This window comes from Lysobacter niastensis, assembly GCF_015453285.1.
Lineage (GTDB): Bacteria > Pseudomonadota > Gammaproteobacteria > Xanthomonadales > Xanthomonadaceae > Lysobacter_J > Lysobacter_J niastensis.
The window spans coordinates 55,433-104,307 of the sequence record NZ_JADLZT010000013.1 but is presented as its reverse complement, the minus strand read 5'-3'; the positions used below and the strand labels follow the sequence as shown (position 1 = coordinate 104,307).

General features: G+C 68.2%; 43 protein-coding genes and 2 pseudogenes (1 of these 45 cut by a window edge). 19 read left to right on the top strand and 26 right to left on the bottom strand.

Annotated elements, in window-relative coordinates; all coding sequences use genetic code 11:
- Positions 1 to 185: 185 nt before the first annotated feature.
- Positions 186 to 1,427, bottom strand: coding sequence for a tyrosine--tRNA ligase (gene tyrS / locus IU514_RS18805; RefSeq protein ID WP_194932683.1), 1,242 nt, complete (start codon positions 1,425 to 1,427; stop codon positions 186 to 188).
- Positions 1,428 to 1,615: 188 nt separating this feature from the next.
- Between tyrS and IU514_RS18800 the strand changes: the two genes are divergently transcribed.
- Positions 1,616 to 3,076 carry a M23 family metallopeptidase gene (locus tag IU514_RS18800; protein ID WP_194932682.1) on the top strand — a complete coding sequence of 487 codons (1,461 nt, stop codon included), beginning with the start codon at positions 1,616 to 1,618 and terminating at the stop codon, positions 3,074 to 3,076.
- A gap of 13 nt (positions 3,077 to 3,089) precedes the next feature.
- A complete protein-coding gene (locus tag IU514_RS18795; protein WP_194932694.1) occupies positions 3,090 to 4,220 on the top strand; it encodes an anhydro-N-acetylmuramic acid kinase in 1,131 nt (376 codons plus the stop codon).
- On the opposite strand, the gene IU514_RS18790 is transcribed toward IU514_RS18795, so the two are convergent.
- From IU514_RS18790 to IU514_RS18780, 3 genes are read right to left on the bottom strand one after another with little or no spacing between them, the layout of a single operon-like run.
- A complete protein-coding gene (locus IU514_RS18790; protein WP_194932681.1) occupies positions 4,205 to 4,540 on the bottom strand; it encodes a hypothetical protein in 336 nt (111 codons plus the stop codon). The two genes, IU514_RS18795 and IU514_RS18790, sit on opposite strands and share 16 nt — an antisense overlap.
- A gap of 48 nt (positions 4,541 to 4,588) precedes the next feature.
- Positions 4,589 to 6,004, bottom strand: a complete 1,416-nt coding sequence (locus tag IU514_RS18785) for an AmpG family muropeptide MFS transporter (protein ID WP_194932680.1) — start codon at positions 6,002 to 6,004, stop codon at positions 4,589 to 4,591.
- Positions 5,994 to 6,782, bottom strand: a complete 789-nt coding sequence (locus tag IU514_RS18780) for an exodeoxyribonuclease III (RefSeq protein ID WP_194932679.1) — start codon at positions 6,780 to 6,782, stop codon at positions 5,994 to 5,996. Before IU514_RS18780 ends, IU514_RS18785 begins: the two co-directional genes overlap by 11 nt.
- Positions 6,783 to 6,849: 67 nt before the next feature.
- On the opposite strand from IU514_RS18780, the gene IU514_RS18775 reads away from it, so the two are divergent.
- From IU514_RS18775 to IU514_RS18765, 3 genes are all read left to right on the top strand, one after another.
- The gene (locus IU514_RS18775) at positions 6,850 to 7,365 is read left to right on the top strand and encodes a GNAT family N-acetyltransferase (protein ID WP_194932678.1); all 516 of its coding nucleotides are present in this window, start codon (positions 6,850 to 6,852) and stop codon (positions 7,363 to 7,365) included.
- Positions 7,366 to 7,375: 10 nt separating this feature from the next.
- The gene (pyrE, locus tag IU514_RS18770; protein WP_194932677.1) at positions 7,376 to 8,032 is read left to right on the top strand and encodes an orotate phosphoribosyltransferase; all 657 of its coding nucleotides are present in this window, start codon (positions 7,376 to 7,378) and stop codon (positions 8,030 to 8,032) included.
- A 140-nt stretch (positions 8,033 to 8,172) separates the two neighbouring features.
- Positions 8,173 to 8,826, top strand: a complete 654-nt coding sequence (locus IU514_RS18765; RefSeq protein WP_194932676.1) for a hypothetical protein — start codon at positions 8,173 to 8,175, stop codon at positions 8,824 to 8,826.
- 66 nt (positions 8,827 to 8,892) lie between these two features.
- On the opposite strand, the gene IU514_RS18760 is transcribed toward IU514_RS18765, so the two are convergent.
- The 3 genes and pseudogenes from IU514_RS18760 to coaBC all read right to left on the bottom strand — a co-directional run bounded on the left by IU514_RS18760 (position 8,893) and on the right by coaBC (position 12,918).
- Entirely contained in the window at positions 8,893 to 11,211 is a 2,319-nt protein-coding gene (locus IU514_RS18760) for a phosphomannomutase/phosphoglucomutase (RefSeq protein WP_194932675.1), read from the bottom strand.
- Between the two features lie 14 nt (positions 11,212 to 11,225).
- Positions 11,226 to 11,684, bottom strand: coding sequence for a dUTP diphosphatase (gene dut, locus IU514_RS18755; RefSeq protein WP_194932674.1), 459 nt, complete (start codon positions 11,682 to 11,684; stop codon positions 11,226 to 11,228).
- Positions 11,681 to 12,918: pseudogene (gene coaBC, locus IU514_RS18750) on the bottom strand (bifunctional phosphopantothenoylcysteine decarboxylase/phosphopantothenate--cysteine ligase CoaBC). Before coaBC ends, dut begins: the two are co-directional and overlap by 4 nt.
- A gap of 120 nt (positions 12,919 to 13,038) precedes the next feature.
- Between coaBC and radC the strand changes: the two are divergent.
- The 3 genes from radC (at position 13,039) to IU514_RS18735 (ending at position 16,305) form a co-directional block, all read left to right on the top strand.
- Entirely contained in the window at positions 13,039 to 13,713 is a 675-nt protein-coding gene (gene radC, locus IU514_RS18745; RefSeq protein ID WP_194932673.1) for a RadC family protein, read from the top strand.
- A gap of 84 nt (positions 13,714 to 13,797) precedes the next feature.
- Entirely contained in the window at positions 13,798 to 15,486 is a 1,689-nt protein-coding gene (argS, locus tag IU514_RS18740; protein ID WP_194932672.1) for an arginine--tRNA ligase, read from the top strand.
- Positions 15,487 to 16,305 carry an SPOR domain-containing protein gene (locus tag IU514_RS18735; protein WP_194932671.1) on the top strand — a complete coding sequence of 273 codons (819 nt, stop codon included), beginning with the start codon at positions 15,487 to 15,489 and terminating at the stop codon, positions 16,303 to 16,305.
- 76 nt (positions 16,306 to 16,381) lie between these two features.
- Here IU514_RS18735 and IU514_RS18730 read toward each other — a convergent pair whose 3' ends face one another.
- Both IU514_RS18730 and speA read right to left on the bottom strand, forming a co-directional pair.
- Positions 16,382 to 17,248: an NAD(P)-dependent oxidoreductase gene (locus IU514_RS18730; RefSeq protein ID WP_267464048.1), complete on the bottom strand. Its 867-nt coding sequence runs from the start codon at positions 17,246 to 17,248 to the stop codon at positions 16,382 to 16,384.
- 95 nt (positions 17,249 to 17,343) lie between these two features.
- A complete protein-coding gene (gene speA / locus IU514_RS18725) occupies positions 17,344 to 19,233 on the bottom strand; it encodes an arginine decarboxylase (protein WP_194932670.1) in 1,890 nt (629 codons plus the stop codon).
- Positions 19,234 to 19,449: 216 nt separating this feature from the next.
- Between speA and speE the strand changes: the two genes are divergently transcribed.
- Positions 19,450 to 20,298 carry a polyamine aminopropyltransferase gene (speE, locus tag IU514_RS18720; protein WP_194932669.1) on the top strand — a complete coding sequence of 283 codons (849 nt, stop codon included), beginning with the start codon at positions 19,450 to 19,452 and terminating at the stop codon, positions 20,296 to 20,298.
- Between the two features lie 56 nt (positions 20,299 to 20,354).
- On the opposite strand, the gene IU514_RS18715 is transcribed toward speE, so the two are convergent.
- Entirely contained in the window at positions 20,355 to 21,482 is a 1,128-nt protein-coding gene (locus tag IU514_RS18715) for an acyltransferase family protein (protein WP_194932668.1), read from the bottom strand.
- Positions 21,483 to 21,652: 170 nt separating this feature from the next.
- Here IU514_RS18715 and IU514_RS18710 point away from each other — a divergent pair, with 170 nt between their 5' ends.
- A complete protein-coding gene (locus tag IU514_RS18710; RefSeq protein WP_194932667.1) occupies positions 21,653 to 22,216 on the top strand; it encodes a hypothetical protein in 564 nt (187 codons plus the stop codon).
- Between the two features lie 6 nt (positions 22,217 to 22,222).
- Here the strand turns inward: IU514_RS18710 and tatC are convergent, their stop codons facing one another.
- From tatC to IU514_RS18690, 4 genes are all read right to left on the bottom strand, one after another.
- Entirely contained in the window at positions 22,223 to 22,975 is a 753-nt protein-coding gene (gene tatC, locus IU514_RS18705) for a twin-arginine translocase subunit TatC (protein WP_194932666.1), read from the bottom strand.
- The gene (tatB, locus tag IU514_RS18700; protein WP_194932665.1) at positions 22,962 to 23,411 is read right to left on the bottom strand and encodes a Sec-independent protein translocase protein TatB; all 450 of its coding nucleotides are present in this window, start codon (positions 23,409 to 23,411) and stop codon (positions 22,962 to 22,964) included. Before tatB ends, tatC begins: the two co-directional genes overlap by 14 nt.
- A 36-nt stretch (positions 23,412 to 23,447) precedes the next feature.
- Entirely contained in the window at positions 23,448 to 23,675 is a 228-nt protein-coding gene (gene tatA / locus IU514_RS18695; RefSeq protein WP_194932664.1) for a Sec-independent protein translocase subunit TatA, read from the bottom strand.
- 75 nt (positions 23,676 to 23,750) lie between these two features.
- Entirely contained in the window at positions 23,751 to 24,608 is an 858-nt protein-coding gene (locus IU514_RS18690; protein WP_194932663.1) for a lipid-binding SYLF domain-containing protein, read from the bottom strand.
- A gap of 211 nt (positions 24,609 to 24,819) precedes the next feature.
- Here IU514_RS18690 and hemH point away from each other — a divergent pair, with 211 nt between their 5' ends.
- Both hemH and IU514_RS18680 read left to right on the top strand, forming a co-directional pair.
- Positions 24,820 to 25,809, top strand: coding sequence for a ferrochelatase (gene hemH, locus IU514_RS18685; protein WP_228760865.1), 990 nt, complete (start codon positions 24,820 to 24,822; stop codon positions 25,807 to 25,809).
- Complete coding sequence (locus IU514_RS18680) at positions 25,809 to 26,678, top strand: alpha/beta fold hydrolase (RefSeq protein WP_194932662.1); 870 nt, start codon at positions 25,809 to 25,811, stop codon at positions 26,676 to 26,678. Before hemH ends, IU514_RS18680 begins: the two co-directional genes overlap by 1 nt.
- A gap of 5 nt (positions 26,679 to 26,683) precedes the next feature.
- On the opposite strand, the pseudogene IU514_RS18675 reads toward IU514_RS18680, so the two are convergent.
- From IU514_RS18675 to ttcA, 3 genes and pseudogenes are all read right to left on the bottom strand, one after another.
- Positions 26,684 to 27,397: pseudogene (locus tag IU514_RS18675) on the bottom strand (M48 family metallopeptidase); the annotation flags it as partial.
- 228 nt (positions 27,398 to 27,625) lie between these two features.
- Positions 27,626 to 28,531, bottom strand: a complete 906-nt coding sequence (locus IU514_RS18670) for a recombination-associated protein RdgC (RefSeq protein ID WP_194932660.1) — start codon at positions 28,529 to 28,531, stop codon at positions 27,626 to 27,628.
- Between the two features lie 76 nt (positions 28,532 to 28,607).
- Positions 28,608 to 29,528 (bottom strand): tRNA 2-thiocytidine(32) synthetase TtcA, encoded by a 921-nt coding sequence (gene ttcA / locus IU514_RS18665; RefSeq protein WP_194932659.1) that lies wholly within the window; start codon positions 29,526 to 29,528, stop codon positions 28,608 to 28,610.
- Between the two features lie 84 nt (positions 29,529 to 29,612).
- Here ttcA and IU514_RS18660 point away from each other — a divergent pair, with 84 nt between their 5' ends.
- Positions 29,613 to 29,819, top strand: coding sequence for a YdcH family protein (locus IU514_RS18660; RefSeq protein ID WP_324187871.1), 207 nt, complete (start codon positions 29,613 to 29,615; stop codon positions 29,817 to 29,819).
- Positions 29,820 to 29,856: 37 nt separating this feature from the next.
- Here the strand turns inward: IU514_RS18660 and IU514_RS18655 are convergent, their stop codons facing one another.
- Positions 29,857 to 32,283 carry a protein kinase domain-containing protein gene (locus tag IU514_RS18655; protein ID WP_194932657.1) on the bottom strand — a complete coding sequence of 809 codons (2,427 nt, stop codon included), beginning with the start codon at positions 32,281 to 32,283 and terminating at the stop codon, positions 29,857 to 29,859.
- Positions 32,284 to 32,547: 264 nt separating this feature from the next.
- Between IU514_RS18655 and IU514_RS18650 the strand changes: the two genes are divergently transcribed.
- A complete protein-coding gene (locus IU514_RS18650) occupies positions 32,548 to 33,198 on the top strand; it encodes a hypothetical protein (protein WP_194932656.1) in 651 nt (216 codons plus the stop codon).
- 58 nt (positions 33,199 to 33,256) lie between these two features.
- Here IU514_RS18650 and plsB read toward each other — a convergent pair whose 3' ends face one another.
- The 7 genes from plsB to IU514_RS18615 all read right to left on the bottom strand — a co-directional run bounded on the left by plsB (position 33,257) and on the right by IU514_RS18615 (position 42,131).
- Positions 33,257 to 36,103 carry a glycerol-3-phosphate 1-O-acyltransferase PlsB gene (gene plsB / locus IU514_RS18645; protein WP_324187870.1) on the bottom strand — a complete coding sequence of 949 codons (2,847 nt, stop codon included), beginning with the start codon at positions 36,101 to 36,103 and terminating at the stop codon, positions 33,257 to 33,259.
- A gap of 73 nt (positions 36,104 to 36,176) precedes the next feature.
- Positions 36,177 to 37,082, bottom strand: coding sequence for a hypothetical protein (locus tag IU514_RS18640; RefSeq protein ID WP_194932655.1), 906 nt, complete (start codon positions 37,080 to 37,082; stop codon positions 36,177 to 36,179).
- A 308-nt stretch (positions 37,083 to 37,390) separates the two neighbouring features.
- A complete protein-coding gene (locus IU514_RS18635) occupies positions 37,391 to 38,305 on the bottom strand; it encodes a 5'-nucleotidase, lipoprotein e(P4) family (RefSeq protein ID WP_194932654.1) in 915 nt (304 codons plus the stop codon).
- 138 nt (positions 38,306 to 38,443) lie between these two features.
- Positions 38,444 to 39,076, bottom strand: a complete 633-nt coding sequence (locus tag IU514_RS18630) for an outer membrane beta-barrel protein (protein ID WP_194932653.1) — start codon at positions 39,074 to 39,076, stop codon at positions 38,444 to 38,446.
- A 129-nt stretch (positions 39,077 to 39,205) separates the two neighbouring features.
- The gene (locus IU514_RS18625) at positions 39,206 to 39,697 is read right to left on the bottom strand and encodes a GNAT family N-acetyltransferase (RefSeq protein WP_194932652.1); all 492 of its coding nucleotides are present in this window, start codon (positions 39,695 to 39,697) and stop codon (positions 39,206 to 39,208) included.
- A 39-nt stretch (positions 39,698 to 39,736) separates the two neighbouring features.
- Complete coding sequence (gloA2, locus tag IU514_RS18620) at positions 39,737 to 40,144, bottom strand: SMU1112c/YaeR family gloxylase I-like metalloprotein (RefSeq protein WP_324187869.1); 408 nt, start codon at positions 40,142 to 40,144, stop codon at positions 39,737 to 39,739.
- Between the two features lie 4 nt (positions 40,145 to 40,148).
- Complete coding sequence (locus tag IU514_RS18615) at positions 40,149 to 42,131, bottom strand: UvrD-helicase domain-containing protein (RefSeq protein WP_194932650.1); 1,983 nt, start codon at positions 42,129 to 42,131, stop codon at positions 40,149 to 40,151.
- Positions 42,132 to 42,449: 318 nt separating this feature from the next.
- Here IU514_RS18615 and IU514_RS18610 point away from each other — a divergent pair, with 318 nt between their 5' ends.
- The 5 genes from IU514_RS18610 (at position 42,450) to IU514_RS18590 (ending at position 46,689) form a co-directional block, all read left to right on the top strand.
- Positions 42,450 to 43,217 (top strand): SEL1-like repeat protein, encoded by a 768-nt coding sequence (locus IU514_RS18610; protein ID WP_194932649.1) that lies wholly within the window; start codon positions 42,450 to 42,452, stop codon positions 43,215 to 43,217.
- Positions 43,218 to 43,354: 137 nt separating this feature from the next.
- Complete coding sequence (locus IU514_RS18605; RefSeq protein WP_194932648.1) at positions 43,355 to 44,230, top strand: methylglyoxal synthase; 876 nt, start codon at positions 43,355 to 43,357, stop codon at positions 44,228 to 44,230.
- 172 nt (positions 44,231 to 44,402) lie between these two features.
- Complete coding sequence (locus IU514_RS18600) at positions 44,403 to 45,170, top strand: sel1 repeat family protein (RefSeq protein WP_194932647.1); 768 nt, start codon at positions 44,403 to 44,405, stop codon at positions 45,168 to 45,170.
- Between the two features lie 40 nt (positions 45,171 to 45,210).
- Positions 45,211 to 45,972 carry a sel1 repeat family protein gene (locus tag IU514_RS18595; protein ID WP_194932646.1) on the top strand — a complete coding sequence of 254 codons (762 nt, stop codon included), beginning with the start codon at positions 45,211 to 45,213 and terminating at the stop codon, positions 45,970 to 45,972.
- 96 nt (positions 45,973 to 46,068) lie between these two features.
- On the top strand, positions 46,069 to 46,689 hold the full coding sequence (locus IU514_RS18590) for a thymidine kinase (protein ID WP_194932645.1): 621 nt from the start codon (positions 46,069 to 46,071) through the stop codon (positions 46,687 to 46,689).
- Between the two features lie 399 nt (positions 46,690 to 47,088).
- Here IU514_RS18590 and IU514_RS18585 read toward each other — a convergent pair whose 3' ends face one another.
- Positions 47,089 to 48,875, bottom strand: partial view of a serine/threonine-protein kinase gene (locus IU514_RS18585; protein ID WP_194932644.1) — the 3' portion only. The gene runs 1,036 nt beyond the window's last position; the window shows 1,787 of its 2,823 coding nt (coding positions 1,037-2,823); its start codon lies off the right edge, out of view; it ends in the stop codon at positions 47,089 to 47,091.

The window sequence follows — 48,875 nt, the reverse complement described above, 5'->3', positions numbered from 1 at the left end:
GCAAGCCGCGGATCCGTCAACCGGTTCAAGCCATCTTTTCGATCGCCTCAACCGCTCCAAACCCGTGCCGCTTCCGGCGCGCCCCGCTTCGATCAACTTCACCTCGGCGGGGCGCGCATTGTGCACATGCACAACGATTTTTGGAAGGGTTTTCTGAAACTTTTTTCGAAAGATTTTTTGTGGCGTTACGCGGCCACGAGGCGCACGCGTGCAAACGTGCGTTTGCCCACTGCGAGCACGCCCTCGAATCCGGGCATGAACACGCGCTGCGCGTCCTCTATGACTTCTCCATCGATGCGCACCGCACGCTCCTTGAGCTTGCGATTGGCCTCCGAATTGCTCGGCGTCAGGCCGGCAGAGGTCAATAGCGCTGCAATTCGCAGGCCTTCCGCCGGCACGGCAACGTCGGTCAACGGCAAGGAAGCGACATCGCCCTCGCCGCGCACCGCGGCATTCCAGCCCGCAACCGCCTGTTCGGCCGCCGCGGCGCCGTGGAATCGCGCCGCCAGCTCGCGCGCCAGGCGCATCTTGAGATCGCGCGGATTGAGCTGGCCGCCATCGATATCCCGGCGCAGCACCTGGACCTCGCTGAGCGAGATCTCGAAGCTCAGCAGCTCGATCCAGCGCCACATCAGCACGTCGTCGATCTTCATCGTCTTGGTAACGATATCGATCGCCGGCTCGTTGATGCCGATGTAGTTGCCCAGCGACTTGGACATCTTGTTGACGCCGTCCAGACCTTCCAGCAGCGGCATGGTCAGCACGATCTGCGGCGGCTGGCCGTAGTGCTCCTGCAGGCCGCGACCCATCAACAGGTTGAACTTCTGGTCGGTGCCGCCGAGCTCGACGTCCGCTTTCAGTGCCACCGAGTCATATCCCTGCACCAGCGGATACAGGAACTCATGGATCGCAATGGACTGCTGGGCCGCGTAGCGCTTGGAGAAGTCGTCACGCTCGAGCATGCGCGCCACGGTGTGCTGGGCAGCCAGCTTGATCATGTCGGCAGCGCCCATCTGCCCGAACCACTCGGAATTGAAGCGGACCTCGGTGCGCTCCTTGTCCAGGACCTTGAACACCTGGTCGGAGTAGGTCTGGGCATTGGCCAGCACATCCTCGCGAGTCAGCGGCTTGCGGGTGACGTTCTTGCCCGTCGGGTCGCCGATCATTCCGGTGAAGTCGCCGATCAGGAAGATCACCTGGTGGCCGAGGTCCTGGAACTGCCGCATCTTGTTGAGCAGCACGGTATGGCCCAGATGCAGGTCCGGCGCGGTCGGGTCGAAGCCGGCCTTGATCCGCAGCGGGCGGCCACCTGCCTTCATGGATTCGACCAGGCGGGCCTCCAGCTCATCGCGCTTGAGGATCTCGTCGGCGCCGCGACCGATCAGGTCGAGGGCCTCTTCTACGTTCGTGTCGCGTTGGGGGGACAAGGGCGGGGACTCTGAATAAGGGGGGCGGCCGACGATTTGCGACCGCGAACGTGAATAACGTTAAAGCCGGGTTAAGCGGTGACTTTTCGAAAAACCCTATTCATCTCAAGGGTTTGACGCACACTGCTGTGGTGACTATGGTAGCGCCGCTACGCGCGCTTCACATCTTCGCGCGGGGGATTTTTGCCATGACCCGACCCGAGCAGGTTTCCGGACCCGCCCAAGCCCGCCGCGAGCGCCTCAACGCGCTCCGTGAAGCCGCATTGCACCGTCCGGTGCTGGCACGCCATTTGTCCGACGGCTTCAACGGACGGTGGTCGCGCCGCCAGTGGGTCCAGGCCAGCCTGTTTGCCACGATCGGCATGCTCGTCGTCGCCATCGTGCCCGGTTTCGAGACGCCGTTGCTGCACAAGCCGGCTTCGCTTGCGACGCGCCATTCGATGGCGCTCACGTTGCCGCCGTTGCCGCTGGCGCGCCTCAAGGGCGCAACCGGCGACAGCTGGCAGGTGGTACGCGTCAACCGCGGCCAGACGCTCGGCTCGCTGTTCGAGCAGTTCGACATCCCGGCGTCGACGATGCACGAGATCCTCGACCATCCCGGCGCGAAAGCATCCTTGACCCGTCTGAAGCCCGGCACCGAGCTCGCGTTCGACCTGCCCGTCGACGGCCAGTTGCGCACGTTCCGCTACGACCGCGACGACAGCCACCGCATCGAGTTGAGCCTCAACGGCGAGCAGATCACCGAGAAGGTGATCGTGCGCCCGACCGATACGCGCACCGTGGTGATCAGCGGCGAAGTCGGTTCCTCGCTGTTCCGTTCGGCGCGCAAGCTCGGCCTGTCGGGCTCGAACATCAACACGCTGACCGACGACATCTTCAAGTACGACATCGACTTCAACGAAGACGTCGGTGCCAAGGACCGCTTCAGCGTCGTGGTCGAGCAGACCTGGCGCGAAGGCGAACTGATCAAGACCGGCCCGGTGCTCGCGGCCACCTTCACCACTGGTGGCAAGCTGCACACCGGCTTCCGCTTCGAGCGCAACGGCAAGGCCGAGTACTTCACCGGCGACGGCCGTCCGCTGAAGAAGAGCTTCATCCGCATGCCGATCCCGTATGCGCGCCTGACCTCGAGCTTTGGCACGCGCCGCCACCCGGTGCTGGGCCGCGTGCGCATGCACAAGGGCGTGGACTACGGCGCTTCGACCGGTACGCCGATCATGGCCGCCGGCGACGCCCGCGTGGCCTCTGTCGGCTGGCAGGGCGGCTACGGCCGCGCCGTCGTGCTCGACCACGGCCGCGGCTACACCACGCTGTACGGCCACATGTCGCGCTTCGGCAAGATCCGCCAGGGCCAGCGCATTCCGCAGGGCACCGTGATCGGCTACGTCGGCAGCACCGGCCTGGCCACCGGCCCGCACCTGCACTACGAGTTCCGCGTCAACGGCGTGCACCGCAACCCGCTGTCGATCACGATGCCGCCGCCGGAACCGCTGAGCGGCGCCGCGCTGGCGCAGTTCCGCAGCCAGACCAGCGTTGCGCTGGCACGCATCCAGGAAGTCGAGAACATCATCTACGCCGACGCGAGCCCGGCCCCGGCCAAGCTGCCGGCGAAGCAGGACGGCGAAAAGCCCGGCAAGCAGAAGGCCTGACGTGGCGCATCCGATGGCCGGCATCTTCGTCGGCCTGATGTCCGGCACCAGCGCCGACGGCATCGATGCCGCGCTGGTGCGTTTCGACGACGGCGCAACCAATCCCCATTGCGAACTCCTGCTCGGCCGCACGTACCCGTGGCCGGACGACCTGCGCGCGCGCCTGGTGGCGCTGGGCCAGGGCGAGGACGCTCGCTCGCTGGAGGAACTGGGCACGCTCGACGTGCAGACCGCCGTGGCCTTCGCGGAGGCAGCGCGCGACCTGATCGCCGCGGCCGGAGTCGACGCCGGTGCGATCCGCGCGATCGGCTCGCACGGGCAGACCATCCGCCATCGCCCGGAAGGCGCGCGCTACGACGGGCAACACCCCTTCACCTGGCAGATCGGCGACGGCAACGTCATCGCCGAGCGCAGTGGCATCGCCACGGTGGCCGACTTCCGGCGTCGCGACGTCGCCGCGGGCGGCCACGGCGCGCCGCTGATGCCGGCATTCCACGCCGCCATGCTGCACACGCCGGCCGAGGATCGGGCCGTGCTGAACCTCGGTGGCATCGCCAATTTCACGCTCCTGCCCGCACAGGGCGACGTGCGGGGGTTCGATACGGGCCCGGCCAACGCGCTGATGGACGCCTGGTGCGAGCGCCACCGCGGCACGCCGTTCGATGCCGGCGGCGCCTTCGCCGCCAGCGGCCAGGTCGATGCGGAGCTGTTGCTGCGGCTGCTCGACGAACCCTGGTTCATGCTGCCGCCGCCGAAGAGCACCGGCCGGGAACAGTTCCAGCTGGACTGGGTGCAGTCGCGCCTTCGTGGCGGCGAGAAACCCGAAGACGTGCAGGCGACGCTGCTCGAACTGAGCGCAGCAACCGTCGCCGACGCGCTGCGCGCCCACCAGCCGGATACGCGGCGGGTGATCGCCTGTGGCGGCGGCGTGCGTAACGAGCGTCTTTTGGCGCGCATCGCCGGACAGCTGCCGGATGCGCAGGTGGAGACGACCGCGAACTACGGGCTCGACCCGGATTTCGTCGAAGCGATGGGCTTCGCCTGGCTGGCGCGGCAGACCCTGGCCGGCCTTCCCGGCAACCTGCCCAGCGTCACCGGCGCGCGCGGGCCGCGCGTGCTCGGCGCGGTCTATCCGGCCGGCTGACCCTTGCCTTCACCGAGGTAGGCGAGCAGGTCCAGGTCGAACTGGGTCTGGCCCGCGTGCTCGTTCTTATCGCCCTCGATGCGGCCGATCAACGAGAACCCGGGGTCGTTGGGCACGACCTCCAGCGCCGATATCGCGGCCTGCAGGGCCATGGCGTCGGAGTCGTTGAACTTGGCCGCAAGCTGGCTCTCGCAGGCGAACAGGCCGTGCTCGAGCAGATGCATGAGCGCCTCCTGCAGGTTCCAGCCGCGAACCTTGGCAACGCGGCCGATCCGCTCCAGGAGCACCTGGTCTATGTCGTGCAGCACGATGTCGGTCATACCGCCACTCCCCGAGTCACAAGCCCCCGCTGTCCCCCCGCGTCGATATTAGCTCGTTACCGCGCCCGCGACCGTGCCGGGCGTAGGCTTGCGCAACATCAGCACCGCGCACAGCAAGAGGGCCGGCACACCGACCAGAGCGGTACCCGCAAAGAACAGCGAGTACGCCTCCAGCAGGCTGCGGCCTGTTTCCAGATGTTCGATCGCCACACCCGACAGGCCCTTGAGGACCTTGCCCGGCAGCGCATAGAACGAACTGAGCAGGGCGTACTGCGTGGCGGTATAGCCGGCGTGGGTCAGGCTGGACATGTAGCCGATCAACGCCACGCCCGCGAAACCGCTGCAGAAGTTGTCGATGGCCATGACCGCGGTGAAGACGCCGGCGTCCGCGCCATGCAGGGCCAGGTACGAGAAGGCCAGGTTGGATCCCGGGCCGAGCACGGCACCGACCAGCAACGTGGTGAAGGCCCCGAACCGCACTGCGCACAAACCCGCGGCCGCGATGCCGACGATGGTCGCGATCAGGCCGAACGACCCTCGCACCGCGCCGACGGTTTCCTTGTCCATCCCGAGATCGGCGTAGAACGGGTTGGCCATGGGCCCGAGCACGAAGTCCGGCAACCGGTACAGGCTGATCGCCAGCAGCATCACCAGCGCCCACCGCCCGTGCTGGCGGAAGAACACCAGGAACGGACCGATCAGCGCGTCGAACAGTCCTTGCGGCGTCAGCAGGGCCGGATGCGGTGCGGCGGCGGCCTGGACACTGGCCGCCGGCTCGCGCGCCAGGAACGTGGCGAGCACGCCGACGCCCATCAGTGCCGCCATCAGCTCATACGACATCGTCCAGCCGACACGCGCCGCGAAGATCAGAATCAGCGAATCCGTGACCAGCAGCGCCGCGCGATAACCCAGTGCCGCGGTCGAAGTCAGCAGGCCCTGCTGCTCGTTGTTGTCGGCGATTTCGATACGCCAGGCGTCGATCACGATGTCCTGCGTGGCCGAGGCGAATGCCACCACCAGTGCGAGCACGCCGAAAACGACCAACTGGTCGAGCGCGACCCCGAACAGCATCAGCTGGCCCTGCAACGGCTGCACGAGCGCCATGCCGGTCAATGCGACGGCAACCACCAGCTGCGACAACAGCATCCAGCCGCGGCGGCGGCCGAGCCAGCGCCCGAGCAACGGCGCATCGAGCTTGTCGATCAGCGGTGCCCACAGGAACTTCAGCGAATACGCCAGGCCGACCCACGACAGGAAGCCGATCGTCGACAGCTCGATGGCGTTCTCGCGCATCCAGTAGCCGAGCGTGTTTCCGACCAGGTAGATCGGGATGCCGGAGCTGAAACCCAGCAGCAGCATCACCAGCACTTTCGGCTGGCGCAGGCTGGCCAGCACCTGCTGCCAACCGCGGCGTTCGCGCTTGGCGGGAACGGGCTTGGCGGGAGCGGCGGCCTCAGTAGTCATAGTCGACCGTGAACGGTGCGTGGTCGGAGAAACGCGGCTCCTTGTGTATCGAGCACGCCTTCAGGCGATCGCGCAGGCCCGGCGTGACGATCTGGTAATCGATGCGCCACCCGACGTTGTTGGCGCGGGCGGCGCCGCGGTTGCTCCACCACGTGTAGTCCTGTCCTTCCGCATGCAGCTTGCGGTAGGCATCGACCCAGCCGCTGCTTCCATCGGGCATGGCCTCGCCGCACAGGCCGTTGAGCCAGTCGCGCTCGGGCGGCAGGCAGCCGGAGTTCTTCTGGTTGCCGGTCCAATTCTTGATGTCGAGGCGCGAACGCACGATGTTCCAGTCGCCGCAGAGCACGTAATCGCGGCCGCTCGCGAGCCACTCGCCGAGCACCGGCTTGAGCCACTCCATCACTTCGAACTTGAAGCCCTGGCGCAGTTCGCCCGATGAACCGGACGGAATGTAGAACGACACCACGCTGAGGTTGCCGAAGCGCGCCTCGATGTAACGACCCTCGTCGTCGAAGGGCGCCCAGCCGAGCGCGGTGCGCACTTCGTCCGGCTCGCGGCGGCTGTAGATCGCCACGCCGCTGTAGCCCTTCTTGGTCGTGGCGTCCTTGAACCAGGCGCGGTAGCCGTCGGGACGGAAGGCCGCGTCGGCCAACTGGTGTTCCTGGGCCTTGGTCTCCTGGAGGCACAGCACGTCGGCACCCTGCCCGGCGAACCACTCGAAGAACCCCTTGCTGGCGGCCGAGCGCAGGCCGTTGGCGTTGAAGCTGATGATGCGCATGCGCACTCCACTGAATCCCGGGCCGATCATAGCCCGGACGCGACGGCGAGGGCCTATCATTCCGCGCATGCCGGCTGCCGATTCCCCCGTCCGCGTCGAGCGCATCGTCGACGATGCAGTGATGCGTTCCGTGCAGGAATTGCGCGTGTCCGGCGACCAGTACCGTTTCGTCGGCGACACCGCGTTCAATCTCGGCAACAGCCTGCGCGATCCGATGAGCGAGGCGATGGCGGTGTTCGCAGGCGAGACCGTGGTCGGCTTCTATCGCCTGGACTTCGCGCCGCGCGCGATCGCCGGGCGCGACTGGCCAGAGCCCGCCGTGGGGCTGCGCGCGTTCGTCATCGGCCTGGCGTACCAGGGCTGCGGTTTTGGCGCCGGAGCGCTGACCGCCACGTCCGCCGACCTGCGCCGTCGCCATCCCGGCCGGCGCCTGCTGGCCCTGACGGTCAACTGCACCAACCACGCAGCGATCGCGATGTACCGCAAGGCCGGCTTCACGGACACCGGCGAACTCTATCTGGCTGGCAGTTCCGGCCCACAACACGTCATGCTTTACCGTCTGCAGCCGCAAGCCCTCACCTGATAACGATCCGATGAACGACCACCGCTCCCGCTTCCTGCAACTCGCACTGCGCGCCGATGCGCTGCGCTTCGGCGAGTTCACGCTCAAGTCTGGCCGGCTGAGCCCGTATTTCTTCAATGCCGGCCGTTTCGACTCCGGCGCGACGCTGGCCGAACTCGCGAGCTGCTACGCCGATGCGATCGATGCCGCGAAGGTCGACTTCGACCTGCTGTTCGGCCCGGCCTACAAGGGCATCCCGCTGGCGACGGCGCTCGCTTGCGAATACGCCCGCCGCGGCCGTGACCTCCCGCTGGCGTTCAACCGCAAGGAGGCCAAGACCCACGGCGAGGGCGGCACGCTGATCGGCGCTCCGCTGCAGGGCCGGCGCGTGCTGATCGTCGATGACGTGATCACCGCGGGCACAGCGATCCGCGAAGCCCTGTCGATCATCGGCGGCGCTGGCGGCACGGTGGCCGGCATCGTCATCGCCCTCGATCGCCAGGAAGCCGTCGACCCGGCCACTTCCCGACGCTCCGCGGCACAAACCGTCGCGGCTGAACACGGCCTGCCCGTGATCGCCGTGGCCACATTGGGCGACCTGCTGGCGTTTGCGGGCGATCATGTCGAACTGACTGCGCAGCGCGAACGCCTGCTGGCCTATCGCGAGGCCTACGGCAGCCTCGACTGAGGCGCCTGCGCCGAATCGACATGCGCGTCACCGCACTGCGGGCATGAATATCCTGGCTATGTCCCGCGCGTGGCCCGACTCTTGCTTGGGGTTGTGGATAGGCTGGGCGAACAGACCCGGCATTTCAGGCTTGGACCGACATGAAGACGATTCCACTTCGACTGACCGGCGCCGTGCTGCTCGCACTGGCACCGCTGCTGGCCACGGCACAGTCGGCCGGCGGCAAGAAGCTGTATTGCTGGAACGAGAATGGCCGCAAGGTCTGCGGCGACGCCCTGCCCGCTGACGCGGTGAACAACGCGCGCACCGAGATCAGCTCCCAGAGCGGACTGACGACCGGGCAGGTGGCGCGTGCACTTACCGCCGAGGAAAAAGCGGCGGCGGCAGCGCAGGCCGCAGCCAATGCCCAGCAGGCCGCCGTGGCCGAGGCCGCCGCGCGCCGCGACTTCGCCATGGCCCAGTCCTACGAGACCGAAGACGAACTGCGGCGTGCCTTCGAGGAGCGGATCCTGCTGCTCGACGAGACCGTGAAGTCCTCGCAACTGGGCGTCGCGGGCCTGCGCCAGAGCCTGATGAGCCTGCTGCGCCAGGCCGGCGAGCAGGAACTGGCGGGCACGCCGGTACGCCCGGCGCTGGCTGACAGCATTCGCGGCCAGCATGCGGAGCTGATGCGGCAGCAGGGCCTGCTGGTGCAGCAGCAGAAGCAGCGCAACGAGATCGAGGGCGAGTTCAACACGGCCCTGGAGCGCTACCGCGCCCTCAAGCACCCGGGAAGCGCGCCTACCGGCGGCTGATCAGGCGCTTTCCCGACTTACACCTCAACAAAACGCCTCCTGCCCGCAGGAGGCGTTTTTTGTTGGTCAGAACGGCAGGACCAGGTCGGACTTCAGCGCCAGCAACTGCGTGCGGAAGTCGGACTTGATGCGATCCAGCGCCTGCTGCGAGTCTGCGTCGAAGCGCAGCACCAGCACCGGCGTCGTGTTGGACGCACGCACCAGGCCCCAGCCGTCCGCCCAGTCGACGCGCAGGCCGTCGATCGTCGACAAGCGCGCGCCCTCGAAACGGGCGGCATTGCGGAAGCGTTCGACGAACGTGTGCGGATCGCCGTCCGGCGCGTCGACCTTGATCTCCGGCGTCGAGATGCCGTCGGGCAGCGAGGCCAGCGTTTCGCCGGCCGGCTGCGGCCGGCTCGCCAGGATCTCGAGCAGGCGCGCCGCTGCGTAGATACCGTCATCGAAACCGTACCAGCGCTCCTTGAAGAAGAAGTGGCCGCTCATCTCGCCGGCCAGCTCGGCATCGGTTTCGCGCATCTTGGCCTTGATCAGCGAGTGGCCGGTCTTCCACATCAGCGGGCTGCCGCCGTGGCGCAGGATGTGGCCCGGCAGGCGGCCGGTGCACTTCACGTCGAAGATGATCTGCGCGCCCGGGTTGCGGTCGAGCACGTCGGCCGCGAACAGCATCAGCAGGCGGTCCGGGAAGATGTTCTGGCCGTCGCGGGTGACCACGCCCAGGCGGTCGCCGTCGCCGTCGAAGGCGATGCCGAGATCGGCATCCAGGCGCTGCACCATCTTGATCAGATCGTTGAGGTTGTGCGGCTCGCTCGGATCCGGATGGTGGTTCGGGAACGTGCCGTCGATCTCGCAGTACAGGGGCGTGACCTCGGCGCCGACCGCCGTCAACACGCGCGGGCCGATGTCGCCGGCCACGCCGTTGCCGGCATCGACGACCACGCGCAGCGGACGGTCGATCTGCACATCGGAGGCGATGCGCTGCACGTAGTCCTCGGAGATGTCGCGCACCTGCATGCCGCCAAGCGTGTCCGCGGCGTGCAGACGTCCGCCGGCGATGCGGTCGTAGAGATCGGTGATCGCGGTGCCCGACAGCGTCTCGCCGCCGACCACGACTTTGAAGCCGTTGTAGTCCGGCGGATTGTGGCTGCCGGTGACCGACACGCAGGAACCCGCGCGCAGCAGGTAGGCGCCGAAGTAGGTGACCGGCGTCGGCGCCATGCCGATGTCGATGACGTTGCGGCCGGCCTTGCGCAGACCCGCGATCAGGCCCTCGGTCAGGCTCGGGCCCGACAGGCGGCCGTCACGGCCAATGACTATCTCGGTCAGGCCCTGCTCGTGCATCAGCGAACCGATGGCCTGGCCGATCTGCACCGCCACGCCGACGTCGAGCGACTGTCCGACCACGCCGCGGATGTCGTACGCACGGAAGATGCCGCGATCGATCACGACCTCGCCGCCCGCCCCTTCCTGCTTGGGCGGGGAGGCCGCTTCCAGCTTCGGCAACGGCGCGATATCGGCCACCGTAACGGCTTCGGCAAGTGTCGGCGCCGCTGCATCGTCCTCGGGCTCGCCCTTGCGCGCCAGCACCTTCGGCAGACGCGAGGCCACCAGTGCGATCAACCCGAACAGGATCGCGGCCAGGAAGCACGGCAGGGCGCCCAGGCCGAACGGGCCGCCGGCCACGTCGGGAACCGCCGCGGCGACACGCAGTTCGCTGCCGGGAATCTTCGCCGCAAGCGCTTCCGCACCACCGGCCAGGGCCGCATCGCCGCGCTCGAGCAGCGTGGAACCGCCCTGGCGGAGGGCGATGTAGCTGTCTTCCGCGATTTTGCCTTGCTCCAGGGTGCTGGTGATGCGTTGCAGCGGCAGCAGCACGTAGGCAACGCCGGCCAGATCATTCCCGACCTTGGCGGGGGCGGCGATGGCTAGCTGCGAGCCGCCCTTTTCCTTCACCACCCAGGCGATTGGCTGGCCGGCTGCGATGGCTGCCTCGGCCGCCGCCAGGCGCCCGAAGCCACCCTGCGGCAACTGGCCATATTCGCTCGCCAGGTCCGGTGCCAGCACCTGAGCCTGCTTGGCCAGCGGCCAGCCGTCGGCGAGGCGGCGGCCGGCCGAGACCAGGTCTCCGGCCACCAGCGATTCCTGCATCGGCGCGGTGCCCAGGCGATCCTGGATGCGCTTGTACTCGGTCCTCAGCGCGAAGGTCGCTGCCTGCACGGCTTCGTCGCGCACCTGCTGGACTTCGCTGCGGCGCGTCTCGTCGCGGTGCTGCTGCCAGCCGCTCCACGCCAGCCAGGCCGCGACCAGGCCACTGGCAATCGCCACCAGGGGCAGCACCTGCTTCAAGGAGGCGTGCAGCTGGGCGCGCCCCGGATTCGTATCGGACATCGGTTTTTCCCCTGTCAGCGCACGCCGGTGTGGCCGAACCCGCCGGCCCCGCGTGTGCTTGCTTCGAATTCTTCAACCACCTGCAGCGCCGCACGCACGATCGGCAGCACGACCAGCTGGGCGATGCGGTCCCCGGGCTGCATCGTAAAAGCCTCTCGCCCGCGGTTCCAGACGCTGATCAGCAATGGCCCCTGGTAATCGGCATCGATCAGCCCGGTGCCGTTGCCGAGCACGATCCCGTGCTTATGGCCCAGGCCGGAGCGCGGCAGGATCACCGCGCACATCGTCGGGTCGCCGACGTGGATCGCCAATCCGGACGGCACCAGCGCCGTGTCTCCGGGCTGCAGCGTCAGCGCTTCGTCCAGCGCCGCGCGCAGGTCGAGGCCGGCGCTGGCCTGGGTGGCATAGGAGGGCAACGGCCATTCGTCGCCGAAGCGGGGGTCCAGCAGCTTGATCTCGAGCGTGTGGTTCATGCGGTGGTGGCAGGTCCTTGGTTCAGGCGTGCGGCGATCAGGTCCAGCAGTTCGTCGGCCAGCTGCGTCTTCGCGGCCGGACCAAGCGCATGGACCGAGCCGTCGACGGCATAGACGGTCAGGGCGTTGTCGTCGCTTTCGAAGCCGCTGCCGGACTCGCCGACGCGGTTGGCGGCAATGAGGTCCAGGCGCTTTTTTTCCAGCTTGCCACGCGCGTAGGCCTCGACATGGTCGGTCTCGGCAGCGAAGCCGACGACGACGCGCGGGCGCTGTGCGTGGTCGGCGACGTCGGCCAGGATGTCGCGGGTGCGCACCAGCGTCAGCGTCAGCGAGTCCTGGCCGGCTTGTTTCTTGATCTTGCTAGCGACGGCGTGCGCAGGCGCGAAATCGGCTACCGCGGCGGCGCCGACATAGACGTCGGCCGGCAATGCCGCCATCACCGCGCCATGCATCTGCGCGGCAGAACGCACGTTGATGCGCTCCACGCCCGCCGGCGTCGGCAGCGATACGGGGCCCGCGACCAGCGCGACCCGCGCGCCGCGCTGTGCCGCCGCGGCGGCGACGGCGAAGCCCATCTTGCCGCTGCTCCGGTTGCCGATGAAGCGCACCGGATCGATGTCCTCGAAGGTAGGGCCGGCGCTCACCACGATGCGCAGGCCGGCGAGCGAGGCGATGTTCATGCGAACGCCTGCGCGACTGCAATGACAATTTCGGCAGGCTCGGCCATGCGGCCAGGTCCGGATTCGCCTTCGGCGAGGGGACCGTCGTTGGGGCCGACCACATCGACGCCGCGCGAGCGCAGCGTGGCCATGTTGGCCTGCGTCGCCGGGTGCAGCCACATGCGATGGTTCATCGCCGGGGCGACCGTCAGCGGCGCGGTGGTGGCCAGGCAGAGCGTGGTGACCAGGTCGTCGGCGAAGCCGTGGGCCAGGCGCGCCAGCGTGTTGGCCGTGGCCGGCGCGATCACGATGCGGTCGGCCCAGCGCGCGAGTTCGATATGGCCCATCGCGGCCTCCGCCGCCTCGTCCCACAACGACGTGCGCACCGGACGGCCCGACAACGCCTGGAACGTGGTCGTGCCGACGAAACGCTGGGCGTTCTCGGTCATCGCGACGGTCACCTCGGCGCCGGCATCGCGAAGGCGGCGAACCAGTTCGGCGGATTTGTACGCGGCGATGCCGCCGCATACGCACAGCAGCAGCTTCTTTCCGCGCAATGTACTGGCCTCGGCCATCGCCCTTGGGAATCCTTACCGCGGAATCGGCGCCTAGCTTACCCGATGGCCAGCGGCGTTCCTGAAGCCTGCGCCCGCGCGTCCGGCTTCAATGATGCGACTCCCCTGCGATGCAGCGACATGCACATCCGCGACTGGCCCGCCCACGAACGCCCCCGCGAAAAGCTGCACGCCCGTGGCGCCGGCACGCTGTCCGACGCGGAACTGCTGGCGATCTTCCTTGGCTCGGGCCTGCGCGGATGCGACGCCGTCACCACGGCTCGCGAACTGCTGCTGCGTCACGGCCCCTTGCGCGCGCTGCTGGAGCGCACGCCGGCGCAACTGTCGCGACTGCCGGGACTGGGTCCGGCCCGGGCCTGCCTGCTGGCAGCAGCCCTGGAACTGGGCCAGCGCCACCTGGCGGCGCAACTCGAGCGCGGCGCCGTGCTGACCGATCCGCAGTCGGCCGGCCGCTACTTCGCGCTGCGCCTGCGCGGACGGCCGCAGGAGGTGTTCGCGGCGCTGTTCCTCGACAGCCGCCATTGCGCCCTCGCGTTCGAGGAGCTGTTCCTGGGCACGATCGACGGCGCCGAGGTCCATCCGCGCGAGGTCGCCCGCCGCGCACTCGCGCACAACGCGGCCGCCGTCATCGTCGGACACAACCACCCCAGCGGAAATCCGGAGCCCAGCGCCGCCGACCGCGCCGTGACCGCCCGCCTGAAACAGGCGCTGGCGCTGATCGATGTGCGGCTGCTCGATCATCTGGTCATCGGCGATGGCACGCCGGCCTCGATGGCGGCTCGCGGGTGGGTATGAACGGGGCGGGGCCACGTGACCCATTAGGTGAAGGCCGGGCCAGCCCGTAAAATGCCCGGTCCCGCAACACCCCAGCAGAATCCCGTGAAAGCCAACCTCCGCGCGCTCGTCGCGCAGGCCATCGACGCGCTGCGCGCCGCCGGCACCCTGCCGGCCGACCTGCCCACGCCCGATTTCGTCATCGAACGCCCCAAGACCCGCGCCCAGGGCGATTTCTCGTCCAACGCGGCGATGCTGCTGGCCAAGCCTGCCAAGTCCAACCCGCGCGCCATCGCGCAGGCGTTGGTGGACGCGCTGCCGGCCAATGACGACATCGCCAGGGTCGAGATCGCCGGCCCAGGCTTCATCAACTTCCATATCGGCGAAGGCGCCTGGCGCCGCCAGCTCGGCGAGGTGTTCGTCCAGGGCGCGCGTTACGGCCGCAACGAGTCCGGCAAGGGCCATCGCGCCGGCGTCGAGTACGTCTCGGCCAACCCGACCGGCCCGCTGCATGTCGGCCACGGCCGTGCGGCGGTGATCGGCGACTGCATCGCGCGCGTGCTCGACGCCAACGGCTGGGACGTGGCGCGCGAGTTCTACTACAACGACGCCGGCGCGCAGATCAACAACCTCGCCATCTCGGTGCAGGCGCGTGCGCAGGGCAAGGGGCCGGACGACGCCGGCTGGCCGGAAGACGGCTACCGCGGCGACTACATCAAGGACGTCGCCAACGCCTACCTGCGCGGCGATAGCGTCGAGGTCGAAGGCCACGTCGTGACCGCCGCGAAGGACCCGGACGATCTCGACGCGATCCGCCAGTTCGCCGTGGCCTACCTGCGCCGCGAGCAGAACCTGGACCTGGAGGCCTACGGCGTCTCCTTCAACGTCTACTTCCTCGAGTCGTCGCTGTACACCGACCGCAAGGTCGAGGAGACCGTGCGCGAGCTGGTCAAGCACGGCCACACCTACGAGGAAGGCGGCGCGCTGTGGCTGCGCACGACCGATTTCGGTGACGACAAGGACCGCGTGATGCGCAAGTCCGACGGCACCTACACCTACTTCCTGCCCGACGTCGCTTATCACATGTCGAAGTGGCAGCGCGGCTACGAGCGCGCGATCACCGAGCTCGGTGCCGACCACCACGGCTCGCTGGCCCGCGTGCGCGCCGGCCTGCAGGCACTGGACTGCGGCATCCCGCAGGGCTGGCCCGAATACGTGCTGCACCAGATGGTCACGGTCATGCGCGGCGGCGAGGAAGTGAAGCTGTCCAAGCGTGCGGGCAGCTACGTCACGCTGCGCGACCTGGTCGACGAAGTCGGCCGCGACGCGACGCGCTGGTTCCTGATCGCGCGCAAGCCGGACTCGCAGCTGACCTTCGACATCGACTTCGCCCGCAGCCAGTCGCTGGACAACCCGGTCTACTACGTGCAGGTCTCGCACGCGCGCATGTGCGGCCTGCTGCGCCAGCTCAACGAGCGCGGCCTCAGCTACGACCAGGCCAACGGCCTCGCACAGCCGCTGGACCTGGACGACGACGCCGCGCGCGAACTGGTGGTGACGCTGCTGCGCTACCCGGACGTGGTGGAGATGGCCGGCCGCGACCTCGAGCCGCACCAGATCGCCGCCTACCTGCTCGAACTGGCGCAGACGTTCCAGACGTACTACAACGATCACCAGTTCCTGGTCGAAGACGACGCCACGCGCCACGCGCGCCTGGTGCTGGCGATGGCGACGAAGCAGGTGTTGGCGAACGGTCTCGAATTGCTCGGCGTCAGTGCGCCGGAGGTAATGTAAGTGGCAGCAAAACGCGGTAAGTCGCAGGCCAAGCGCAATGGCGGCAACGACAGCACCCTGCCCGGCTGGGCATGGATGGTGCTCGGCATCCTGATGGCGGTGGTGGTGATCCTGGTCGCCCCGAAGTACCTGAAATCCAACGGCGACGGCTTCTTCCGTCCGCAGCCCAATCCGGACGCGCAGCCGGCCCCGGTGGCCAGCAGCGAAGACGAAGGCGTGGTGTCCGACGACGGCGCCGGCGAGGAAGCCCCGGCCAAGCGCGACAACAAGACCGCGGCCAAGAAGGACACCGACTACGACTTCTACACGCTGCTGCCGGGCAAGGAAGTGCCGATGAGCGACGCCGAGCTGGCCGCCAGCGAGCGCGCCGAGGCGCAGCGCCAGGCCGCCGCCCAGCCCAAGCCCAAGGCGGAACCGGAATCGGAACGAAAGCCGGCGGAGCCGGCCGCCACGGCCACGCTGCCCAAGCCGGTCGAACCAGCGGCCGGCAACGAACCCGCCGCCGGCGATGCCGCGACCACCGCCCAGGCCAAGCCGGACAAGCCGGCGGCTCCGGTCGCAGCCGAAACAGCCGCGGTCGACGACGGTACCCGCTACCTGCTGCAGGCCGGCGCATTCCAGGCCTCCGGCCAGGCCGAGGAGATGAAGGCGAAGATCGCCATGCTCGGCCTCGGTGCGCGCGTGGAATCGGCGGACATCGGCGGCAAGACGGTCTACCGCGTCCGCATGGGGCCCTACGGCACCGCGAGCGATCTCGCCGACGCCAAGCGCAAGCTGTCCGGCGGCGGCCTGTCGGCGATGGCGATCAAGGTCAAGTAAGCAACGCCTGGCACCAAAGAAAAACGCCGGCCTCGGGCCGGCGTTTTTCTTTTGCGGGATCGGTGACGCCGGGCGGCTACGCCACCGCGCCACGCTTGATGGTGATCAGCGCCGAGGTGTCGGATTCGCCCATGCCGCGCTCGAGCAGCTCGGCGTAATCGGCCAACGCCTGCTCGATGACCGCCAGGCGCAGGCCGCTGCCTTGCGCGATCGACTGCACGATGCGCAGGTCCTTCAGCATGTGCGCGCTCTTGAAGCCTGGGCTGAACTCGTCGCGCAGCATCGTTGCGCCGCGCTTGTCCAGGAACCAGTTGCTGGCCGCGCCGGCCATCAGCGTCGGCAGCAGTTTGGCGGGATCCAGGCCCAGCTTCTCGCCGAGTGCGAGACCTTCGCACACCGCCTCGTTGATGCCGGCGACGAGCACCTGGTTGACCGCTTTGGTCGCCTGGCCGGCGCCGGTGCTGCCCATGTGGGTGATGCGCGCGGCGTAGCATTCGATCACCGGCTGTGCGCGCTCGAACGTGTCGATGTCGCCGCCGACCATCACCGACAGCTTGCCGTTGCGCGCACCTTCGACACCGCCGGACACCGGTGCGTCGAGGAAGCCGATGTCGTGCGCGGCCAGCATGGCTGAGGCGCGGCGCGCCGTTTCCACCGCGACGGTGGAATGGTCGATGACGACGGCACCCGGCTTCAGCACGCCGGCCAGCGCGGCGACGTTCTCGAGCACGTCGGCATCGAGCGAAACGCACAGCACGACCACGTCGCAATCGGCGAAGTTGGCGGCTGAACGCGCAGCGCGCACTTCCAGTTCCGCCGCCAATGCATCGGCCTTGGACTGGGTTCGGTTGCCGACCGCGGTCAGCAGCCCCTTGCTGTGCACGTAACGCGCCATCGGCGCGCCCATCGCGCCCAGGCCGATCACTCCAACTTTCATCTTCATCTTCCGCTTGTTCGTGTTGAACGGATCAAGCGATCCGTTCGTAGGCGGCGACCCAAGGGCCGCCGTAGGTTGCTTCATGTCCTGCCCTGCAAGGGTCAGGCCAGCGGCGTATCGTCCAGGTAGGTGTAGCCGGTCAGTCCGGTTTCCAGCGCCGCTTCCAGCCGCGCGCCTTCATCGGCCGGCAAGCCGGCGGCGGCGACCTTGGCACGGTAGGCCGCGCGCAGGTCGTCGAGCTTGTAGCCGACGTAGTCGAGCATCACGTCGGTGGTGTCGCCGCGGCGCTGTTGCGCGATGCGATAGCCGCCGTCGTCGACCCGCACCTCGACCGCGTCGGTGTCGCCGAACAGGTTGTGGATGTCGCCGAGGATTTCCTGGTACGCACCGACCAGGAAGAACGCCAGCCGGTAGCTCTCGCCCGGTCGCGGCGCATGCAGCGGCAGCGACGTGTCCAGGCCCTCGTTCTCTACGTAGGTCTTGACCGTGCCGTCGGAGTCGCAGGTCATGTCGGCAAGCACGCCGCGGCGCGTCGGCACCTCGTCCAGGCGCTCGATCGGCACGATCGGGAACACCTGGTCGATCGCCCACACGTCCGGAATCGATTCGAACACGCTGAAGTTGACGAAGTACTTGTCGACCAGGCGGTCGTTGAGTTCGTCGAGCAGTTCGCGGTGGCTCTTCTCGTCGTAGCTCAGGCGCTTACGCACGGCGTGGGCGATCGCGTAGAACAGGTCGTCGATGCGCGCGCGGTGCACCAGGTCGATCTGGCCCAGCGCGTACAGCGACAGGCCCTCGCTGTGGTGGTGCTGGGCTTCGTGGAACAGCTCCACGGCCGGGCGCTGGTCGAGCTCGCCATGGATTCCGCGCAGGTGGCGGATCACCGCGGGCTCGTCGTCGTGCTCATCGGGGATGCGGCCTTCCGGCGCTTCCTCGACTTCGGACACATTGGCCACCAGCACCGCGTGGTGCGCGGTCATCGCGCGTCCGCACTCGGTGACGATGCGCGGCGCCGGCAGGCTGTGCTCGGTGCAGGCCTCGGCCAGCGGCTGGACGATGTTGCTGGCGTACTGGTGCACGCCGTAGTTGATCGAGCAGTAGCCGCGCGAGCGCGTGCCTTCGTAGTCGATGCCGAGGCCGCCGCCGACGTCCATGTAGCGGATCTGCGCGCCGAGCTTGGACAGTTCGACGAAGTAGCGCGTCGCCTCGCGCATGCCGTTGGCGATGTCGCGGACGTTGGAGATCTGCGAGCCCATATGGAAGTGCAGCAGCTGCAGGCAGTCGCTCATGCCCGAGTCGCGCAGGTTCTTCCACAGGTCCAGCACCTGGCGCGGGGACAGGCCGAACTTGGCCTTGTCGCCGCCGCTGTTCTGCCACTTGCCGGCGCCCAGCGAAGCCAGGCGCATGCGCACGCCCAGCCCCGGCTTCACGCCGAGGCTGCGGGCTTCCTCCATCACCAGCGCAAGCTCGGAGGGCTTCTCGATGACGATGAAGGTTTCCATCCCGAGCTTGCGGCCGATCAGCGCCAGCCGGATGTACTCGCGGTCCTTGTAGCCGTTGCAGACGATCAGCCCGCCCGGGCGGCTGAGGGCCAGCACGGCCATCAGTTCCGGCTTGCTGCCGGCCTCCAGGCCGAAACCGTCGCCGTGGTGCGAGGCCAGCGTGCCGGCGACGCCCTGGTGCTGGTTGACCTTGATCGGGTAGACCGCGGTGTAGCCGCCGGCATAGTCCCAGTCGGCCTGGGCCTGGGCGAAGGCCGACTGCAGCTTGCCCAGGCGGTCGCCGAGGATGTCCGGGAAACGCACCAGCAGCGGCAGCTTGGCGCCGTTGGCACGGGCCGCGTCGACCACTTCCGGCAGGACCACCACCGGGCCCTGCGCGCCACGCGGCCGCACCGCGATCTGGCCGGCGGCGTTGACGTCGAAATACCCCTCGGACCAATGCGGGATCGAGTAGGTCTTGCGGGCCTGATCGAGCGACCAGTCGGACATCGGCGTAGGTACCAGCAGGGGAATGGGGGGAGCGCATTCTACAGCCCCCTGCCCACGAGGCCGTGTGGAGGGCCGAACCATACGGTTTCCTTGCACGATGTCCGCGCATCACGGCCACCGACGGCCGGTCCGCTACAATGCCGCCCCCTCCCCGCCGCCCGGCCGTCACCCGACGGGACTTGCCGGCCGCGGCCATCTCCCCTGGGACGAAACGGCATGAGCAGCAACTGGCATTACGAGAACTTCGAGCCGACCGGCTCCGCGATCGGCTATCGCATCACCCGCAAGCTGGACGAGGTGCAGTCGCCGTTCCAGAAGATCGAGATCTTCGAGAGCACCGACTGGGGCAACCTGATGCTCATCGACGGCGCGATGATGCTGACGACGAAGGACAACTTCTTCTATCACGAGATGATGTCCCACCCGGCGCTGTTCACCCACGCCAGCCCGAAGAACGTCGTCATCATCGGCGGCGGCGATTGCGGCACGCTGCGCGAGGTGCTCAAGCACCCGGGCGTCGAGAGCGCCGTTCAGTGCGACATCGACGAGCAGGTCACGCGCATGGCCGAGAAGTGGTTCCCGGAACTATGCGACGCCAACGGCGACAAGCGCGCGACGCTGCTGTTCGACGACGGCATCGCCTACATGAAGAACGCCGCCCCGAACTCGCTCGACATCGTCATCGTCGACTCGACCGACCCGGTCGGTCCGGCCGAGGGCCTGTTCAACAAGGCGTTCTTCGAAAGCTGCTTCCGCGCGCTGAAGGACGACGGCATCCTCGTGCAGCAGTCCGAGTCGCCGCTGATGCTGCTCGACCTGATCAAGGAAATGCGCGCCGAGATGGGCAAGGCCGGCTTCACCACGTTCCAGACGCTGCCGTTCCCGCAGCCGTGCTACCCGACCGGCTGGTGGAGCTGCACGATGGCGCGCAAGGGCCAGGGCTTCGACTTCCGCGCCGCCGATTCGCGCGCCAAGACGTTCGAGACCAAGTACTACACCGCCGACATCCACCAGGGCGCGGCCAACCTGCCGCCGTTCGTGGCGGCGGCGCTGGGCGGGAAGTAAGTTCCTGCCGGATTCTCCCGAAGCCCCGCTCCGGCGGGGCTTTTTATTTGAAGCGCTCAGCCGGCCGGCGCAGCGGCAGGCGACGCGGCGGTGACGGAGATTCGCCGGCGCCGGCGCTCGCGCAGCGCGAGGAACGGCCGCTCCACTGCGTAGTGCAATGCCGCCCCGCCTAGCACGGTGGCGAGCGCATAGATCGCGAACGCGACCAGGCCGCGGCCGTACAGCCATTCGCCGAATCCGTGGTCGACCGCGCGGAACACCAGCTTGTGGCTCAGGTACAGGCTGTAGGAGATGGCCGCGATCCAGCCGGCGCCCGGCAATCGCCAGCGGCCGAACCAGCTGCGGTCGCTGGTCGCTGCCACGACCAGGCAGGCGATCGCAGCCGACAGCACCGGCCAGCCGATCGAGTTGCCCGTCAGGCCGGCACGTTCACGGAACAGCCACAGCGCCAGCGCCATTCCGGACAGACCCAGCCATGCGAACGTGTTGCCGCGTCCGAGCATGCGTTGCCAGGCGCCCGGGCGGAACACCGCGATCGCCGCCAGCGTCACGCCGGCGAGCAATCCATCCAGGCGGTTCCAGGTCGGGTAGTAGATGTCTTCGACGAACCAGTTGCGCGGCGGATCCAGCGCGTTGTCGTACAGCCACACACCGGTGCGCAGCGCGATTCCCGCCACCACCACGGCCGCCGCCAGCCACGCGAAGGCCGCGATCGATGTGCGCCGCCGCACCAGCCACCACGCCAGCGCGGGGAACAGCAGGTAGAAATGCTCTTCCACGCACAGCGACCACGCATGCGAGAACGCCTGCAGGTGCGTGTAGTCGACCAGCAGGTTCATCGTGAAGGTGGCGAACTGCCACCACGGCGCCATCCCCTCCGCTTCGCGCAATCCGGGAAATGCGAGATAGATGGCCAGCACCGCGAGGAACGCCGGCAGGATCCGGTAGGCACGGCGCGCGTAGAAGTCGGCGAACCGCAACGGCTCGCCGCGCGCCAACGGCTCAAGCACCTGGCGGCCGATCAGGAAACCGCTGAGCACGAAGAAGATGTCGACGCCCATCCAGCCGTAGCGCGACAGCCAGGTGAAGTCCGGCCCGAGCCCGCCCACCAGGAACGAGTGGAACAGCATCACCCAGACGACCGCGATCGCACGCAGCAGGTCCAACCCGGGCAAGCGGCTCATGGAATTCCTTTCCGGAGATGACGTCGGGATGCGCAGACTAGCGGCTGCGATCGGGCGCGCCTAGCCGGATGCGTCGCCCGCGCCGTGACGCGCAGCATGCCTCGTGCGGCACCCCGCCCTGCGTTACGCTGGCGGCGCAATACTCCACGCCATGGCCAGGGGAAGCCGGAATGCGAACGAGCAGGGCGATTGCCGTCACCGCGCTGTTGTTGCCGCTATGCATGGCGAAGGCCATCGCGGCGGAGCCCACCCGTCAGTTCGACGAGTGCTGGAAAGCAACGTTCGAGCAGGAGCTCAGCGGCGAGGTCCGTGAGAAGACCAGCAGCGGCGGCCCCTACGGCTACCTCTACAGCTACGAAGGCGACTTCCACTGGGTGGGCGAGCCGCGCTCAAGCCCGGTCGCCGTCACCTACACGTTCTGTTTCCGCGAACGGCTCGACGACGGCGGCGCACTGGTCGTCGGCGACAGGAACATCGAGCTGGGACGGGTGGGATCGGTAAAGCTGCCGCCGCTGGTCCACGAAAGCGCGAACTACAGCTACACCTCGACTCGCGACCACCGCGACTTCCCGACGCTGTACGGCTCGTTCCGCACGCCCGGAAAGCCGGACAGCAGCCTGGAGATCCAGCTTGATCGCGTGCGCCGTACCGCGACGGTCGTAGTGCGCTCGGTCAAGGACAAGGCGGCGGTGGCCAGCTACATGCAGGGCGGCGCGCAGCCGCTGGCGCACTGACGCGTATCAGTCCGCGGCCGGCTTCCGTGCCACCCAGCCGGCGGCGATGATGCCGATCTCGTAGAGGATGCACATAGGGATCGCCAGCATCAGCTGCGAGACCACGTCCGGCGGCGTGATGATCGCCGCGATCACGAACACGCCGACGACGGCGTAGCCGCGCGATTCCTTCAACTGCTGCGGCGTCACCCAGCCGAGCAGGGCCAGGATCACCAGCGCCACGGGCAGTTCGAAGCTGGCGCCGAAGGCTAGGAAGATCACCAGCACGAAATCCAGGTAGGCGTTGATGTCGGTCATCATCGCCACGCCGGTCGGCGTGATCTTGGCGAGGAAGCCGAACACCGTCGGCAGCACCAGGTAGAAGGCGAACGCGCAACCGGCGTAGAACAGCGCGACCGCGGACACCAGCAACGGCAGCGCCAGGCGCTTCTCGCGCTGGTACAGGCCCGGCGCGACGAACGCCCAGGCCTGGTACAGCAGCCACGGCACGGTCACCAGCAGCGCGGTGAAGAAGGCGAGCTTGACCGGGGCGAAGAACGGCGAGGCGACCTCGACCGCGATCAGCTGGCCGCCCGCCGGCAACTTGGCCAGCAGCGGCTGCGCCAGGTAGGCATAGATCTTGTTGGCGAACGGCAGCAGCGCCACGAACACCAGCATCAGCCCGGCGACCGCGCGCAACAGGCGCGCGCGCAATTCGATCAGGTGATCGATCAGGCGGGGTTCTGCGGACGTCTCGGCGCCGTGATCAGCGTCGGTCATGGTCGTCGTGCGTGGCCGAGGAGTCGTGCTCAATGGGGGCGTGCTCGACCGGTGCGTGGGCTACGGGGTCGTTGGCGGATGCGGGCGCTTCGGCCTGGGCTTCCGTCGCAGGTGCCGGCGTCTCGTCGGCGGCCGTCTTCGCCACGGACTCGACGTCGCGGCCGAGCGAATCGAGCTCGCGCCGCACCGACTCGCCACTGCGCTGCAGGCTTTCCTGCGCCTCGCGCAGCGAGGCCTGGGTCTGCTGCAGGCTGCGCTTGAGTTCCTCCGACGCGAGCTCGTTCTCCAGCTCGGACTTCACGGAGTACCACTGCGCGCGCGCGCGGCGCACCCACAGGCCCGCGAAGCGCGCGGCCTTGGGCAGGCGCTCGGGCCCCAGCACCAGCAGGGCCACGATCGCGATCATTAGCAGCTCGAAGAAGCTGATATCGAACATGACAGCGCGGCGGCGCCGAAGCGCCGCCCTTCAGGCTCAGCGCGTGTGTTCGTCGTTGCGCTGCGTGCTGTCGGCCTTGGTCTGGCCGTCGCGCGATTCGTCGGGCAGCTGGCCGGCCGGACGATCTTCGTCCTGCATGCCCTTCTTGAAGCCCTTCACCGCCTCACCGAGGTCCTGACCGACGTTCTTCAGGCGCTTGGTGCCGAACACCAGCACCACGATCACCAGAACGATCAGCCAGTGCCAAAGACTCAAACCACCCATGGGAACGCTCGTAGCAAAGAGGATATCGGCATGAGGATACCGCAGCGGCGCGGCAACCGCTGTTACGGACTGTGCTCAGGGCAGCGGCTCGGACTGAACGGGGCTTTCGACCGTTTCGAACTTGCCCGGCGCCGGCTCGGCCGGGGCCTGCGCATGCATCGGCTGCGTCACCGCGGCGCTCGCCACGGGCGCGGGCGCCCGGGCCGGGGCACGCTTGGCGGCGGAGCGGCTGCCGCCGCGCTCCTCGCGGGCGATGGCGCTGGCTTCCTCGAGGCGATCGCGGAAATCCACCACGGCGTTGGACGGCTGACCGTGCGCGCGACCCTCGAAGATCATGCGCGGCGTGGTGTCCTGCCCGTAGACCGCTTCGTTGGCGGCGTCGTCGATCGACAACACCGCGCCGTCGAGCGCGATGCCGGCGAACAGTCCGCGTGCACGCGACCAGGACCAGATCTCGGCCTTGAGCTGGCCGTCGGTGGCGGTGGCGGCATTGCGGCCGACCGGACCGGCGGCGACGCCGGCATCGGCACCGAGCGTGACCTTGCCGTTGACGACCGAATCCAGCCCGCGATCACTGCGGAAGACCAGCACCACGTCGGCCGACTGCACGCCGGCCTGGAAGCCGATGCTGCCGCCAGTGAGCTTGACGAAGCTCGGGCTGGACCAGGTGCCGTCAGGGTTCTTCACCGACATCAGGCCGTGCCCGCGGCGGCCGCCGAGCACCAGGCCGAGCTTGAGCGTGTCGGGCACGACGACAATGCCACGCGCCTCGTCGAGCAGCTTGTCGGGGATCGCCGACTCCGGGATGCGCTGGATGTCGGACAGCACGCGCACGGCATTGCGCGCGCGCTCGTCTTCGGTCGGACCGGCCACGGCAGTGGTGGCGAGGCCCAGGCTGATCAGCAGGACGGCTAGGCGCGAGGGACGGGGCATGGAGGGCTCCAAAGTTGTGCGAATGCTTCGACCGCAACGCGGGCAGTCGGTTCAGGCTAGTAACGGGGCAATGAATCGTTACCTAACCGGGCGAAACTTCAAGCGCACTCCGCTGCAGTTCCGAGCATCCGACCCAAAACAAGTTCCGTGGAGCTTCAACGCTATCGGGCGGCCGCACCTGCGGACGTCGCGGGCCGCGCATCGCTATCCTATGTCGATGCCAGCCCCCGCCAGCATCCCATCCCGGAACGACACCGTCCTCGTACTGGTCAATCTCGGCACGCCCGAGGCGCCCACGCCGCGCGCCGTGCGCCGTTACCTCAGCGAGTTCCTGCACGACCGCCGCGTCGTCGACCTCACCCGCTGGCTGTGGTGTCCGCTGCTCCACTTCGTGATCCTGCCGCTGCGCTCGCCGGTGGTGGCAAAGAAATACGCGAGCATCTGGGTGCCAGGCGCAGAAGGCGGCTCGCCGCTGGCCGTACATACGCGTCGCCTGGCCGCCGCCGTGCAGCGCGAGATGCCGGACCTGCGCGTCGTCGATGCGATGCGCTATGGCCAGCCGAAGCTGGCCGGCGTCATCGACCGCCTGCGCGACGAGGGCGTGCGCCGCGTGCTGGCGCTGCCGCTGTATCCGCAGTACTCCACCTCGACCACGGCGTCCGTCGGCGACGTGCTGAAACGAGCCGGCGGCGTGCAGACTCGGATGGTCGAGGACTACCACGTCGACGCCGGCTGGATCGACGCGGTCGCCGCATCGATCCTTGCCAATCGGGCCGGGCGCGACGGCGGGTTCCTGCTGTTCTCGTTCCACGGACTGCCGCAACGCTTCATCGACGCCGGCGATCCCTATGCACGCCAGTGCGAAGCGGGAGCGCGCGCGATCGCGCAGCGGCTCGGGCTGGCGGACGACGCCTGGGGCCTGAGCTACCAGTCGCGGTTCGGCCGCGAACGGTGGCTGGAGCCGTCCACGTCGGCCACGCTGCAATCGCTGGCCGCACGCGGCATCCGCCAGGTCGACGTGGTCGCACCGGGCTTCGCGGTCGACTGCATCGAGACGCTGGAGGAAGTGGCGATGATGCTTGCCGAGGAGTTCGCCACGCACGGCGGCACGCTGAACTACATCCCCTGCCTCAACGACAGCCCCGCGCACGCGCAAGCGCTGGCCGCGATCGCTCGCCGCGCGCTCGAGGACTGGCGCTGATGCCCGCGCGCGGCTTGAGCGAGTTCGCGATCGACACGAGCGTCGGCCGCATCACGGGACTGCGTTCGGCAAGCGGGGGACCGCGCGTACTGGCCCTGCACGGCTGGCTCGACAATGCTGCCAGCTTCATCCCGCTTGCGCAGCACCTTCATGGCATCGAACTGGTCGCGCCCGACCTGCCGGGACACGGCGCCAGCGCGCACCTGCCGCCCGGCGCCGACTATTCATTCGCCGCCGCGGTCAACAGCGTGCTCGACATCGCCGATGCGCTGGGCTGGGACCGTTTCTCGCTGCTTGGCCATTCGATGGGCGCGGGCATTTCCAGCCTCGTCGCCGCGGCCTGCCCGGAGCGCATCGATCGGCTGGTCGCGATCGAGGCGCTCGGCGCGCTGGCCGAAGTGCCCGAGCGCACCGTGAAGCGACTGCGCGAGGCGATAGCAGCGACGCGTGCCCTGCCCGGCAAGTCGCTGCGCGTGTTTCCCGATACCGCGCTCGCGGTGCGCGCGCGCATGGCGGCCGGTCTGCAGGTCGGCAGCCGCCTTGGCGAAGCGGCGGCGCGCATGCTGGTCGAACGCGGCGTGGCACCGGTCGAAGGCGGCTTCGTCTGGTCCAGCGATCCGCGCCTGACGCTGCCGTCCATGCAGCGCATGACCGAACCACAGGTCCGCGACCTGGTGGCCGGGATCGAATGCCCGACGCGGGTGATCTTCGCCGATCCCGCGCAGCCCTACCTTCCCGATCCCCTGCGGCGCGAGCGCGCCGGCCTGTTGCCGCGCGGCGAGCTGATCGTGTTGCCGGGCGGGCACCACCTGCACATGGAAGAGCCGGACGTGATCGCCGCGGCCATCGGCGACTTCTTCGTCGCCTGATCGCGTCAGCCCGAGGCCTTCCCGCACAGCGCGCGCATCGTCGCCTTCAACCGGCGGCCCTGCGCGTGGAAGTAATCGCGCTCCTCGCGCCAGTGCGGGAATCGCAGTTCGACTTCGCGCCAGAACGCACGCGAATGATCGGCGCGGATCAGGTGGCAGAGTTCGTGCACCACCACGTACTCGAACGCGCCGGGACGCGCCAGTACGAGCGACAGGTCCAGCGCCATCGAGCCGTCCGGCGCCAGCGAGCCCCATTGCGATGACATCATCTTGAACGTCACACGGCGCGGCGCACGCGGGAGCTCAGGCAGGAAGCGCGGCAGCCAGCGGCCGACGTCGGCGCGCGCCTGCGCCTCGTAGAAGTCGCGCACGACGCGACGGGTCGTGCTGTCGGCCGCCTTGGCCGGCAGCGTGAAGACCAGTTCGTCGCCTTCCTGCTGCAAGCGCGCGAATCGGCCTTCCTGCCAACGCAGCGGGTGCGTTTCCCCACGCAATGGCAACTGCGTGCTCACGCCGCGTTCGAGCGCTGGCACGCCGTCGAGCTGGAAGCGCGCGAGCTGCGCGGTCAGCCAGTCGCCGTGTTCGGCCAGGAAGCGCTCGCCGGTCGCGAGACTCGCGCGCAGCGGCATCGTCAGGCGTGCGCCGCGCTCGTCTACCGACAGTTTCAGCCGGCGTGCGCGCGGATCGCGCACGCGTTGCAATGCGATGACACGCCCGTCGGGCAATTCGAGATCGAGCGACTCACGCTCGATCGCGCGTGGCTTGGGCGCCAGCAGGCGGAACAGGGAAGGCATGGACGGGCGGCTCGGTGGGGGAACGAACGCGGCTCGAACCCATCCATGGGGGACAGGGGCATCATACGTGCAGATCGTCGCGCGGTGGTTGCGACGTGGCGCATCGTCCGCGCCGAACATGACAGCGCGTGCGGACGATGCGCGTGGAACGTGTCAGGCCTCGGCCTTGGACAGCTTCAGTGCGCCTTCCAGAACAGTGAACAGGCGCTTGAACTCGCCCGCCATCAGCACGAAACGTGCATCGAGCTCGGCGCGCAGGTCGTCGCGCTCGGTCGATTCGAGCTCGTCGACGGCGCCATCGAGCAGCTTGAACTTGCGCACCACCAGATCTTCGCCAAGAACGAAGGACACGTGATCGTCGAGGTTGAGCGCCAGGCGCGTGACCTGCTTGCCCGATTCCAGGTGCTTGGTGATCTCGTCGCTCTGCAGCTCCATGCGCTGCACCTTGACCACGGCACCCTGGTCGATCGGATCGCGCAGCTCGCATTCATCGCCCAGCGACAGGCCTTCCGGCAGCGGCTCGCCGGCGACCCAGCCGGTCAGGATCGAGCGCGGCGCGACTTCGGCGTTCAGCGGCAACGCGGGAAAGCTGCCCAGCGCGCGGCGGATCTCGCTGACCACGTTCTCGCCGGTCTTGCGGCTGGAGGTATCGACCGCGACCACGCCGTGACCCAGGTCGATCAGCGCGTCGGTGCGGCTGGGCTTCACGAACGCGCGCGGCAGCAGGTCGGTGACCAGCTCGTCCTTGATGCGCTTGCGCGTGCGGCCGCCCGGCTTGCGTCCTTCCTTCTGCTCGATCTCGGCCAGCTTCTTGGCCAGCATGTCGTTGACGACCGAACCGGGCAGGATCTTGTCCTCGCCGCCGACGGCCAGCCAGGTGGCATCGCCGCGGTTGTGCGACATCGTTTCGGCATCGCGCCCGAACGGCGAAATGAAGCCGCGGCTGGACAGCTCCAGCGGGCCGACCGGCTTGAGCTGGCATTCGTCCAGGCCGGAGTCGAGGTCTTCGAGCTTGGTGGTGGTGGGGAAGCGGAACAGCGTCAGGTTGCGAAAGAACATCAAGAAGTCCTGCAAATGGTGTGTGGCTCGTCATTCCCGCGAAAGCGGGAATCAATGACGGCGGAATGGGTCATGGTCAGTCCTGCGCGTCGTCCGCCGCATGCGGCTCGCCCGACAGCCACGCATGCGCATCGGGCAGCGGCGTAGCATCCCCGTTGCGGCCGAGCGCGAGGAAATCGAACAGCTTCGGATCGCTCAGCTGCGACGGACGGATGTCGCCCAGCGCGCGCGCGATCGTCTCGATGCGGCCGGGAGACTCCTGCTCCCAGGCGTCCATCATCTTCTTGACCTGCTTGCGCTGCAGGTTCTCCTGCGAGCCGCACAGGTTGCAGGGGATGATGGGGAACTGCTTCACCTGCGCGTACGCGCTGATGTCGTCCTCGCGCACGTACGCGAGCGGGCGGATCACCACGTGCCGGCCGTCATCGGACAGCAGCTTGGGCGGCATGCCCGCGAGCTTGGCGTGGAAGAACAGGTTCAGGAAGAACGTCGCGACGAGGTCGTCGCGATGGTGGCCGAGCGCGATCTTGGTGAAGCCCTGCTCGGCCGCGTACGCATACAGCGCGCCGCGACGCAGGCGCGAGCACAACGAGCACATGGTCTTGCCTTCCGGCACCACGCGCGTGACCACCGAGTAGGTGTCCTGCTCGAGGATCTTGTACGGCACGCTGATCGACTCGAGGTAAGCCGGCAGGACGTGTTCGGGGAAGTCCGGCTGCTTCTGGTCGAGGTTGACCGCCACCAGCTCGAACTTCACCGGCGCCTTCTTCTGCAGCTGCACGAGGATGTCGAGCATCGTGTAGCTGTCCTTGCCGCCGGACAGGCAGACCATGACCTTGTCGCCGTCCTCGATCATGCCGAAGTCGGCGATCGCGCGGCCCACCTGGTGGCGCAGGCGCTTGGCGAGCTTGTTGGCCTCGTGTGCCTGGCGCTGGCCGGCGCGCACGTGGGGCCGGGGTTCGGCCAGCGGCAGGATATGGGGAAGTGCGGTGCTCATCGGGGCGGTGCTCATCGGACCGCCATTCTAACGGCCGCGGCCGCCATGACGCTGAAGGCGGCGCGCGTTAAGCTGCATTCCATGATCGACAGCGACGATCCCGCCGTGATAGCACGCCAGCTTGCCGAGCTCCGCCTGGAGCACCGCGATCTCGATGCCGCCATCGACCTGATGGTCCAGGCCGGCAACAGCGACGAACTGACGATCAAGCGCCTGAAGAAGCGCAGGCTGTGGCTGAAGGACTGCATCGCCCGTCTGGAAAGCGCGCTGATCCCGGACGAACCGGCCTAGGGCACGTCCCCGACGGCGCCGGCCGTTGAAGCCTTCCTCAGCGGCAGGCGGCCGGCCCCTGCCCTGCCTTGCCGCTGTTCGCCCCGCACAGGGCAGCCTGCAGTGCGTTGCGCGCATCCAGGGTGTAATGACTGTCCTCGCCGAACTGGCGGGCATAGGCAGCGTAGGCGTGCTGCAGCAGCGGCACCGCCTGCGCATGGTGGGCACGCATCACGTGCAGCCTCGCCAGGCCCATCTGGATTTCCAGCGTGTGGGGATTGTCGGCGCCGAGCGCCGCGACCGATCCGCGATATGCGGCGCCGAGCGTCTGCGCCGCCTCGGCGTAACGCGCGAGTTCCAGCAGGTTCATCCCATGCAGGTACGAGAAGCGCAGCCGCGTGGGGCTGTCCTGGTCGCCGAGTGCGCGGAAATCCTTCTCGATCTCCACGAACTGTTCCTCCGCCTGCGCGAAGCGGCCGTCGCGGCTGTGCAGCACGGCGAGGTTCGCGCGCGCCTTGACCAGGGCGTTGCGGTCGTCCGCGTTCAAGGCCAGCTGCGATGCGATCGCTCCCTCGCAGGCCGACTGGCCGGCGGCGTATTCCTCGCGCCGGATGTGCCAATAGCAGCTGGCCCGGTGCGACAACAGCGTGGTTTCGACGTCGGCCCCGCCGGTCTTCCTTCGCCAAGCATCGGTCGTGTCGATGATCCGCCTGGCTTCATCGAAGCGCGAGTCGTCGGTGAGATCGGTCGCCAACCGGTAACGCCCCTGCTGGGTGCGCGGATCATCCAGTCCCAGGTGCTTTTCGTACAGAGTCACGGCGCGGCGTTCCTGCTCGATCGCCTTGGCGATCTGCATCATTTCGCCGTACACCTGCCCGATGGTCATGCGCACGCTGGCTTCGACCACGGGCTGGTCGCGCAGGCGTTCGTCGATTCGCATGACCGCGTGGTCGACGGCTTCGCGGATCGTCGGCTCGTGGTTTCCGTCCTGGGCGTACGGCGAAGCGGAGCCGAGCACGTCCTGGTTGAAGAAGCGGTTGACGGCATCCGCAATCGCGGCGTTCTCGTGGGCGACGCGACTGGCGGCTTCGGCGGCGTCGCGCGCGTTCTGCACCCGGACCTGCTGCCACAGCGACAGCGCCAGGAAGGCCGTGAGCACTCCCATGCCGGCGAGCAGCCAGCGCCGCTTCTGCTTCAGCGCTGCCAGCTGCCGGGCCTGCTGTTGCACCGCCAGGGCGTGGCTGCGCTCGTGCTCAAGCTGCTCGTGGCGTGCTGCCAGCGTGTGCAGGCGTTGCGCGAGCGTGCGCGCATCGATGTCGCGGCGCAGGGGGTTGGAGGCAGCGGCCAGCGCGATGTCCTCGCGCAACAGTTCGTCGTCGACATCGGCCTCCCAGCCGGGCGCCAGCGAGCGGCGCAGGTCGCCGACCACGAGCTGGTAGAGCAGCACCCCCAGCGCGAAGACATCGCTGCGCTGCGTGGGCGCCTCGCCGGCAATCACCTCCGGCGCCAGGTACAGCAGGCTGCCGGCACGCGGGGAAGTTGCGGTATCGGCGGCGATGCTGAAGGTCAGGCCGAGCTCGGAGAGCCGTGGCGAGGACAACGCGCCACCCGCGCCGAGGTCGGCCAGGACGATGCGCCACTGGCCCTCCCCATCGCAGACCGGATAGAGATTCTCCGGCTTCAGGTCCTTGTGGATGATGCCGATCTCGTGAAGGCCCGCCACCGCTTCGCACAAGCGTGTGCACAGGCCGATCCTCGCCTGCAGGTCCAGCGTGGCCAGGCCGCCACGCGCGCCGGCCCATTGCCCGAGATGACCATCGGGAAAGTGCGGCAGTTCGAGGAAGAACGGCGGCTGGCTGAGGTTCCAGTCGATGACCTGGGCCACGTCCTCCAGGTCCGGCTTCACTTCGCGGATGTAGCGGGTCAATGCGATCTCGCGCTTGAGGCCGCGCAACCCGCCTTCGCCGGTGGCGAACTTGATGGCGCGCGCCTCGCCCTGCTCCGTCTGCGCCAGATGGATGACACCGGTGCTGCCTTCGCCGAGGCGGGGACCGATGCGCCAGCCGGTACGCAGCGGGAGCGGGTCGCCTTCCCGCAATGGCGCCAACACGGGAGACTCGCTCACGATCGTGGCCGAAGCCTCCGGCAGCGCCTGGAAATCCACCGCCGCCACCAGCCGGTATCCATAGCCGTGCACCGCGCGAATCGCGCCGCCCTGCTCGCCCAGCGCCAGGCGCAGGCGGCTCACAGCCTTTGCCAGCGAGTTCTCCGAAACGACGCGGCCCGGCCAGCCCGCCTCCAGCAACTCATCCTTGGTGACGACCTCGCCTGCGCGATCGAGGAGATAGCGCAGGATTTCATGGCTGCTCCGGTCCAGCACCTGATCACGGCCCTCGACGCGCAGACGGCTGTCGGCATCGTGCAGTTCCGCACCCGCGAAGCGCCACAGGCCGGCACGCGTGCCGGCATCGAAAGGTCTGTCCATTCAAGCGCCCCCCACAGCGCCACCCGATCCGGTCGAAAACGCGATCGGCATCAACGATCTTAATCGGCGCCTGCCGATTCAGCACAAGCCGCGCGATCACAATTTTTCAGAACTTTTCCGAGATGCGGAAAGACCCCGACGGACTCTCCTCCTAGTCTCCCTGCAGCCCGGATCCGGTCCTGGCCGGCGTGCCGGGGACCATGACCGGCCTGCCATGGACGGCAGGGGGCCGGACCGGGCATTTCACACAGGGGAGTTCCAGACGTGGCGCCGATGTCCGAACGACCAGAACCGCGTCAGCGCTGGCAGGACGTCGCCGGGCTGGCGCAGATCGACGTTGCCGAAGCGTTGTCGCGCGCGATCGGCGATGGCCGGCTGGATGGCGACCGTTACCGGAACTGGCTCGCCATGGAGTCGGCCTTGTGCCGGATCGGCGCACTGACGATGGATGCGGCGGCCCGGTGGCACGGAACGCAGCCTGACCTGCAGGCTTGCGCGCTGGGATGGTCCGGCCATTTGCGGGGACAGGCTGCGGCTGCCGCACTGGATGTGCAGGCGATGGGCGACGCAGCCTCCGTGTCCGCGTTGCCGCTGGATCAGTGGCGCGCATTCATCGAATCGACCTGCGGTTCGCAGCGCGCGGGCGAAGCGGTCGGAACCGCGCTGTTGCACGGCCACCTGAGCGAGGGAGCGATGCGGCCCTTGCTCGGCGCCATCCGCTCATTGCCTTTTGCGGGGCCGGACCGGAGCCGCTACCTGGCGAAACGCCTGGAGCCGGTTGACGAGGGCGTGCGGGAACAGCGCAAGGCCCTGCTCAACGCCTACTCGGCCGCCGCGTTGTCAATCGGGGCGCAGCGCGCGGCGCGATGGTACGGCGAGGCCATGTCGCGCCTGCTGGCACCGGCGACGTCATAGAGCGACGGCCCGCCGGAGCGGGCCGTAATGACACCGATGGCCTGCTGCCGCGGGAACTCTATCCGGCGGCCGGCGCCGGCTTGTTCGATTCCGGGCTGATCTTCTCGATCGTGTGGCGCAGTTCGCGGCCGAGGATGACCTTGGCGTCCTTGGCCCAGGCATCCAGGCGCGAGTCGAACGCCAGCTTGCTGTTCTCGTCCAGCCAGACCAGGCGCATCTCGCGCAGCTTCTGAATGAAGCCGCGGAACAGCGTCTTGTCGAAGAACTCTGGCGCGGCCGGTGCGTACAGCAGCGACAGGCGCTGCGCGGCCAGCTGGCACAGGCTTTCCAGTTCGCCCGCGCCGAGCGTGCCGGGACCGTTTTTCACCAGCACCGAAATGGCGATGTAGTAGCGCTCGAACGCCTGCTGCAGCGAATGGCCGATCGCGCGAAGGCGGAATACCTCGTCGGTCTGTCCGGCATTGCGCGCCAGGATGCCGCCTTCCTCCTCGGTGACCTTCTCCAGCAGGCCTTCGCGGATGAACACCTCGACCGTGCGCGACAGGCGCTCGGCGAACTCTTCCTCGCTCCACGGCAGGAACAGTTCCGCCTGCAGGAACGGATAGACGTTGCGGCCCAGGCGCAGCACGCCGTTGAGGCTCATGCGGCGGTTGTTCTGGAAGCAGCAGGCGATCCACGACGCCGCGGTGAACAGGTGCAGCACGTTGTTGCGGAAGTAGCTCAGCAGCACCGCGTTGTCGCCACTGACGCCGATCACGTCGCCGAGCGGATGCGCGATGCGCGTCAGCGTGCCGATCTCCTCGCCGTGGGCGACGATCTCCTGCGGCGAATGCGGCGTCACGGTGACGCGATCGGAGTACGGCAGTTCGGCCAGAAGCTTCTTGCTCAGCGCGATCTGCGCCAGCAGGTCAGCCTCGCCCATCGCGTGCTTGGGCGTGGACAGCAGCGCCAGCGCCAGCAGGTTGATCGGATTGACGTCGGCGGCGCGGTTGACGTTGACCTGGATGCGCTCGGCGAGCGCATCGACGGTATCGGACAGCCACGCCGGCTTTTCCTCGTCGCCAAGCGGACGGCCGTTCCAGTCCGGCGCGTGTTCGGCCAGCACGTCGTTGAGGCGGATCGGTTCACCGAAGTTCACCACGACCTGGCCGTAGTTGCTGCGCAGCACCTTGGGGATGCCGGTCACCAGCTGCCAGATCGATTCCTTCTCCTTCGGCTTGCCCGTCAGCTCGTCGAGGTAGCTGTTGCCCTCCATCAGCTTCTCGTAGCCGATGTAGATGGGCTGGAACAGCACCGGACGCGTCGGCTGGCGCAGGAACGCACGCAGCGTCATCGCCACCATGCCGCCCTTGGGAGGCAGCAGGCGGCCCGTGCGCGAGCGCCCACCCTCGACGAAGTACTCGATAGAGTAGCCACCGGCGACCAGCTGCGCGACGTATTCGCCGAGCACCGCCGAATACAGCGCGCTGCCGCGGATGCTGCGGCGGATGAAGAACGCGCCGCCCTTGCGCAGCAGCGTGCCGACCACCGGCAGGTTGAGGTTGATGCCGGCCACGATGTGCGGCGGCACGATGCCGCGCGAGTACAGCAGATAGCTCAGCAGCAGGTAGTCCATGTGGCTGCGATGGCAGGGCACATAGACCACTTCGTGGCCGGGTGCGGCCTGCTTGAGCGTGTCGAGGTGGTGCACGAGCACGCCGCGGTAGATGCGGTTCCACACCGGCGCGAGCAGGAAGCTGGCCGAGCGCACCACCGGGTGCGAATAGTCCGCGGCGATCTCGTAGGCGAAGGCATGCGCCTTGCGCCAGGCATCGGCGAGCTTGGAGTTGTCGCGCCGGGCCTGGTCGGCGATGGATTCCTTCACCGACGGCGATGCCAGCACCTGGTCGACCAGCAGGCGTCGCGTCGACAGGTCGGGACCGATCACCGCCGCACGGATGCGGCGGAAGTGCGTGCGAAGCACGCGCGAGAGCTTGCGCACGGTGCGCTCGGACGGCAGGCCCTCGTCGACGATCGAGCGCAGGCTCACCGGCGGCGAGAAGCGAACCAGCGTGTCGCGGCCGTTGAGCGCGATCGCGAGCAGGCGGCGGAAGCGGCCGACCAGCGTCCAGTTTTCCGAGAACAGCACCGAGAACCAGCCGCTGCTCTTGTCCGGCGCGCGGCCGACGAAGATCGACACCGGCACGAGCTGCACGTCCAGCGACGGCTGGCGGCGATGCGCTTCGAGCAGGCGCGCCAGCGAACCGGAATGGGTCTTCGACGTCGGCGCGGTGTTCAGCGGCTGCAGCGGTGTCAGCGCGCTGGCGTTGCGGCGCGACAGCGCCACGTAGGCGCGCTTGCGACCGAGCGGATCGCCCGGCAGCGGCTGCAGCGGCGACGGCAGGCCGGCTTCGCGGCAGGCGCGTTCGAGGATCAGCGCATTGCTGAGGCCGTAATCCTCCAGCACATAGCAGACCGGACGGCCGCCGATCTCGGGCGCGTGTTCGGCCGGCTGTTCCGGCTCGATGGTGAGCTGCACCCACGGCGCCATGATCGAACCCAGCAGGCGCGCCCACCACGGGCGGCGACCCTGCGGCATGCGCACAGCCGGCAACGGCGCGGCGGGCGGCATCGGCAGTTCGGCCTGGGCCGGGTCGGGTTCGACGCGGACAGCCTCGGGCTCGTCAGGCTCGGGTCCGATCGCTTCGACGGTGTCGGCGCCCGTGGCGATTTCGCCGGCAGGCTCCGCGACTTCGGCGGCCGCTCGTGCGGCCTCGTCGATCACCGCTGCTTCGCCGTCGGCGTTGCGCGGGTCGGCGGCGGCATGGGTGTCGGCGGGACCCGCAGCGGCGGGGTCGGCCGCGCTGGGACGGGCCGGACCGGCGTCCGGGAATGGCAGGGGCGTCTGTTTCGGCATCGCCGCCATTATGCCGGTTCAGATCGAAAGGTCAGATGTAAGGGCTCTGCCGATCTGGCAAGGTCCCTGCCGATGCCTGCACTCAGGGCGCCGGATCGCCGGACTTCGCCGCTGCTTCGGTTTCGGCGTGGCGCAGGATGTCGCTGAGGTACCAGCGCCCCTCGCGGCGTTCGAGCTCGACGTGGGCTTCGATGGGTTGCCCCGCCAGCGTGTAGTCCAGGCGCACGCGGGCACGGTCGCCGGTCAGCGCCTCGCCCGTGGCCTTCACGCCTTCCAGGGATGCGTCGAGGTCGAGCCCGTAGCCTTCGAGCACCTGCTTGAAGCGGTGGAAGAACGGACCCAGCCGCTGCAGCGTTCGATCCATCCCGGCACGACGGAACCCCTGCTCGCCTGCCAGCCCGGTCAGGCGCGCGGCGCTGACCAGTTGCGGGATCGCCTTGCGCGCCCGGGCGGCATCGCCCAGCGGCGCCTGCTGGCCCCAGCGGCTCAGCGCGGTCAGCAACTGCGCGTAATGCTTGCGCTCGTCGTCGCTGTAGTCGCCCTCGCGCTGCACGTACTGCACGCCGAACAGGCCCAGCGTCGCCGCGGCCGAGCGCAGCTCGCGCGACTGCCCGGAGAACTGGCGGTCGAAGGTGCTGGCCAGCTGCTTCTCCGCACCCGGTGCGGCGAGCGCGTTGATGAATCCCTGCAGGCGGTCGTCGAGTGGAAGTTCGGTCAGCGGCCAGAGCGTGCGGCCTTCGCTCCACGCGGTTTCGAGCCGGGTGTGCAGTGCCGGCGGCACCGCATGGCGCGCGTACCCGTCGAGATCGTCCCGGCGCAGGTCGCCGACCAGCTGCATGACCGCCTCGGCCGGTCCCGCGGGCACGACTTCGGGCGCCGGCGCCTGTTCGCGACGGCAGCCACCCAGCAGCATCAAAGCGGACAGCAGCGCCACGCCGGCGATGCCCGGGACGCGTCGCCCCAGGCCGGCACGTTGGAGGTTGAACATTGGCGAGGCGGCTCCCCAGTCGCTGAACCGCATCTTGGCGGTCCTCGCCACAGGCGACAAGCAAACCCCATCGCGTATCGGCAATCGCACAAACAACACAACGCAGCCGGCAAAAGAAAAAGGAGGCCGAAGCCTCCCTGAGCAAAATCCGGCCGGAGCCGGAGGACTTCGAGTTGTGGCATGGCTCCGGCTCGCGCCGGACGAGGGCAGACTACCCCGCCCCCGCAACCTAATGCAACACCTCAAGAATCATCATGCAAGCTATTGATTTTTAATGACGCAAATATGCTGCGATGCGCCAAGCCCGCTCAGGGCGCCACGTCCAGCGCCTGGCGCTTGGCTTCGCGGCGCGCCTCACGCGGCTGGCCGAAGTCGTTGTTGAACACCGCCGGCTCCCAGCCGCCGTAGCTCGGGTTGGGCAGCATCCACCAACGCTCGCCGAACCAGTCGCCGTACTCGTCCAGCAGCTGCGAGCGGCCGGCCGGCGTGTTGGCGACGACCTGCACGAAGTCGCCGATCTGGTCGCCGAACTGCATCAGCACGCGGTACTTCTGCCCGGCCAGGCGGCGACGGCAATTCTTCTCGCTGCCGTTCTGCTCGCAACCGTCGACGACGGTGCCCAGGCCCAGGAACACGCTGTCGTCCTTCACCGGCATGCCGGCCGCGCGCAGGTTGGCCAGTGTCGCCTCCTGCAGGTGTTCGGCCCGATTGGACAAGTAGAGGATGGTCACGCCCTTGGCGGTCGCAGCCTTGGCGAAATCGACCACGCCCGGCAACGGCTTGGCCTTCTTCTCGGCGACCCAGGCATCCCACGTGACCTCGTCGAACTCCTTGCCGTCGCGCACCAGGCGCGCCTGGTAGGGCGAGTTGTCCAGGACGGTTTCGTCCACGTCCATGACCACCGCCGGCGGCAGGCCGGCGGCGGCATTGCCGCGCTCGTCGGGCACCAGCGCGTCCCAGTTCTTCTCCTTCAGCGCGCGGTCGAGGCGGTCGGCAGCGGCGCGATAGACGGTGGTCGTCGCCGCGCGGTATTCGACCGAGGACTGCATCCACAGCACGGCATTGAGGTTGTCGTCGGCGCGCGAAGCGGGCTTCGGCGCGCTGGCCGGCACGGTGGCCGCGGCCGCTTCGCGCGGCTGGGCCGGCGCGGTGTCGGTGCGCTGGCATGCGCCCAGCGCGAGCGCGCAGGCGAGGACGGACAGGGCCAGGGTGCGTTGCTGCATGGCGAATGGGATGTATCGAAGTGGGGCGCGAGTGTAGCCCGGCGTCGATGGCGGCGGCATGTCATCGATGGGCCGCCCGCCCTTCCCTTCACCACGTGTACCGACGGGGCCCCGGCTGCAGGCCCCGTCGTGGCCGCCTCAGAAGCGAAGTTCCAGGCCCAGCGTGGTGGTGCTGGCAGTGTCCTCATCGACATTGCCGTCATAGTCGGTGCCTGAGTACGCGTATCCGTTGACCATCACGTTGACGTTGAAGTTGGGCGTGATGTCCATGCCCAGGCCGCCTCCGAAATACGCGCCGCCGCCGTCCTCGCTGAAGGTGTCCTCGCCGCTGTAGAGGAACTGGCCACCCTGGTACTCGGTGTAGCTGTGGCTCAGGTCCTGCTGGTAGCCCATGTAGCCCATGCGGCCGATGGCGAACCAACGGCTGTCCTGGCCGAAGCTGACGCGGGCATTGGCACCGACGTGCGCGTAGCGCGTATCCATGCCGTAGCTGTCGCTGCCCGCGTAGTAGCCGGTGAAGGACGTGTCCTGGGTGATCTCGTCGACCCGGCCACCGCCGACCTCGACGCCGACCTGCGCGATGGAACCGGCCTGCCAGCGATATCCCAGGCTGAGCGCGCGGGTATCGGCGCTGTCCTCGTCAAATCCGCTGTCATCGTATGTCGCCTGGCCAGCCTGGCCCGCGACGAAGAAGCCACCCCTGGCGTGTGCAGCAGGCACGACGGCGCTGCATGCCATGGCGAGAAGCGCCACGCATCCGAACTTGAACATGTTTTCCCCCGTTTGTTGTGTCGGGCGACGCCGGGGCACGGCCTCGCCGGCCCTCTCTCTCGGGCGCGCACACTCTATCGGGTAACAGCCGCCACGTCCGTGCGAGTGTCTACTGTTCTATGCGCCCGGTCAGGCGTTCGCCACCTGCAGCGACACCTGCTTGCGCCCATCGGCCACCCATTGCGTGCCTACTTCGTGGAAGCCGAAGCCTGCATGGAAACGCCGTGAGGCCTCGTTCGGCGGCTGCACGTAGAACTCGCACGTGACCGCATCGACGCCATGGTCGCGTGCGAACGCGAACAGGTCGTCGTACAGCCGGGCGCCGAGCTTGCGTCCCTGGTGCGAAGCGGCGACGGCGATCCGGTCGATGTAGAGGAAGCGGTCGTAGCGCTGCGAGAACCAGACGTAGTTGGGGCTGTCGTAGTCGGCGCCCTCGCGAAACGCGAGCAGGAAGGCGACGACGCGTCCGTCCTCGCACAGGACCCGGTGATAGGCCGACTCCGCGTCGAGCTGGCGCAGGCGCGCCGCATCGAGCGGGCTCATCATCGCTTCCGATTCCAGGTTCAGCGCCAGAATCGCGGCGTGATCGGAAGACTGCGCGGGGCGGATTTCGTAGGTCATGGCGATATCGGTTGCGTGATCGGTTGCACGAACCACAGGCTAGATGCCTGGGGACATGGACGCTTCGTACAACTCGATCGGCAGCCCATCCGGGTCGGCGAAGAACGTGAAGCGCCTGCCGGTGTACTCGTCGATGCGCAACGGCTCGACCGCGATGCCCTGACCCTGCAGCGCTTGAGCCGCAGCCGCCACGTCATCCACTTCGAAGGCGAGATGGCGCAGTCCGCAGGCCTCCGGATACGACGGCCGCGGCGGCGGCGACGGAAACGAGAACAGCTCCAGCTGCGTGCCGTCCGGCAACGCCAGGTCGAGCTTCCACGAGTCGCGCGCCTCGCGATACGCCTCGGCCAGCACGCGCAGCCCGAGTACCTGTGTGTAGAACTGCTTCGAGCGCGCGTAGTCGGAACAGATGATCGCAACGTGGTGGACGCGGCGCAGCCCGATCACGGCGTCAGCCTTCTTCCAGCAGCGCGCGGATCGCCGCGAATCCGGCGACTGCGCGCTCCTGCTTGCGTGCGGCATCGGCGACCGGGTCGGCGCCGTCGCGCTGGACCTCGGCCGCCGGCAACTCGTCGAAGAAACGGCTGGGCTTGTAGCGGAACTTGTCGCCCCACCTCGAACCTTCGCGCGAGTGCGACAGCCACAGCTGCTCCTTGGCGCGGGTGATGCCGACGTAGAGCAGGCGCCGCTCTTCTTCCAGCGAGCCCTCCTCCAGCGCCATCTCGTGCGGCAGCGTGCCGTCCTCCATGCCGACGATGAAGACGTAACGGAACTCCAGACCCTTGGCCGCGTGCAGCGACATCAAGCGCACCTGGTTGCCGGCCTCGCCCTTGTCGGCGTGCGACAGCAGCGCCAGCTGCGCGGCGAGTTCGCCCGGGCCGGAACCCTTGCCGCCGTCGAACCACTCCGACAGCTCTTCCAGGTTTTCCTTTCGGCGCTGGAAGCTCGCCTCGTCCTTGCACTGCGCGCGGATCGCCGCGAGCAGGCCGCTCTTGTCGGCGAGCACGCGCACCAGTTCGCTCGGGGCGATCTGCTGCGCCTGGCCCCGCAGGAACCGGATGATGTTGGCGAAACCGTCGAGCGCGTTGGCCGCGCGCGGCGCAAGTTGCTTCAGCAGGCCGATCTGCTCGCAGGCGCGCGACATCGGCATGCCGGCGTGCTGCGAAAGTTCGGCGAGCTTGGCCAGCGTGGTCGCACCGACTTCGCGCTTGGGCGACTGCACCGCGCGCAGGAATGCCGCGTCGTCGTCGGGGTTGGCGATCAGGCGCAGCCACGCCAGCGCATCCTTCACTTCGCCGCGCTCGAGGAACGCGGTGCCGCCGGACAGGTGGTACGGCACGCGCAGCAGCTGCAGCGCCTTCTCCAGCGCGCGGCTCTGGTGGTTGCCGCGGAACAGGATGCAGAAATCGCTCCACGGCACCTGCTTCGCGGTGGCGAGGAAATGGATCTCGCCCGCGACCTTCTCCGCCTCGTGCGCGCCGTCGCGGCATTCCCAGACGCGGATACGCTCGCCGTCGGCCTGGTCGCTCCACAGCGTCTTCGGATATTCGTGCGGGTTGTGCGCGATCAGCGCGTTGGCGGTGCGCAGCACGCGATTGGAGCAGCGGTAGTTCTGCTCCAGCTTGATGATCTCCAGCTTCGGGTAGTCCTTGCCCAGCTGCAGCAGGTTGTCCGGATTGGCGCCGCGCCAGGCGTAGATCGACTGGTCGTCGTCGCCCACGCAGGTGAACAGCCCCTTGTCGCCGGCCAAGGCCTTCAACAGGCGGTATTGCGCGTCGTTGGTGTCCTGGCACTCGTCGACCAGCAGGTAGCCGATGCGCTCGCGCCAGGCCAGGCGCAGGCCTTCGTCGGCTTCGAGCATCTGCACCGGCAGGCGGATCAGGTCGTCGAAGTCGACCGCGTTGAACGTGCTCAGCCGCGCCTGGTAGCGCTGGTACATCAGCGCCGCTTCCATCTCGCGCGCGCTCTTGGACACCGCCAGCGCTTCTTCCGGCGACAGGCCCGAGTTCTTCGCGCGCGAAATCAGGTTGCGCATGTCGTCGATGACGTCGGGCTTACTGCCCGGCGGCATCAGGTCCTTGATCTGCGCGGCGCTGTCGTCGCTGTCGAACACCGAGAAGCCGCGGCGCAGGCCGGCCTTGGCGTGGTCGATCTGCAGGAACTTCAGGCCCAGCGCGTGGAACGTGCACACGGTCAGGCCTTCGGCCGCGTCGCCCTTGATGCGCTTGGCGACGCGCTCCTTCATTTCCTTCGCCGACTTGTTGGTGAAGGTGATGGCGGCGATGCGCCGTGCCGGCATGCGACCGGAGGAAATCAGGTGCGCGATCTTCTCGACGATGACCCGGGTCTTGCCGCTGCCGGCGCCGGCGAGCACGAGCAGGGGGCCTTCGGTATGAAGGACGGCGGCTCGCTGGGGGGGATTCAGACCGTGCATTTAGTCGTGTTTACTGCCGCGGACGCGGCGGCGTATTGTGCCGTAACCGGCGCTTGCGCTGTTCGCGGCCAAACCAGGACCGTGGCTTCGGGACATCCGAAGCTGAACAGCCCGGATCGAGGCAGGATCGCCTCCGATCGATGCAGATCGCCCATGCCGGTCCGCTGGAGTTCGCGGCACTTACGACGGGAACGCCGGTCCAGTTCCGCTGCCGGGATGGATTTGGCCTCATCCGATACGCGATGAATGGTGCTTTCCAGGAGCCATGTTCCGCGCTCAGATGGCACCGAGTCCTCTCTTCCGGGCAGGAGGTGAACCATGGGTATCCGTAGCAAGAGCGCATGGCTGGCAGCCATGCTGGGCCTCGCCGCGCTCAATGCGCAGGCGGACGAACCGCTCAAGCTGGTGACCGCCAGCTTCATGGGCGTCGACGATCAACTGAAAACGGCGATCGGGCATCCGAACGAGGAATGGCGCCTGCACGGCCTCAAGTCCTATCTCAGCGGCAACCACGACGAAGCGGTGATGCGATTCGAGCGGGCCGCCTGGTACGCCGACAAGTTCTCGCAGCACTATCTGAGCCTGATCTACTGGTATGGCGAGGGCGTGCCGGTGGATCGCGCGCAGGCCTATATCTGGGCCGACCTCGCGGCCGAGCGCGGCTCGGTACCGTTGCTGGCGATCCGCGAGAAGATGTGGGCGTCGATGACGCCGGAAGAACAGAACAAAGTCCGCTCGACCGGTCACGACTACTACGTGAAGTACGGCGACGAGACCGCGCGGCCGCGCGCCGAGATGGAAATCCGCCGCTTCGCGCGCACCATGACCGGCAGCCGGCTGGGCTATCGCAACCAGCAGATCGACATCACGCAGGGTGGCCCGATCCAGGGCACGTTCGGCAATTCGACGGCCGGCATGATGACCGCGTCGGCGAACTCGAACGGCACCGTCGAGGGTGACGAGTTCTACGCCGAAGAGCGCACCAGCCTCAACACGTACTGGGCGGCACAGGACGCCGAACTGGGCGGGCGCGGGAGCGTTGGCATCGGCCCGGTCGCGCCGGCACGCCGCAGCAACCAGCCGTAACTCGCCCCGGCCGTCTTACCCCGGACCCGGCTGGTGGTGGCCGCGGGGGGAATCCTCCCCGCGGCTTTTTCGTGCGCATCCAATCGGCGCAACGCACTCCGTACACTGGCGGCTGATCGACTCAACTGGGGAATGCCATGCGCCTGGGGTTGGCCGCCAATCGCCTGCACCACTTCGGTGAAGACGCCGCCCTGTTCCGCTGGCTGCGCGCCTGCGAGGGCGGCATCCGCGAGCTCGGCCTGCACCTGCATACGGTCGGTCGCACATTCGATGCGATCGCCGCATCGGGCCTGCTGGCGGACCACGCTGGCTTGCGGCGCTATCCCTACGGCCGCGAAGGCGGACTGATGAAGCTGGTCGCCGAGGTGGTCGGCCTCGGCGAACCGGAACGCACGCTCGACGGCGCGATCTACCTGATCGACCCGGTCGATCCTTCCTCGACCTTTCCCGAAGCGGTCGCGCTGAAGCGCCAGTGCGTGATCCATGGCAAGCCCTTCCTGGCGACCGTGGCGTCGGCGTGCGACTGGATCGAAATGACGCGGGTCGATGCCGGCCTCGCGCCCGATCCCGCCGCCGACCGCCTGCATGCGTTCGAGTCGCAGACGCTGGCGCTGATCGCCCACGACGCGATGAAACCGCAGATGCTGGCGTACGCAGCCGAACACTTCGACCTGCTGTCGCGCTTCGCCCGGCGCGTGGCCACCGGCACCACCGGACAGCGCCTCAACGAGCTCGCCTGGAGCCGCGGCTGGCCGCAGGACCAGGCCTGGGCGCACCGTTACGAAAGCGGCCCGATGGGCGGCGACGCGCAGATCGCCGACCTGGTGCTGGAACGCCGCTGCCAGCGCGCGATCTTCTTCGAGGACCCGCACGTCGCCCGCCAGCACGAGGCCGACATCCAGCTGCTCGAACGCGCCGTCACCACCGTCACCGACGATGCGGTATGCATGACGTCGCCGGCCGTGGCGCAGCGCTGGGCCACGGCCGCCGTCGCCCGCGCACGCCGCCGTTGAACACGCCGCTGTAGAGCACGCCGCTGTAGAGCACGCCGCTGTAGAGCACACCGTCGTAGAGCAGGGGCACCGCGTTTGCCCGCGATCGCAGGCAGGCGTAAGGTCGGCGCCGTCGCCCACGGGCGATGGTTGGTCGCGCAGGAACTACCCTTCCACATGCAAGGAGCACGTCATGGGTAAGCACCGGAAGACCTATTTGGTTCCGCTCGCGTTGGCGCTATGCCTTCCCGCACAGGCCGACGAGCGGGCGATCAATCTCGATCTCTACCAGACCTCGCTGCTGCAGGCGTCGGGTCATCCGAACGAACTCGCCCGCTGGCATGGCATCTGGAACTTCGACAACGGCCGCATGGACGAGGCGCGTGCGTACTTCGAACGCGCCGCATCCTACGGCGACAAGCTGTCGCAGCACTTCCTCACGCTGATGTACTGGAATGGCGAAGGCGTCGAGCGCGATCCGGCCGTCGCCTACGTCTGGGCCGACCTGGCCGCAGAGCGCGCCAACAACCACGACATGCTGGAGATGCGCGAGCGCATCTGGGGCGAGCTCACCGAACAGCAGCGGCGCCGAGCGCTGGAGATCGGGCCGGGCTACTACGCCAAGTACGGCGACGCCGCCGCACAACCCCGCAACGACGCCGCGATCCGCCGCTTCATGCGCACCCAGACCGGCACCCGCGTCGGCCTGCTGACCTCCAAGCTGGACGTGTCGGCCGGACGCCCGGACCTGTGGGCCGGCGGCGGCACGTCGAGCTTCGGGCCGGTCAAGAGCACCGGCACCGAGTTCTACGCCGACAGCCGCACCCGCCCCGGTGCCTACTGGAAGGCCGAGGACGTCAGCCTGAAGGCGCTGCTGAAGCAGGTCGGCGCCGGCCGCGTCGACGTGGGCGAGGTCAAGAAGGTGGAAGCTCCCGCCACCACGGGCGACCAGGGCAAGTAGACCCGCATCCGCAGGAACACCTTTGCACAAGGAGACGGCAATGATGATCCACAGGAAGACGCTCGCTTTGGCGCTGATGATCGTGGCTGGCGCCGCAGGTGCCCATGCCGGGAAAGCAGATGCGCCCCAGCTGACGGACAAAACGTTCCTGGAGCTGGATGCGGCTGCCATGGCGGCCAAGGACAAGCCGAACGAACTCGCTCGCGTCTTCGGACTGAAGTCCTACCAGCGCGGCAGTTACACCGCGGCGGCCGATCATTTCAGGGAGGCGGCGCAGTACGCGGACAAGTACTCGCAGCACTATCTCAGCCTGATGTACTGGCACGGCGCGGGCGTTCCGGTCGATCGCGTGCAGGCTTATATCTGGGCGGACCTGGCCGCCGAGCGCGGCAGCCGGAAACTGCTGCTGATCCGCGAGAAGATGTGGTCGCAGATGGCCGCCGAAGAGCAGCGAAAGGCGCAAGCGGAAGGCCTCGGCTACTACGCGCGCTATGGCGACGAATCGGCCAAGCCGCGCGCGGAGCGTTTCATGCGCTCCTTCGCGCGCGGGATGACCGGCAGCCGCCTGGGCTATCGCAACCAGATGATGGAGATCGCGGGCGCGCCGGTAAACGGCACGTTCGTCGCGGACGCCGGCGCCAACGCGGGTGCCTACCTGGCGGCCGAGGCAGTCGACCCCAACCAGCTGTATGGCATGACGGGTGGGCTGAAGTTCGACGATTACTGGAAGGAGCAGGACGAGCTGCTCGACGGCCTCGGCACGGTCGAGGTGGGACCGGTCAAGCCCATCCGCAAGGAGTAGTCGCAGCCGAGGAAGTGTTCGCGGCGCAGGCCGCGGACGCATCCGCCGGGCGAAGGCCGCATCGGCTCGTGCGTGGCGGGCCGTTACAATGCGCGCATGGCCAAGCTCTACTTCTACTACTCGGCGATGAACGCCGGAAAGACCACCACGCTGCTGCAGTCGGCGCACAACTACCGCGAGCGCGGCATGCGCGTGGCGATCCTGACGCCGCGCCTGGACGACCGCGCCGGTGCGGGCGTCGTGGCCTCGCGCATCGGCCTGCGCGCCGACGCCATCGCCTTCGAGCGCGGCGACGACCTGGAGGGCATCGTCCGCCGCGACATCGCCGCGCACGGTGCGCTGCACTGCGTGCTGGTCGACGAGGCGCAGTTCCTGAGCAAGGCGCAGGTCTGGCAGCTGAGCGAGGTCGTCGATGCGATGCGCATCCCGGTGCTCTGCTACGGCCTGCGCACCGACTTCCGCGGCGAACTGTTCGAAGGCAGTCAGTACCTGCTGGCCTGGGCCGACGAGATGAGCGAGATCAAGACGATCTGCCACACCGGCAAGAAGGCGACGATGGTGGTGCGCGTCGACGAACAGGGCCGCGCGGTGAAGGAAGGTCCTCAGGTCGAGATCGGCGGCAACGACCGCTACATCTCCGTGTCGCGCGCCGAGTACAAGAAGGTCATGCGCGGCGAAGGCGAGATCCAGCCGCTGCAGCCGCCGCTGCCGCTGTAGGGGACTGCCGGGGCGAGCGCCTTGTAGAGGGAAGGCCCGCTACAACGGCCCGCGACGGCAACCGCTCATGGCGCGTTGGCTGTTAGAACCCGACGCGTGGAGCACCGGTGCTCCATCCGCCGGGCTTTTTGCTCCGTGGATGGTGAAATCTTCACCAACGCCGAGGCAACAGAGCTCCGATCTTGTGACTTTTTGCTTCGACGTCGGAGCAATCTGCTCCACGACCGGAGCTCCATTGCTGCAACGCCGGGCAAACCAGCCTCGGCGATGGAGCTCGCGACTCCACGCGCGAAGCTCGAACACCCGACGGTGCCGCCCGGAGGCCCATGCGTCCCCTTTGACGCCTGCGGGACCGGCTGCTTGCCGATCTTGCTGCCGTAGATGGGAGCCTTTTCTCGGCTAACGCCTCGCCACGCGCTCCGCCTGGCACTCGCTGGTGAGCGATGCGATCTCGCGCGCGACGGCGCTGCCGTCCGGCTGCAGTTGCTGCACGCGTCCGCGCAACGTGTTGAGGGTCTGCGCGGCGCGCGCCTGATCGGGGCCACTGCAGCGCAGTTGTGCGGCGTAGCCACCGGCGAGCCAGGCCACCTGGCGCAATGCCGGATCCTTCGGCGTCATCGCGGCCAGTGAGTCCAGTCGCTCCAGCGCACCCTCGTCGCCGTCTCTCGCCTGCTGGCGGGCCAGCGCGAGTTCGGCGCGGCGGGTGCCTGCGTGCGTGGGGCCGTAGCCATTGCGCGTCAGGCGCACCGCGTTGGCGAGGTGGCCCATCCCGGCAGCGTGTTCGCCGACTTCGACCAGCACTTCGCCGAGCAGGCGATCGGTGTCGCCGACCACGGGGTGGTCCGCGCCGAAGTGCAGCTCGCGCAATCGGCGCGACTCCTGCAGCAGCGGCCGGGCCTGCGCATCGCGCCCGAGTTCGTGCAATACCACCGCCTGATCGAAACGCACCGACGCCAGGGCCGCCTCGTGTCCGCCGGAGCGATACAGCACGGCCGCGCGCGACAACGATGCCAGCGCGTCGTCGCTCTGGCCGAGTTCCCACTCCACCGCACCGAGTTGATGCTCAGCATCGGCGAGGCTTTCGTGGGCGGGTCCGTTGCGCTCCACCAGTCGCCGGCGTACTTCGCGCAACTCACGCGCGGCATCGGCGAAGTGGCCCTGGTCGATGCGCGCGCCGGCCAGTTCGCGACGTACCTGCAACGTCAGGGGATGCTGCGCGCCGCTGAGGTCGAGCGCGATCGCGAGCGCACCAATCAGGTCGCGCTCGGCGGCCTGCGGCTGTCCGATGCTCCGCTCGAGCGCGGCGAGGTTGCGATGCAGCGGGATCAGCAGCGGGTGGCGGTCGCCGGCGGCGCGGCGCAATTGTGCGAGCGCATCGCGGTACTGGGTCATCGCGATGGCGTCGGCGCCGGTGTCGACCTGCAATCCCGCCAGGTCCATGCGGTTCTCCACTTCGCCAACGGTGTCGCCGATCTCGCGGCGCAGCGCCAGCGAACGCTCGAACAGCTGGCGCGCGCCCTGTCGTTCCGCATTGGCACGGCGGCACCGCCCGAGCTGCGAATAGAAGCCGCCCGCCTGAGTCGGCAGCTGTGCCTGCTCGCGCCGCACCGTCACCAGTTGCGGCTGCATCAGGTCGATGCATTGCCGCGCGTCGCCGAGTTGCGCCAGCACCTGGCCGCGCAGCGTCAGCGATTCCAGTCGCAGGCTGAGCGGGATCGAGTCGGTGTTGGTGATGATCGCGGCTTGTCGATCGAGCAGCACCTTGGCTTCGCGGTAGTCGCCCAGTCCGATGCGTCCGCGTGCGATCACGCCGAACAGCTCCGCGCGTGCACGCGGCTGCCTTGCCAGTTCGCGGTTGCCACGCTCGACGGCGGCGTCGAGCAGTCCGCGCAGGTCGAGTGACTGCCCTTCGGCCGAGCCGCCCGCGCTGGCGAACAGTCCGACCATGAAATCCTGCATCGCCTGCGCGCGGCTCGCCTCGGCCACCGCTTCGCGCGCCTGCCAGGCGACGATCATCAGCGCCATGCTGAGCACGCCGGCGACCATCGTGCCGGTCGCCAGCGCCCAGCGGTGCCGGTGCACGTATTTGTTGACGCGATAGCCGAGGCTCTGCGCCTGCGCCTGCACGGGCCGTCCGGATTCGTAGCGTTCGAGATCCAGTGCCAGCGCCTCGACCGACGGATAGC

What these genes read in the sequence shown, in the direction of transcription:
- tatA (WP_194932664.1), bottom strand. Translation starts at nt 23,675, where the DNA reads ATGGGTGGTTTGAGTCTTTGGCACTGGCTGATCGTTCTGGTGATCGTG.
- IU514_RS18640 (WP_194932655.1), bottom strand. Translation starts at nt 37,082, where the DNA reads ATGTTCAACCTCCAACGTGCCGGCCTGGGGCGACGCGTCCCGGGCATC.
- IU514_RS18785 (WP_194932680.1), bottom strand. Translation starts at nt 6,004, where the DNA reads ATGACTACTGAGGCCGCCGCTCCCGCCAAGCCCGTTCCCGCCAAGCGC.
- pyrE (WP_194932677.1), top strand. Translation starts at nt 7,376, where the DNA reads ATGAACGACCACCGCTCCCGCTTCCTGCAACTCGCACTGCGCGCCGAT.
- IU514_RS18605 (WP_194932648.1), top strand. Translation starts at nt 43,355, where the DNA reads ATGCGCCTGGGGTTGGCCGCCAATCGCCTGCACCACTTCGGTGAAGAC.
- dut (WP_194932674.1), bottom strand. Translation starts at nt 11,684, where the DNA reads ATGAACCACACGCTCGAGATCAAGCTGCTGGACCCCCGCTTCGGCGAC.
- tatC (WP_194932666.1), bottom strand. Translation starts at nt 22,975, where the DNA reads ATGACCGACGCTGATCACGGCGCCGAGACGTCCGCAGAACCCCGCCTG.
- IU514_RS18615 (WP_194932650.1), bottom strand. Translation starts at nt 42,131, where the DNA reads ATGCACGGTCTGAATCCCCCCCAGCGAGCCGCCGTCCTTCATACCGAA.
- IU514_RS18680 (WP_194932662.1), top strand. Translation starts at nt 25,809, where the DNA reads ATGCCCGCGCGCGGCTTGAGCGAGTTCGCGATCGACACGAGCGTCGGC.
- IU514_RS18710 (WP_194932667.1), top strand. Translation starts at nt 21,653, where the DNA reads ATGCGAACGAGCAGGGCGATTGCCGTCACCGCGCTGTTGTTGCCGCTA.
- IU514_RS18765 (WP_194932676.1), top strand. Translation starts at nt 8,173, where the DNA reads ATGAAGACGATTCCACTTCGACTGACCGGCGCCGTGCTGCTCGCACTG.
- IU514_RS18730 (WP_267464048.1), bottom strand. Translation starts at nt 17,248, where the DNA reads ATGAAGATGAAAGTTGGAGTGATCGGCCTGGGCGCGATGGGCGCGCCG.
- IU514_RS18690 (WP_194932663.1), bottom strand. Translation starts at nt 24,608, where the DNA reads ATGCCCCGTCCCTCGCGCCTAGCCGTCCTGCTGATCAGCCTGGGCCTC.
- IU514_RS18775 (WP_194932678.1), top strand. Translation starts at nt 6,850, where the DNA reads ATGCCGGCTGCCGATTCCCCCGTCCGCGTCGAGCGCATCGTCGACGAT.
- IU514_RS18610 (WP_194932649.1), top strand. Translation starts at nt 42,450, where the DNA reads ATGGGTATCCGTAGCAAGAGCGCATGGCTGGCAGCCATGCTGGGCCTC.
- hemH (WP_228760865.1), top strand. Translation starts at nt 24,820, where the DNA reads ATGTCGATGCCAGCCCCCGCCAGCATCCCATCCCGGAACGACACCGTC.
- tatB (WP_194932665.1), bottom strand. Translation starts at nt 23,411, where the DNA reads ATGTTCGATATCAGCTTCTTCGAGCTGCTAATGATCGCGATCGTGGCC.
- IU514_RS18715 (WP_194932668.1), bottom strand. Translation starts at nt 21,482, where the DNA reads ATGAGCCGCTTGCCCGGGTTGGACCTGCTGCGTGCGATCGCGGTCGTC.
- IU514_RS18790 (WP_194932681.1), bottom strand. Translation starts at nt 4,540, where the DNA reads ATGACCGACATCGTGCTGCACGACATAGACCAGGTGCTCCTGGAGCGG.
- IU514_RS18780 (WP_194932679.1), bottom strand. Translation starts at nt 6,782, where the DNA reads ATGCGCATCATCAGCTTCAACGCCAACGGCCTGCGCTCGGCCGCCAGC.
- ttcA (WP_194932659.1), bottom strand. Translation starts at nt 29,528, where the DNA reads ATGAGCACCGCACTTCCCCATATCCTGCCGCTGGCCGAACCCCGGCCC.
- IU514_RS18600 (WP_194932647.1), top strand. Translation starts at nt 44,403, where the DNA reads ATGGGTAAGCACCGGAAGACCTATTTGGTTCCGCTCGCGTTGGCGCTA.
- IU514_RS18635 (WP_194932654.1), bottom strand. Translation starts at nt 38,305, where the DNA reads ATGCAGCAACGCACCCTGGCCCTGTCCGTCCTCGCCTGCGCGCTCGCG.
- IU514_RS18670 (WP_194932660.1), bottom strand. Translation starts at nt 28,531, where the DNA reads ATGTTCTTTCGCAACCTGACGCTGTTCCGCTTCCCCACCACCACCAAG.
- speA (WP_194932670.1), bottom strand. Translation starts at nt 19,233, where the DNA reads ATGTCCGACTGGTCGCTCGATCAGGCCCGCAAGACCTACTCGATCCCG.
- IU514_RS18595 (WP_194932646.1), top strand. Translation starts at nt 45,211, where the DNA reads ATGATGATCCACAGGAAGACGCTCGCTTTGGCGCTGATGATCGTGGCT.
- radC (WP_194932673.1), top strand. Translation starts at nt 13,039, where the DNA reads ATGCACATCCGCGACTGGCCCGCCCACGAACGCCCCCGCGAAAAGCTG.
- IU514_RS18655 (WP_194932657.1), bottom strand. Translation starts at nt 32,283, where the DNA reads ATGGACAGACCTTTCGATGCCGGCACGCGTGCCGGCCTGTGGCGCTTC.
- IU514_RS18630 (WP_194932653.1), bottom strand. Translation starts at nt 39,076, where the DNA reads ATGTTCAAGTTCGGATGCGTGGCGCTTCTCGCCATGGCATGCAGCGCC.
- IU514_RS18590 (WP_194932645.1), top strand. Translation starts at nt 46,069, where the DNA reads ATGGCCAAGCTCTACTTCTACTACTCGGCGATGAACGCCGGAAAGACC.
- plsB (WP_324187870.1), bottom strand. Translation starts at nt 36,103, where the DNA reads ATGGCGGCGATGCCGAAACAGACGCCCCTGCCATTCCCGGACGCCGGT.
- speE (WP_194932669.1), top strand. Translation starts at nt 19,450, where the DNA reads ATGAGCAGCAACTGGCATTACGAGAACTTCGAGCCGACCGGCTCCGCG.
- IU514_RS18800 (WP_194932682.1), top strand. Translation starts at nt 1,616, where the DNA reads ATGACCCGACCCGAGCAGGTTTCCGGACCCGCCCAAGCCCGCCGCGAG.
- IU514_RS18625 (WP_194932652.1), bottom strand. Translation starts at nt 39,697, where the DNA reads ATGACCTACGAAATCCGCCCCGCGCAGTCTTCCGATCACGCCGCGATT.
- IU514_RS18760 (WP_194932675.1), bottom strand. Translation starts at nt 11,211, where the DNA reads ATGTCCGATACGAATCCGGGGCGCGCCCAGCTGCACGCCTCCTTGAAG.
- IU514_RS18795 (WP_194932694.1), top strand. Translation starts at nt 3,090, where the DNA reads ATGGCCGGCATCTTCGTCGGCCTGATGTCCGGCACCAGCGCCGACGGC.